Source organism: Myxococcota bacterium, assembly GCA_039030075.1.
GTDB lineage: Bacteria > Myxococcota_A > UBA9160 > UBA9160 > SMWR01 > JAHEJV01.
In genome coordinates this window covers 1-49,648 of the sequence record JBCCEW010000035.1, presented here as the reverse complement: position 1 = coordinate 49,648, position 49,648 = coordinate 1, and the positions used below count along the sequence as shown (strand labels likewise).

General features: G+C 69.9%; 53 protein-coding genes. 21 read left to right on the top strand and 32 right to left on the bottom strand.

Annotated elements, in window-relative coordinates:
- Nucleotides 1-99: 99 nt before the first annotated feature.
- From AAF430_24625 to AAF430_24595, 7 genes are all read right to left on the bottom strand, one after another.
- Nucleotides 100-615 carry a hypothetical protein gene (locus AAF430_24625; GenBank protein MEM7413440.1) on the bottom strand — a complete coding sequence of 172 codons (516 nt, stop codon included), beginning with the start codon at nucleotides 613-615 and terminating at the stop codon, nucleotides 100-102.
- Nucleotides 612-1,436, bottom strand: coding sequence for an SDR family oxidoreductase (locus AAF430_24620; GenBank protein ID MEM7413439.1), 825 nt, complete (start codon nucleotides 1,434-1,436; stop codon nucleotides 612-614). Before AAF430_24620 ends, AAF430_24625 begins: the two co-directional genes overlap by 4 nt.
- Before the next feature lie 8 nt (nucleotides 1,437-1,444).
- Nucleotides 1,445-2,206, bottom strand: a complete 762-nt coding sequence (locus AAF430_24615) for a polyketide synthase (GenBank protein ID MEM7413438.1) — start codon at nucleotides 2,204-2,206, stop codon at nucleotides 1,445-1,447.
- Nucleotides 2,203-2,967: an SDR family oxidoreductase gene (locus AAF430_24610; protein ID MEM7413437.1), complete on the bottom strand. Its 765-nt coding sequence runs from the start codon at nucleotides 2,965-2,967 to the stop codon at nucleotides 2,203-2,205. Before AAF430_24610 ends, AAF430_24615 begins: the two co-directional genes overlap by 4 nt.
- A complete protein-coding gene (locus AAF430_24605) occupies nucleotides 2,964-3,716 on the bottom strand; it encodes an enoyl-CoA hydratase/isomerase family protein (GenBank protein ID MEM7413436.1) in 753 nt (250 codons plus the stop codon). The genes AAF430_24610 and AAF430_24605 overlap by 4 nt, the downstream gene beginning before the upstream one ends.
- A gap of 40 nt (nucleotides 3,717-3,756) precedes the next feature.
- Entirely contained in the window at nucleotides 3,757-4,986 is a 1,230-nt protein-coding gene (locus AAF430_24600; GenBank protein MEM7413435.1) for a hydroxymethylglutaryl-CoA synthase, read from the bottom strand.
- 205 nt (nucleotides 4,987-5,191) lie between these two features.
- Nucleotides 5,192-5,452, bottom strand: a complete 261-nt coding sequence (locus tag AAF430_24595) for a DUF6116 family protein (GenBank protein ID MEM7413434.1) — start codon at nucleotides 5,450-5,452, stop codon at nucleotides 5,192-5,194.
- Between the two features lie 106 nt (nucleotides 5,453-5,558).
- On the opposite strand from AAF430_24595, the gene AAF430_24590 reads away from it, so the two are divergent.
- The 4 genes from AAF430_24590 (at nucleotide 5,559) to AAF430_24575 (ending at nucleotide 9,330) form a co-directional block, all read left to right on the top strand.
- On the top strand, nucleotides 5,559-6,422 hold the full coding sequence (locus tag AAF430_24590; GenBank protein MEM7413433.1) for an LLM class F420-dependent oxidoreductase: 864 nt from the start codon (nucleotides 5,559-5,561) through the stop codon (nucleotides 6,420-6,422).
- A gap of 32 nt (nucleotides 6,423-6,454) precedes the next feature.
- Nucleotides 6,455-6,943, top strand: coding sequence for a hypothetical protein (locus tag AAF430_24585; protein MEM7413432.1), 489 nt, complete (start codon nucleotides 6,455-6,457; stop codon nucleotides 6,941-6,943).
- Nucleotides 6,944-6,979: 36 nt separating this feature from the next.
- Nucleotides 6,980-7,339 (top strand): DUF3127 domain-containing protein, encoded by a 360-nt coding sequence (locus AAF430_24580; GenBank protein ID MEM7413431.1) that lies wholly within the window; start codon nucleotides 6,980-6,982, stop codon nucleotides 7,337-7,339.
- A 212-nt stretch (nucleotides 7,340-7,551) separates the two neighbouring features.
- Nucleotides 7,552-9,330, top strand: coding sequence for a hypothetical protein (locus tag AAF430_24575; GenBank protein MEM7413430.1), 1,779 nt, complete (start codon nucleotides 7,552-7,554; stop codon nucleotides 9,328-9,330).
- Here AAF430_24575 and AAF430_24570 read toward each other — a convergent pair.
- The 5 genes from AAF430_24570 to AAF430_24550 all read right to left on the bottom strand — a co-directional run bounded on the left by AAF430_24570 (nucleotide 9,327) and on the right by AAF430_24550 (nucleotide 16,420).
- Nucleotides 9,327-11,657, bottom strand: coding sequence for an adenylate/guanylate cyclase domain-containing protein (locus AAF430_24570; protein ID MEM7413429.1), 2,331 nt, complete (start codon nucleotides 11,655-11,657; stop codon nucleotides 9,327-9,329). The two genes, AAF430_24575 and AAF430_24570, sit on opposite strands and share 4 nt — an antisense overlap.
- A 33-nt stretch (nucleotides 11,658-11,690) precedes the next feature.
- Nucleotides 11,691-12,560, bottom strand: a complete 870-nt coding sequence (locus AAF430_24565) for a hypothetical protein (GenBank protein ID MEM7413428.1) — start codon at nucleotides 12,558-12,560, stop codon at nucleotides 11,691-11,693.
- Nucleotides 12,561-12,571: 11 nt separating this feature from the next.
- Nucleotides 12,572-14,110: an apolipoprotein N-acyltransferase gene (gene lnt, locus AAF430_24560; GenBank protein MEM7413427.1), complete on the bottom strand. Its 1,539-nt coding sequence runs from the start codon at nucleotides 14,108-14,110 to the stop codon at nucleotides 12,572-12,574.
- Between the two features lie 124 nt (nucleotides 14,111-14,234).
- A complete protein-coding gene (locus AAF430_24555; protein ID MEM7413426.1) occupies nucleotides 14,235-15,350 on the bottom strand; it encodes a hypothetical protein in 1,116 nt (371 codons plus the stop codon).
- Between the two features lie 41 nt (nucleotides 15,351-15,391).
- Nucleotides 15,392-16,420 carry a glutathione S-transferase family protein gene (locus AAF430_24550; GenBank protein ID MEM7413425.1) on the bottom strand — a complete coding sequence of 343 codons (1,029 nt, stop codon included), beginning with the start codon at nucleotides 16,418-16,420 and terminating at the stop codon, nucleotides 15,392-15,394.
- A 188-nt stretch (nucleotides 16,421-16,608) separates the two neighbouring features.
- Between AAF430_24550 and AAF430_24545 the strand changes: the two genes are divergently transcribed.
- The 4 genes from AAF430_24545 to AAF430_24530 all read left to right on the top strand — a co-directional run bounded on the left by AAF430_24545 (nucleotide 16,609) and on the right by AAF430_24530 (nucleotide 19,902).
- Nucleotides 16,609-17,007 (top strand): FKBP-type peptidyl-prolyl cis-trans isomerase, encoded by a 399-nt coding sequence (locus AAF430_24545; GenBank protein MEM7413424.1) that lies wholly within the window; start codon nucleotides 16,609-16,611, stop codon nucleotides 17,005-17,007.
- A 76-nt stretch (nucleotides 17,008-17,083) separates the two neighbouring features.
- Nucleotides 17,084-17,704 carry a TetR/AcrR family transcriptional regulator gene (locus AAF430_24540; GenBank protein MEM7413423.1) on the top strand — a complete coding sequence of 207 codons (621 nt, stop codon included), beginning with the start codon at nucleotides 17,084-17,086 and terminating at the stop codon, nucleotides 17,702-17,704.
- Between the two features lie 3 nt (nucleotides 17,705-17,707).
- Nucleotides 17,708-18,691, top strand: a complete 984-nt coding sequence (locus AAF430_24535; protein ID MEM7413422.1) for a Rieske 2Fe-2S domain-containing protein — start codon at nucleotides 17,708-17,710, stop codon at nucleotides 18,689-18,691.
- Nucleotides 18,691-19,902: an amidohydrolase family protein gene (locus AAF430_24530; protein ID MEM7413421.1), complete on the top strand. Its 1,212-nt coding sequence runs from the start codon at nucleotides 18,691-18,693 to the stop codon at nucleotides 19,900-19,902. The genes AAF430_24535 and AAF430_24530 overlap by 1 nt, the downstream gene beginning before the upstream one ends.
- 16 nt (nucleotides 19,903-19,918) lie before the next feature.
- Here AAF430_24530 and AAF430_24525 read toward each other — a convergent pair whose 3' ends face one another.
- Nucleotides 19,919-20,671, bottom strand: coding sequence for a GH25 family lysozyme (locus AAF430_24525; GenBank protein ID MEM7413420.1), 753 nt, complete (start codon nucleotides 20,669-20,671; stop codon nucleotides 19,919-19,921).
- A 6-nt stretch (nucleotides 20,672-20,677) separates the two neighbouring features.
- Nucleotides 20,678-21,511, bottom strand: a complete 834-nt coding sequence (locus tag AAF430_24520) for an enoyl-CoA hydratase (GenBank protein MEM7413419.1) — start codon at nucleotides 21,509-21,511, stop codon at nucleotides 20,678-20,680.
- A gap of 113 nt (nucleotides 21,512-21,624) precedes the next feature.
- On the opposite strand from AAF430_24520, the gene AAF430_24515 reads away from it, so the two are divergent.
- The gene (locus tag AAF430_24515) at nucleotides 21,625-22,476 is read left to right on the top strand and encodes a fructosamine kinase family protein (protein ID MEM7413418.1); all 852 of its coding nucleotides are present in this window, start codon (nucleotides 21,625-21,627) and stop codon (nucleotides 22,474-22,476) included.
- Here the strand turns inward: AAF430_24515 and AAF430_24510 are convergent.
- From AAF430_24510 to pgsB, 5 genes are read right to left on the bottom strand one after another with little or no spacing between them, the layout of a single operon-like run.
- Nucleotides 22,473-23,264 carry an MBL fold metallo-hydrolase gene (locus AAF430_24510; GenBank protein ID MEM7413417.1) on the bottom strand — a complete coding sequence of 264 codons (792 nt, stop codon included), beginning with the start codon at nucleotides 23,262-23,264 and terminating at the stop codon, nucleotides 22,473-22,475. The two genes, AAF430_24515 and AAF430_24510, sit on opposite strands and share 4 nt — an antisense overlap.
- 4 nt (nucleotides 23,265-23,268) lie before the next feature.
- Nucleotides 23,269-23,577 carry a Dabb family protein gene (locus AAF430_24505; GenBank protein ID MEM7413416.1) on the bottom strand — a complete coding sequence of 103 codons (309 nt, stop codon included), beginning with the start codon at nucleotides 23,575-23,577 and terminating at the stop codon, nucleotides 23,269-23,271.
- A 33-nt stretch (nucleotides 23,578-23,610) separates the two neighbouring features.
- Entirely contained in the window at nucleotides 23,611-24,750 is a 1,140-nt protein-coding gene (pgsW, locus tag AAF430_24500; protein ID MEM7413415.1) for a poly-gamma-glutamate system protein, read from the bottom strand.
- Nucleotides 24,750-25,199, bottom strand: coding sequence for a poly-gamma-glutamate biosynthesis protein PgsC (gene pgsC, locus AAF430_24495; protein MEM7413414.1), 450 nt, complete (start codon nucleotides 25,197-25,199; stop codon nucleotides 24,750-24,752). Before pgsC ends, pgsW begins: the two co-directional genes overlap by 1 nt.
- On the bottom strand, nucleotides 25,196-26,401 hold the full coding sequence (pgsB, locus tag AAF430_24490) for a poly-gamma-glutamate synthase PgsB (protein ID MEM7413413.1): 1,206 nt from the start codon (nucleotides 26,399-26,401) through the stop codon (nucleotides 25,196-25,198). The genes pgsC and pgsB overlap by 4 nt, the downstream gene beginning before the upstream one ends.
- 71 nt (nucleotides 26,402-26,472) lie before the next feature.
- Here pgsB and AAF430_24485 point away from each other — a divergent pair, with 71 nt between their 5' ends.
- On the top strand, nucleotides 26,473-29,868 hold the full coding sequence (locus tag AAF430_24485; GenBank protein ID MEM7413412.1) for a mechanosensitive ion channel domain-containing protein: 3,396 nt from the start codon (nucleotides 26,473-26,475) through the stop codon (nucleotides 29,866-29,868).
- Nucleotides 29,869-29,879: 11 nt separating this feature from the next.
- Here AAF430_24485 and AAF430_24480 read toward each other — a convergent pair whose 3' ends face one another.
- Nucleotides 29,880-30,491, bottom strand: coding sequence for a class I SAM-dependent methyltransferase (locus AAF430_24480; protein ID MEM7413411.1), 612 nt, complete (start codon nucleotides 30,489-30,491; stop codon nucleotides 29,880-29,882).
- Nucleotides 30,492-30,657: 166 nt separating this feature from the next.
- Between AAF430_24480 and AAF430_24475 the strand changes: the two genes are divergently transcribed.
- From AAF430_24475 to AAF430_24460, 4 genes are read left to right on the top strand one after another with little or no spacing between them, the layout of a single operon-like run.
- The gene (locus AAF430_24475) at nucleotides 30,658-31,107 is read left to right on the top strand and encodes a VOC family protein (GenBank protein ID MEM7413410.1); all 450 of its coding nucleotides are present in this window, start codon (nucleotides 30,658-30,660) and stop codon (nucleotides 31,105-31,107) included.
- Nucleotides 31,104-31,439, top strand: a complete 336-nt coding sequence (locus AAF430_24470; protein MEM7413409.1) for a metalloregulator ArsR/SmtB family transcription factor — start codon at nucleotides 31,104-31,106, stop codon at nucleotides 31,437-31,439. Before AAF430_24475 ends, AAF430_24470 begins: the two co-directional genes overlap by 4 nt.
- A complete protein-coding gene (locus tag AAF430_24465; protein ID MEM7413408.1) occupies nucleotides 31,436-31,912 on the top strand; it encodes an SRPBCC domain-containing protein in 477 nt (158 codons plus the stop codon). Before AAF430_24470 ends, AAF430_24465 begins: the two co-directional genes overlap by 4 nt.
- A gap of 10 nt (nucleotides 31,913-31,922) precedes the next feature.
- Nucleotides 31,923-32,312 (top strand): cupin domain-containing protein, encoded by a 390-nt coding sequence (locus tag AAF430_24460; protein ID MEM7413407.1) that lies wholly within the window; start codon nucleotides 31,923-31,925, stop codon nucleotides 32,310-32,312.
- Between the two features lie 13 nt (nucleotides 32,313-32,325).
- Here the strand turns inward: AAF430_24460 and AAF430_24455 are convergent, their stop codons facing one another.
- The 5 genes from AAF430_24455 to AAF430_24435 form a co-directional block, all read right to left on the bottom strand.
- A complete protein-coding gene (locus AAF430_24455; GenBank protein ID MEM7413406.1) occupies nucleotides 32,326-33,624 on the bottom strand; it encodes an acyl-CoA dehydrogenase family protein in 1,299 nt (432 codons plus the stop codon).
- A gap of 75 nt (nucleotides 33,625-33,699) precedes the next feature.
- Complete coding sequence (locus AAF430_24450) at nucleotides 33,700-34,716, bottom strand: glutathione S-transferase family protein (GenBank protein MEM7413405.1); 1,017 nt, start codon at nucleotides 34,714-34,716, stop codon at nucleotides 33,700-33,702.
- Between the two features lie 13 nt (nucleotides 34,717-34,729).
- A complete protein-coding gene (locus tag AAF430_24445; protein MEM7413404.1) occupies nucleotides 34,730-35,599 on the bottom strand; it encodes a fumarylacetoacetate hydrolase family protein in 870 nt (289 codons plus the stop codon).
- 125 nt (nucleotides 35,600-35,724) lie between these two features.
- Nucleotides 35,725-36,639 (bottom strand): MBL fold metallo-hydrolase, encoded by a 915-nt coding sequence (locus AAF430_24440; GenBank protein ID MEM7413403.1) that lies wholly within the window; start codon nucleotides 36,637-36,639, stop codon nucleotides 35,725-35,727.
- Nucleotides 36,640-36,653: 14 nt separating this feature from the next.
- Complete coding sequence (locus AAF430_24435) at nucleotides 36,654-37,586, bottom strand: ferritin-like domain-containing protein (GenBank protein ID MEM7413402.1); 933 nt, start codon at nucleotides 37,584-37,586, stop codon at nucleotides 36,654-36,656.
- A gap of 157 nt (nucleotides 37,587-37,743) precedes the next feature.
- Here AAF430_24435 and AAF430_24430 point away from each other — a divergent pair, with 157 nt between their 5' ends.
- Nucleotides 37,744-38,682 (top strand): nitronate monooxygenase, encoded by a 939-nt coding sequence (locus AAF430_24430; GenBank protein MEM7413401.1) that lies wholly within the window; start codon nucleotides 37,744-37,746, stop codon nucleotides 38,680-38,682.
- On the opposite strand, the gene AAF430_24425 is transcribed toward AAF430_24430, so the two are convergent.
- The 6 genes from AAF430_24425 to AAF430_24400 form a co-directional block, all read right to left on the bottom strand.
- Nucleotides 38,667-39,554: a thiamine pyrophosphate-dependent enzyme gene (locus tag AAF430_24425; protein MEM7413400.1), complete on the bottom strand. Its 888-nt coding sequence runs from the start codon at nucleotides 39,552-39,554 to the stop codon at nucleotides 38,667-38,669. The genes AAF430_24430 and AAF430_24425 overlap by 16 nt on opposite strands.
- Nucleotides 39,551-40,630, bottom strand: a complete 1,080-nt coding sequence (locus AAF430_24420; protein MEM7413399.1) for a transketolase C-terminal domain-containing protein — start codon at nucleotides 40,628-40,630, stop codon at nucleotides 39,551-39,553. Before AAF430_24420 ends, AAF430_24425 begins: the two co-directional genes overlap by 4 nt.
- Nucleotides 40,627-40,875: a 4Fe-4S dicluster domain-containing protein gene (locus AAF430_24415; protein MEM7413398.1), complete on the bottom strand. Its 249-nt coding sequence runs from the start codon at nucleotides 40,873-40,875 to the stop codon at nucleotides 40,627-40,629. Before AAF430_24415 ends, AAF430_24420 begins: the two co-directional genes overlap by 4 nt.
- On the bottom strand, nucleotides 40,872-41,465 hold the full coding sequence (locus AAF430_24410; GenBank protein ID MEM7413397.1) for a 2-oxoacid:acceptor oxidoreductase family protein: 594 nt from the start codon (nucleotides 41,463-41,465) through the stop codon (nucleotides 40,872-40,874). The genes AAF430_24415 and AAF430_24410 overlap by 4 nt, the downstream gene beginning before the upstream one ends.
- A gap of 1 nt (nucleotide 41,466) precedes the next feature.
- Nucleotides 41,467-42,156: a TetR/AcrR family transcriptional regulator gene (locus AAF430_24405; GenBank protein ID MEM7413396.1), complete on the bottom strand. Its 690-nt coding sequence runs from the start codon at nucleotides 42,154-42,156 to the stop codon at nucleotides 41,467-41,469.
- A gap of 123 nt (nucleotides 42,157-42,279) precedes the next feature.
- Nucleotides 42,280-43,761 (bottom strand): AMP-binding protein, encoded by a 1,482-nt coding sequence (locus AAF430_24400; GenBank protein ID MEM7413395.1) that lies wholly within the window; start codon nucleotides 43,759-43,761, stop codon nucleotides 42,280-42,282.
- Nucleotides 43,762-43,814: 53 nt separating this feature from the next.
- Here AAF430_24400 and AAF430_24395 point away from each other — a divergent pair, with 53 nt between their 5' ends.
- From AAF430_24395 to AAF430_24385, 3 genes are read left to right on the top strand one after another with little or no spacing between them, the layout of a single operon-like run.
- Complete coding sequence (locus tag AAF430_24395) at nucleotides 43,815-44,753, top strand: NAD(P)-dependent oxidoreductase (GenBank protein MEM7413394.1); 939 nt, start codon at nucleotides 43,815-43,817, stop codon at nucleotides 44,751-44,753.
- Between the two features lie 15 nt (nucleotides 44,754-44,768).
- On the top strand, nucleotides 44,769-45,134 hold the full coding sequence (locus AAF430_24390; protein ID MEM7413393.1) for a hypothetical protein: 366 nt from the start codon (nucleotides 44,769-44,771) through the stop codon (nucleotides 45,132-45,134).
- A 31-nt stretch (nucleotides 45,135-45,165) separates the two neighbouring features.
- Entirely contained in the window at nucleotides 45,166-46,362 is a 1,197-nt protein-coding gene (locus tag AAF430_24385; protein MEM7413392.1) for an alkylhydroperoxidase-related (seleno)protein, read from the top strand.
- Nucleotides 46,363-46,364: 2 nt separating this feature from the next.
- Here AAF430_24385 and AAF430_24380 read toward each other — a convergent pair whose 3' ends face one another.
- Complete coding sequence (locus AAF430_24380; protein ID MEM7413391.1) at nucleotides 46,365-47,210, bottom strand: glutathione S-transferase family protein; 846 nt, start codon at nucleotides 47,208-47,210, stop codon at nucleotides 46,365-46,367.
- Between the two features lie 113 nt (nucleotides 47,211-47,323).
- Between AAF430_24380 and AAF430_24375 the strand changes: the two genes are divergently transcribed.
- From AAF430_24375 to AAF430_24365, 3 genes are all read left to right on the top strand, one after another.
- On the top strand, nucleotides 47,324-47,953 hold the full coding sequence (locus tag AAF430_24375; protein MEM7413390.1) for a TetR/AcrR family transcriptional regulator: 630 nt from the start codon (nucleotides 47,324-47,326) through the stop codon (nucleotides 47,951-47,953).
- Between the two features lie 106 nt (nucleotides 47,954-48,059).
- A complete protein-coding gene (locus AAF430_24370) occupies nucleotides 48,060-48,476 on the top strand; it encodes an ArsI/CadI family heavy metal resistance metalloenzyme (protein MEM7413389.1) in 417 nt (138 codons plus the stop codon).
- A 79-nt stretch (nucleotides 48,477-48,555) separates the two neighbouring features.
- Nucleotides 48,556-49,560, top strand: a complete 1,005-nt coding sequence (locus tag AAF430_24365; GenBank protein MEM7413388.1) for a glutathione S-transferase family protein — start codon at nucleotides 48,556-48,558, stop codon at nucleotides 49,558-49,560.
- Nucleotides 49,561-49,648 lie beyond the last annotated feature (88 nt).

The window sequence follows — 49,648 nt, the reverse complement described above, 5'->3', positions numbered from 1 at the left end:
GGGGCCCCCGCCGGGGTGGGGTTTGGGGGGCGGCCGGGCGCGGGGGGGGGGGGCCCCCGGGGGCGGGGTGTGTCCGGGGGGATGCGGGGGCGGTTTGGCTCAGAGAGCCGTCACGGCGGCCACCGAGCAGATCCGGCCGGCCTGGAGGCATTGCCCGAGAATGGTAACAAAGAGGCCGTCATCCAGCGTCCGGGCGAGAATTTCGACGTCCTCGCCGGGCACGATTTCGTGGAGGAAGCGCGCGCCCCGGACGTGGGTGAGCGCCACCTTCTCCGGCGTCTCCGCTTCCGAGAGTTCGGCGTAGAGGACCAGCCCGGCCTGACCGACGGCTTCGACCTGGAGCACCCCGGGCCACACCGGGTAGCGCGGGAAGTGCCCCGCCAGCACACCCGACGCCCGGGCGATGTCGTAGCGTGCCGCGATCGCTGGGGTTTCGCGGTCGATGCCGTACACCCGATCGACCAGCAGGATGGGGTCACGGTGCGGCAGGCGTGCCTCGACGGCGGCCTGGTCCAGGATCGGCGGACCCGCGCGCAGGGCGTCCGGCACCAGCGGCTCCTTGGTGGCCCGCTTGAAGAGCTCGGCGAGCTCGGGCTCGAGGTCGACGTCGCTCACGAGGATTCGCCCTCGGGGAAGGCGCCGGGCAGGCCCACCCCGGCGACCAGGGACATCGGGCTCACGTGGGACCAGCCCTCGTCCACGACGATCACCTGTCCCGTGACCGCATCGAAGCAGCCCGATGCGATGCCGACGGCGGTGCGCGCGACGCCGCGCGGATCGAGGAAGAGCCCCGGCCGCTCTTCGGCCAGGCGGTCGACGTTCTCGCTGCCGAAGGTCGCCCGTGAGCTGTCGGTGTCGAGGAAGCCCGGGCGCAACGCGTTCACCCGCGTGCCGTGTTCCTTCAGACGCAGGGAGAGGTAGCGGATCAGCGTCTCGAGAACGGCCTTCGACGCACCCGCGAAGTCGTACCCGGCGTGACACACTTCGCCCCCGTCGCTCGAGACGCCGATCACGTAGCGCGGGTACCGACCGAAGACTTCCTCGCTGGCCTGCACCAGATCGACGAGGGGCCATGCCGAGTAGGAGAGCGAGAGGTCGAGGGTCTTCTTCTTGAGATCCGAGAGCTCGTTCACCACCTTCGAGAAGGCCACGTTCGACACGATCGTGTGCAGCTCACCGGCGCGCTCGCGCACGATGCCGAGCAGCTCACGGGTGGCCTCCCCGTCGGAGACGTCCGCTTCGAGGATGTGGGGCGCGTCCAGCCCTTCCTTGGTGAAGTCAGCGATGAGCTCTTCCTCGTCGGTGCTTCCCCAGCGGTGGGTCAGGAAGACCGACGCGCCGGCGCGCGCGAACTCGAGTCCCATTGCGCGGCCGAGTCCGCGGGTGCCGCCGGTGATCAGGACCGCCTTCTGCTTCAGGTCGATGGTGATGGCCATGGGTCTCCTCAGTCCTCGCTGCGAGAGCCGGGACGATAGCGCTCGTCGATTCCCGCACGGACCTCCGCGTCTCCGAAGGACACGGCGTGCATCCGCTGCTCGGCTTCGAGGGCGCGCTCGAGTCGCACGCGGCGGTCGGCCGAGAGGGTCTCCTTGAGCAGCACCAGCGAGGTCCGCGGCGCCTCGGCGATGTCACGGGCGATCGCGAGGGCCTTCTCGCGCACCTCGGCCCGCGGCACCACGCTGTGGGCGAGCGGGCCCCCGCTTGCGGCGAGTTCCTTGCCCTTGCAGAGGCGCCCGGTGAACAGCAGCTCGCGGGCCAGCGGTGCACCGACCGCCGCCTCGACCATCACCGTCGAGCCCATGCCGGGCGTGAACCCGAGCTGCATGAAGTTGGCACCGTAGAGGCTCTCTCGGGCGTGAACCGGCACATCGCACCAGAGGCCGATCAGCCAGCCGCCGCCGACGGCGTGCCCTTCCATCGCCGCGACGCTGGGGACCGGCAGGTCGAGGAGCAGGCTCGGGAACCGCTGACAGAAGGCCGCGATCTTGGCGCGTGCATCTTCGTCGGTCAGCAGATCGCGGTGGGCTCCCGCCGAGAAGTAGGGCCGCCCGCCCTCGACGAGGACCGCACGCACGGTCGTGTCGGCGCGGAGCGTGGCGACGGCCGCTTCGAGCTCGCGCACCGCGCCGGTGGTGTCCAGGTAGGGCGCGTCGTCTTCGCTGATCCGCAGGCTCGCGATGCCGTCTTCGAGCGTCTCGAGCTTCACAGCGGGACGTCCACCAGGCCGCCGGTCGCATGGATCGATTCGCCGTTGATGAACGACGCCCGCTCACTCGCCAGGAAGAGCGCGATGTCGGCGACCTCTTCGGGTTCGCCGAGGCGCCGCAGGGGGCAGTGGTCGACCAGGAAGGTGCGGAAGGCTTCGGGGATCTGATCCGACATGCGGGTCTGTACGTAGCCCCCGACGACGACGTTCGCGCGCACGCCGCGACGCCCGTACTCCTTCGCGATCGAACGGGTGAGGCCCTGCAGCCCGCCCTTGCTCGCGGAGTAGGCGGCCTGGGAGGTCGCGCCGTTCTGGGAGAGGGAGCCGATGTTCACGATCGCGCCGCCCTCGCCCTGGCCGAGGAATTCCTGAACGGCGCGACGCGCTACCAGGAAGGGTCCCGTCAGGTTGTTGGCGATCACCTCGTCGAATACCTCGGTCGGCATGCGCAACAGCAGATCGTCGCGGGAAACGGCAGCGTTGTTCACCGCCGCGTCGACGCGCTCGAAACGCTCGAGGGTCCGATCAAAGAGCGCCTCGACGTCGGCTTCGGAGGACACGTCGGCCTGCACGGCCAACACGCGGTCGCGCGCACCCAGCGCATCGGCAGCGGACAACACCTCGTCCGAGGCCTCGCCGAGCGTGCGGCCGCAGAAGACCACCGAGGCGCCGCGCTCGAGGGCCCCGAGCACGATCGCACGTCCGATGCCGCGCGATCCGCCCGTGATCACCACGACCTTGCCGTCGAAGATTCCGCTCACGATTCCTCCAACGCGCGTTCGTCGTCCGTCGTCGGCCAGGGGGCCTCACCCGCCAGGAAGCGTCGCAGGCGCGCCTGGCTGGCGGGGCTCGCCAGGAGTTCATGGAAGCGCTTGATCGCCGCGTCGAGGAAGGGGCGCGCATCGCCGCTCGACGCCGTGAGCTCCTTCACCGCGGCCTGGGCCAACGGCGACATGCGTGCCCAGCGTTTTCCATGGCGACGTGCAGCGGAGCGCGTGTCCTCCGCCACCTCGTCGACGAGACCGCGCCGGCAGGCCGCCTCTGCGTCGAGGGCCGGGCTGCCGAGTGCGAGGCTGCGAGCATGGGTGGGAGCCATGCGACGCGAGAGGGTTGGCAACACCACCGCGGGAATCAGCCCGACCAGCGCTTCGGGCAGGGAGAACTCGGTGCCGGGAGCGGCGACGACAAAGTCGCAGGCCGCGACCACGCCCACGCCCCCGCCGAGCACCGGACCCTCCACCCGCGCGAGCACCGGACGCGGATGACGTTCGATCGCCTGCAAGAGCGCGGCGAAGTCCTGGAGTACCCCGACGATCTCGGCCGGATCCTCGAATCCGGCGAGGGCCTCGAGGTCCAGACCCTCGCAAAAGGCGTCGGTGCCGCCCGTGATCTCGACCCAGGCGTGCGCGGGCGGGGCCTCGAGACGGGTCGACCAACCGCGGATCGAGGCGGGCGTGAGCTTCGGTCGCCCGTGTTCGTCGCGCAGCGGGATCGACAGCACGTCGCTCACGAGGCCGACCCCGCGGCGGCCGCGTAGCGGCGCGGGCGCCTCATGCGAAGCGGTACTGCCGGTAGTAGTCGCGCACCGAATCGAGGACGAGCCGGCCGCTTCCCGTATACCGCGCGGCGAACAGGCCGGGAATCGCCTCCGCATTCGGGTCGAAGTCGGGCTCGGTGAGGCTCTGCTCCATCGCGAGCACCTCGCCTTCGTACTGGGCGAAGTCGATCGGCGTGCGATCGGCGAGCTGGTTGGCCAGACCGTGTCGACCCACTACGGCGCGTGCTTCCGCGCCGACGATCCCGCTGAAGAACTCGGCGCACGAGCCGGACCCATACGAGTAGAGACCGATGCGGTCACCGGCGGCGAGCGCGGGCTCTGCGTCGATGCGTCCCGCGAGCGCGGCGTACAGACAACCGCCGTAGAGGTTGCCCATCTGCTGACAGTACGCGAGCGACGGCGCGACGAGGCGCTGCCAGCTCGCCGCGACGACGTCGTCCTCGGGAAACTCGTCGTCGCTCTCGACGACGATCTGGTGGGCTTGTTCGACCAGCGGCACCAGCGGCGTGTGGTAACAGATCGCCGCGCAGTGATCCTGGATGCGGTCGACCGCGTTCTCCTTGCGGTAGTCGCCGAGCGCGATCTCGAGCAGGTCGAGATAGGCGCCGAGCGACAGGCCCGAGTTGATGCGTTCGAGGGTGGGCGTCGGCCGCGTCACGTCATAGACCTCGCGCGCGGCGTAGCCCGCCTTCGGCTCGAGGCGCAGCACGCGGGGATCGGCGGCGACGCTGAGGGCGATGCTGCCGGCCCCTTCGGCGGGCTCGGCGGGATCCCCGAAGAGCTTCCGCGCCATGTCCGCCATCACGACGAGCGCGCGTTTCTCCGGGTTCGTCGCGACCCACGAAGATGCCAGACGCAGCGAGGCCGTCCCGGCGTAGCACGCATGCTTGACCTCGACGTTGCGACAGCGGTGACCGAGGTCGAGGTAATGGTGCACGTAGGAGCTGAGCGGCTTCCCGTCGTCGACGGGCGACTCGGTGGCGACGATCAAGAGCTCGATCGGGCGCGGATCGTTCGACGCCACCACGGGCTTCGCCGCGTTCACCGCCAGGGTGACCGGGTCTTCGAACTGGGGCGCCAGCGAACGACGCTGGAGCTTCAGGCGCGCGACCTCGTCGGCGGGGTTCCCGCGCCCGGCCACGATCGTGGCGGCATCGACGGCGAGGCTCCCGGCGTACAGGTGGAGATCGTCGATTCCGACGTCGGGCAGGGCGTGGCTCAAGGCGGTCTCCCGGCAAGGGGAGGGGTGCGGCGCCGCCCGTGGAACCGGGCGAGGGCGCTCCCCCCCAGCGCGGGCGCAGTGTAGCGTGGCGCCCAAAGCGCCGGAACGTGGGCGCTTTCTCCTCGTGCTGGGGAACCGCGCCGCCAGGGCCGTGACCGACCCGTCGACCGGGTCCGGTGTCTGCCGCGAGAACGCGGGGCGCGGCCTAGGCGCCCCCGTCCGGGGACACGACCCGCGCGGCTTCGACCGGGTCGGCGGGGGTCTCCTCCGCCTCCTCGGGCCGGCGCCAGCGGGCCAGCACCAGGGCGCCGAGCCCCAGCAGGATCTCGTCGGCGAAGGGCAGGGCGTCCGGGACGAAGACGTCGAAGACGAACAGCCCGGCCGTCACGAAGAACAGGGTGGGAAAGCGGAGCCGACCGGCGAAGCGCAGGAGGGCGGCCAGGAGCGTCCGCTGGGCGAGGGGCATGCGGGCAGGGTACCCCGCGCCGCTCCACGCCGCGGCCCGGACCTCGCCCGACCGTGGGTGTATCCTCGTCCCTCCACCGGGCTGAGCCCCACCCCCAGGAGTCCCGATGAAGTTCGGAATCGCCTTCGCCAACGTCGGCCCGTTCGTCCAGCCGGACGAGGCCGCCTTCTTCGCCCAGACCGCGGAAGCCGCCGGCTTCGAGTCGCTCTGGACCGTCGAGCACGTGGCCGTGCCCGCTGGCTATCAGGCCCAGTATCCCTACAGCGACAGCGGCAAGATGCCGGGCAACGAGGATTCGCCGATCCCCGACCCGCTGATCTGGCTGTCCTTCGTCGCGGGTGCCACCAGCAAGATCCGCCTCGCCACCGGGATCCTGATCCTGCCCCAGCGACACCCGATCTACGTCGCCAAGGAGGTCGCCACCCTCGACGTGCTCTCGAAGGGGCGCACGATTCTGGGCGTCGGAATCGGCTGGATGGAGGACGAGTTCCGTTCCCTCGGCATTCCCTTCGACGAGCGCGTCACGCGGACCGAGGAGTCCTGCGCCGCCCTGCGGACGCTCTGGAAGCCCGGCGCGAACGCGTTCAAGGGAACGCACTACGGCTGGGAGGCGCTCGAGTCGAACCCGAAGCCGGTCCAGGCGGGCGGCGTGCCGATCGTGGTGGGGGGGCACGTGCTCGGCGCCGCGCGTCGTGCCGCGCGGGTGGGAGACGGCTTCTTCCCGATGAAGACCGAGGGGGACCGGCTCGGCAAGCTGCTGGAGGCCATGTCGGACGAGTGCGCGAAGGTCGGGCGCGATCCGTCCGAGATCGAGGTGACGACCTCGATTCCCGGACTCGACGTCGACGCGATCAAGCGCCTCGAGGACCAGGGCGTCTCGCGCGTCGTGATGGGACCGCCGGGCTTCGATCGCGACGGCCTGCGCAAGGGAATCGATGGTTTCGCCGATCAGGTGATGTCGAAGTTCTAGGGGCCCCTGTCCCTGCTGAGGAGATCCCGCGCGTGAGCGAACACTTCCTTCCTCGTCGGCCGAGCGCCGTTGCCCCGCGTCTTTTCGCGCTCGTGGCGCTCGGAGCCTGGCTGGGCTGTGCGGCGGAGGCGGAGGCGCCCGAACCCGAGCTCCTGGTCAGTGAGGATCGCTTCCGCGTGCTCCTCGCCTCGGATTCGCCGTCGGCGGCGGATCAGGCGGGCGAACTGCGGGTGACCGTGGAGACGACGGGCGGCTGGCACGTGGCCGAGGAGGCGCCTGCGCGTCTCGATCTGACGGCGCCGGCGACGATGGCCTTCGAGCCCGCGGAGCTGCGCCAATCCGAAGTGCGTGCGAAGCACGAGAACGGCTTCGAGTTCGTGACGAAACTCTTCGCCGAAGCCCCCGGCGGCGGCGTGGCCCAGGGGCTCTTGAAGTTCGGGATTTGTGAAGACGACGAATCCCAGTGCGTGATCGTCCGCCGCGACCTCACGCTTCCGATCGACGTCGCCTTCGAGAACTGAGCGCGGCCCGGCGGGCTTCGGGTATGCTCCGCGCCCATGGGCATGGAGACGACCGGACGCATTCACGCACTCTTCGACACCCAGCAGGTGACCGAGCGCTTTCGCAAGCGCGAGTTCGTCGTCGAGCTGGGCGACAACCCCCGCTATCCCCAGTACGTGCTCTTCCAGCTGACCGGGGATCGCTGCGAGAACCTCGACGGCTTCGAGGTGGGCGAAGAGGTGAAGGTCGAGTTCAGCCTGCGGGGTCGTGAGTGGCAGAGCCCGCGCGGCGAGACGAAGTACTTCAACAGTCTCGACGTGTGGACCCTCGAGCGCCTCTCGGCGAGCGCCGGCGCGGGGGACCCGTTCCCGGTCGACGACGCCCCGCCTCCGTCCGACGACGACGTCCCGTTCTAGACGCCCCCATCGCTTCGCGGCCCCTCGGCGGACGCGCTTCCGGCCTGGGTCACCCGGGTCACCGACGACGCGCGGCCCGGGCCGATGTCCCAAAAACCGCCGTCCAGACGACGCACGGGCTCGTGGATTTCGAGAGGCGGAGGCCTGGAACGGTGGATCTTCCCCGAGGGAGTGGTGTCGCGCGGAAGGATGGGCGTAGAATTTCCCCCGCCATGCGACCCCCCCTCCGACGCCAGGTCGCGGCCTGGGGGAGCGCGCTCGCGCTGCTCCTGCCCTTCGTCGCTTCCGCTGACTGGACCGAGTTCGAAGACCAGCCGTTCCTCGACCCGGGGGGCGCCGAGGTGGACGGGCTGGCCAGCGCCGAGCCGATTCCGACGGGCGGCGCGGATTTCTTCGACCGCTTCGGCGGCGGTCCGGTGCTGGTGCGCGGGCATCTCGATGCGGGCGACATCGATGCCTATGCGGTTTCCCTGACGAGCGGCGACTTGTTGCTCGCCACCTTGTTCGACGCGAATTCGGGCGCCTTCCTCGACCCCGTACTCGGCGTGTTCAGCGGAGGGGCACTTCCCGCGCTCAGCCTCGACGACGACGGGGGACCGGGCTTCGGCAACCAGCTCGGTCATCTCGCGGGAGGTACCGGCGTGTTCGAGCTGGGGGTGAGCGGATTCGGTGACGCCGCCTTCGATGGCACCCACGATGAGGCACTCCAGGCGTTGGCGCCCTATGAGCTGGTGCTCTCCGTCGCGCGCGACGGAGCGCTGCCCCTCGAGCACGACCTCACGGGCGCGGACAACGACGTCGCCGCGCGCGCGAACCTGCTCGCCGGCAACGGCGGCCTGGTGCGCGCCACGCTCGCCGCCAACGACGTCGACTACTACGCGATCGAGCTGGAAGAGGGCGATCGCCTGTTCGCCTCGGTCTACGACCTCCGCGACAGCGGCTTCGACTTCGGCGCAGGCGAGCGCCCGGACCCGGTCGTCGGCCTCTGGGATCCGAACGGCGTCGCGCCGAGCTCGAGCGCCGATGACGACGCCGCGCGCGCGCTCCTGCCGGCCCGCACCTTCACCGTGCCGCCGGGCGGTGGCGGTCGCTGGACCGTCGCGGTCTCCGGTTTCGGCGACACGGCCTTCGACGGCACCCACGACGAGGGTCCCTTCGACTACGTCTTCTCGCTGGTGCGCGACCGCGCCTGCCCGTCGATCCCGGCCCTCGTCTCGGGGATCTCGGCCTCCACGGCGAACAGCTACGTGCTCGCGACCCTCGAAGGGGGCGACCACTACTACACGGATCGCACGAACCCCCAGAGCCACGTGCTGGTCGACGTGCCCGAGGAGCTCGAGTGTGCCGAGTGGATCCAGACCGCCAACAACGACAAGAACGTCTCCACGAATCCGCACCTGCAGTTCTCGCTCGCTCAGGACGCGACGGTCTACATCGGCTACGACACGCGCGCGACGGCCGAGCCGAGCTGGCTCGCCCAGGACTTCACGCCGACGACCATGCTGGTCGACATCGCCGACCCGGATCCCGTCCAGGAGTTCGACGTCCTGCGCCGTGACTTCGCCGCGGGTCCCGTCGCGCTCGGTGGCAACCTCGCGCCCGGCGCCGGTTCGAACTACATCGTGATCGTGAAGCCCCTCGATACCGACGATGCGGACCAGGCCTACCAGCTCCCCAGCGTCATCGGGACGGGTTTCGTCTCGATCACCGTGAACGGGGTCGTCGTGATCGTGGCGACGACGGCAGGTCAGACGGCCGCGTCGCTCGCGTCGGCGCTGGCGGCGGCGATCAACGCCGACGCGACCCTGCAGAGTCAGCGCATCTTCGCGCTGGCGAGCGGCGATACGGTGGTCACCACGGGCACCATCGACGAAGTCGTGCTCGGCTTCCCCGTGCCGGGCTTGACGCCCTTCGCGCTCGCGCTGACGGCGCTCTTGCTCGCGGCCGCGGCCTGGTCCGCCCTGCGCGAGCGTCCGTCCCGCCAATCCTAGACGACGTGTAGGGGGAGCGCGGTGCTGCGCCCCCGCACCCGCACCGGGGGCCGGCTCTCGAAGCGCGCGGCGGCTTCGCCGGCGGCGTTGCGCGTGGCGTCGTCGATGACGACTTCGACGCCCAGGTCGCGGGTGAGGGACTGGAGGCGCGCCGCGAGGTTGGTGGTGTTCCCGAGGACGCACCAGATCCGCCGTTCGCTCGACTGGATGTGTCCGACGTAGGCCGGTCCGGTCGCGACTCCGACGCCCACGGTGAGGGGTTCGCCGGTGTGCTCTTCGAGCGAGAGATCGTGGACGAGGGTCAGGGCCGCGCGCACCGCGGCGGCCTCCTTCTGCGGGTGGCGGCGCGGAGCTCCGAAGACCGCCATCAGGCCGTCGCCCTGGAAGTCGACGACCCAGCCCTGGTGCTCGCGCACGACGTCCGAGACCGCGGCGGTGTAGGCGCTGACGACCTGGAAGATCTCGTCGGGGCGGCGCTGCTCGGAGAACCCGGTGTAGCCGCGGATGTCGACGAAGAGGACGCTCACTTCCTGTTCGCCCGCCGGGACGTCGGAGCTGGCCCGGCTCAGGGCGTCGCGCACGGCGGCCGGGACGTAGCCCGCCAGTCGCTCCTGCCGCTCGCGTTCCACCCGCACGATGGCCGCGGCGTCGAAACGCTCGAGCTGCAGGGCCACCCCCTCGGCGAGTCCTTCGAGCAGGGCGAGGTCCACCGGGGTGTAGACGTCACCCGAGGCCTTCTCGCCCAGCACCAGGAACGCCTGGAGGTGCTTGTCTCCGCGGATCGGGAGCAGGAGCTGCGCGTCGAGCGCTTCGAGACTCGCGGCCTCGACCTCTTCGAGGAGCGTCGCGCTCTGCCAGCGCCGCCAGCGCTCCTCGGGAATGGCGCGGTCCGCGTCTTCGACGAGGGCGGCCAGGCGTCCGCGGACGTCGAAGCTCGGAGCGACGCTCGCGCCGGCACCGAAGACCGGGACGAAGTGCTCGTCGGTGCGGGCATAGATGGCCAGGTCGGTGAGTCCGAGCAGCTGTGAGAGCTCGGTTCCCAAGCGTTCGAAGAGGGGTCCCGGCGCGTCGAAGCCGCGCAGTTGCACCCGCAGCTCACGCACCCCCTCGTCGAGGGCGCGTCGCTCCCGGAAGAAGAACCCCTCGATGCGCGGGCGCAGGGCGCGCCCGCCGAAGAAGAGCCCGGCGCCGATCGCGAGCGCGAAGACCCCCTGGGCGAGGTTCGGGTCGACGCTCGTCGCGCGGCTGGTGGCGGCGGCGACGCGTGGTGCCACGCCGATGCCGAAGGCCAACGCGACGACGCCGAGCAGCGAATACGACGCCGTCACCGAAATGAGTCGATCGATGTCGAAGAGGTTGTAGCGGACGAGGGCCAGCGTCAGACAGACCGGCATGAACAGCAGCGCGAGCAGGCTCCACTCGTAGGCGGGACGCCAGGCCGGGACGAACCCGCCGGCGACGGCTGCGGCCGCGATCGGGACGAGCGCCAGGTAGAGGCCGAGTGCGATCCAGCGCAGCTGCCGCCGGGCGCGAACGTCGGAGCGGACGTACACACGGGCGACCACCGCCAGAATGCACACCACCAGGAGCGCGTAGCTCGCGAACAGCAGCGGCAGCCCGATCTCGGGAGCGAGCGGCGCCCCGATCTGCCAGCTCGTCAGGAGGGGCGCGATGACCAGGAAGAGCCAGGGCCAGCGCGGTTCGCGGGCCGCACCGGGGAAGAGCAGGAACGCTCGCAGGGCGAGGGGGCCGGTGAAGCCGATCGCCAGCGCGTAGAGCGGCAGTCCCAACCCGGTGCGCCACTCCCCTCCCGACAAGAAGGCCGCCCAGTGCGTGGCGTAGGCCAGGCACATCCAGGCGAACGCGCGTCCGGCGCGCGAGTCCGAACGCAAAGCGATCAGGACTGCGGCGACCCAGAGGCCCAGGATGACCGGTGTAAAGCTCCACGGCGCGTTGTAGGGACGCAGCTCCAGGAACGCGGCGCGCGTCTCACCGGCCCGATCGACTTCGAGATCCACGCGTCCCGACGCGTCGGCGGCGCCGTAGAGCGCAGCGAGCACGCCCATGCGCGACGCGCCGACGAGCGAGCGCTGGCCGACCGAGATCAACCGATCGCCGGGACGCAGGTCCGTCGCCGATGCAGGCGTCTCGGGCCAGAAGCTGGAGACCTGCGGTGCGTCGGTCGGTGACGTTGCGGGCGTCACGTAGATCGGCGCCCACGCGAGCCGTCCCCGCAGCGCGAGGTCCAGGTGCAGGATCCAGGCACCGGCGGCCACCACCGCGAGCACGGCGAGTCCGATGCGGGCAGCAGGCCCCGCAGAGGTCATGCGGACCTCCGAGTCGATGCGAAGACGTTCACCCTAGGAGCAGGTCGGCGGCGCCCCGGGAACCTTCTCGGCGAAGCTCAGCGTGATCCGGAACTCGGCGATCGAGGCGAGGGAACCGCTCTCCTCGGCCTCGAGCTCGCCGCAGCCCGCCGGCGTGCTCGTCGCCGCGTCGCCACACAGCGACGGGTTCGACTGGATGAAACGCTTGCGCACGCCGTCGCGTGCGGCGTCCGAGATGAGCGGCACCACGTCGTTCGCGTTCACGACGAGTCCGAAGTCCTGGGCCACCTGGGAGAGCTTGATGGCCAGATCGTCGAAGGAGCCCTCGATCACGGGCTGGGCGCTGATCGTGGCGGGGGTGAGCAGCAGGGCGCCGGTGAACTGCAGACCGAAGATGCGAGACTCGGAGGTGATGCGGTTGTTCCAGTTGCCGAGGATCAGATCGACGAGGTTCGTCGCGGTGTAGGAGTCGGCGACGCGTGCGACCTGGTTCTGGTGGCGGAGTTCGAAGAGCAGGGTCAGCACCTCGCCCGTGTTCTGGCCGAGGGTCGTGACGTTCGAGTCCTTGGCGTCGTCGTCGGCGATCACCGTCAGCGTGCCGCGCATCTGCGCCTGCACGGCCGGCAGGCACACGGTTCCGCCGACCCCGTTCGTCACGACGGGGAAGGCGCCGCTGTTGTCGACGACCGGGTTCGCACACGCCGTGGTCTCGCCCGGGTCGCGGAAACCGTCGCCGTCGTCGTCGAGGACGAAGTGGATCTGTTGGGTCGCCTCGCACGGGATGGTGTTGCCGCCGGCCCCGCCTGCGCGAGCGGCGCCGGGCGAGAGCAGACTGGCGCCGAGCAGCAGCGCGAGCGCGGAAACGAGGGGCGCCGAGGCGCGACGGGGATGGGTGTTCTGCATGACGAGGGACCTCATTCGGGCCTGCGCCGTCCGACGGCGAAGAGCCACACGCAAGAGAGTAGGGCGCCCGACGCGGCCGGGGGCACCCAGTTTGCGAGTCGCGCCCGGGGGCTGTTGACGTTCGTGGGGTGGACGCGCGCGCGGAGTACGGCGGGTTCACCGTAGGGCGCGCGCGCGAGGACACGGCCATGAGCGTCGATGACGACGCTGCTCCCGGTGGTCGACGGACGCAGCCAGGGGCGTCGGTTCTCGACGGCGCGAAAGACGCCCACGGCCACCTGATGAGCGGTCGCGGCCGGGCTCGCGAACCAATCGTCGTTCGAGGGGTTCACCAGCAGGTTCGCTCCCTTCGCGGCGAGCTCGCGCGCGAGCGCGGGGAACAAGGCTTCGGAGCAGAGCAACACCCCGACCCGGGCGGCCTCGCCCTCGAGCGGGTGCAGGGAGAGGCCCGCCGCGAAGCGCGAGCGCTCGATCGGAGACCAGCGCGGTTGCGTCTCCGAGAACGGGACCAGCCGCACCTTCTCATGGCGACCCCGGATCCGACCCGCGCGCACGAGCAGCGCGGTGTTGACGGGCTCGCGCAGGAGCGCGCGGGTGCGGGACCCCGGCGCGCCCACCAACCAGTCGGCGGTGGAGCGGCGCGTGTGTTCCGAGAACTCCTGCCAGAGGTCCGGACGCTGGGAGGGATCGAAGCGAAGCGCGAGCTCGGGCCAGACGACCAGGTCGGCGTTCGGGCCAGCACGTTCGCTCAGTGCGAGGTAGTGGCCGAGATTGTCGGCGTGCGCATCGGGGGCGAGCCGCTGGGTGCGCGAGAGGCCGCCCTGGACGACCACGACATCGAGTGCGTCGCCCTGTTCGAAGTGGTGACGAAGCGCGTCGGTTCCGTAGAGCCACGCCGCGATGAGCGACGCCAGCACGACGGCGCTCTCCACACGCGGGAACGCGGGACGCCGCAGGCCGCGCACGACTTCCGCGAGTACGGCGTTGGCGGCGGCGAGCACGGCGCCGAGCCCGAGTGCGCCGACCGTGTCGGCTGCCTGCACGAAGGGCAGGACTGCCGACTGGCTGTAGGCGAGCAGTGCCCAGGGCAACTCGAGCGGGCCCGCGAAACGCAGTGCTTCGCAGCACCACCAGGCGGCACCGACGGCGATCGGGCCGGCGCGATTCCCGGCCGCGGCGAGGCCGGCACCGAGCAGCGCGAAGGGCAGGGCGAAGTAGAGCGCGACGCCACTCGCGAGCGCCAACGACCCGCCGAGACCCACGGCGAAGAAACCATCCACGAGACCCGGCAGCCAGGAAGCCAGCAGCGCGCAGAGCGCGACGGCGAAGGTGCTGCCCGCGAGCGCACCCAGCCCCGGGCGCGCATCGCGCAGCACGACGAAGAGCGGGACCAGGGCGATCCAGGCCAGCGGCGCGAGGTCGAGAGGCGGGAAGCTGGCCGTGACCAGGACGGCCGAAGCCACCGCGCCTGCGAGCACGCGCGCACGGCCCCGAGCCCACGCGGTGGGGGCTCCGAGGGTTCCGTGGCTTCCGAATCGGGATCCGGACATCGGCTTCCCCGCCGCCCCCGGGCGGAGGGGGCTCGCCGGGGGCTCGGTGAACAGGGCCAGGAGGGCGGCCCGCGGGATGGGGCCAGCATACGCCCAGCGTCGGAGGGACGCTCGACGGAGTGGGTCAGCGGGTCTGGCCGAGCACGATGCGCCGGAAGTCGCGGATGACCGGCAGCCGCTCGAGCCAGGGAGAGGCATCGGCGCGCGAGGGATCTCGCGGGTGGGTCTCGCCGGCGAAACCCTCCGGAATCTGGTCGACATTCGAGAGTCCGACTTCGGCTCCTCCCCAGTATTCCCAACCGGGTACCGAGAGTTCGTCGTCGGCAGCCACGTCGATGGTACGCACCCCGTAGCTCGAGAGATCCGTGGTGGTCGCCTGGGGTGGGATGATCCAGGCCTGCTTCGGCCCGGCCATGAACAGGTACTGGATCTCCCGGTTCTGGGAGAGGATCCGGTAGCGCCGGAGCCGACCGCCGTAGAGCGAGCTCTTCGAGGTGCTCCGCTCGAGCAGGCCGCGCCGGAAGTCCGGCGCGTATCCCTTGGCGAAGACCAGCGATTCCGGCTCGAGGGCGCGCCGGAAACGCGCAATGGGGCGGCCGCCGTGGATTCGATTGCGCGGGTTCGCCTGGGCCCGCCGCCGGGGCTCGACGAAGTCGCGGTAAGCCTCGAGGCGATCGTCGGGGGCCCGGCGCAGCACGCGCTCGATCGCGCGATCGTCGCGCGGGACCCGCGTCGCTTTCCGACTCAGGTTCTCGAAGGCGTCCTGGATCTCGATCGGAAGATCCGTCGTCGACTCGTCCGAGACTTCGACCTCTTCCCCGTCGATCCGGACCGTGCGGATGTCCCCCTTGCCGATCCAGTTCTCGCGATCGGAGCGCACGAAGTGGGACGCCGCCCGCCAGATCAGGGACACGTCCTTGTAGAAGAGGCGCGCGTGGACCCGTTCGGGCTTCCCCGGCGGCGCGGGCTGGGCGACGTAGCCGACGAAGAAGCGCAGGTCCGCGTTCTGTCGCACCGGCGACAAGTAGTAGGTGGTGTCGAAGAGGGCGACGCGGTGGCGGGGCCGGTAGCCCCAGCCGAAGAGTCGCTCCGGGCGCTTCGCGCAGGAGCCGGCGCAGCGCAGCTCGGCGTCTTCGAGCAGCGCGTCGAACTCGCGCGCGATCGCGCGCGGCGGCCGACGATCGGCGCGTGCCGCGGCCACGATGCGGCGTTCGAGCAGAGGCGCGCTGGCTTTCCCCATCCTCGATGCCAGTGTAGCCGCGTCCCGGAAACTCGGGGGCGTCAGGCGAAGAGTGCCTCGCAGCCCGTTCCCGCCAGTGCGCCGTCGACGACGGACTGGTCCGCGGCGGAGAGGGCCTCGTAGTCGCGTCGCAGCCACACGAGGCACTTCGCCTGGTAGGGGAACGGTTGCTGTTCCCAGGGCAATCCCTCGACTTCGCAGCGCACCGTGTCGTTTCCCTCCTGGAGGGCCTGGGCGTTGGCGCGCATCACCGGCACGTAGGTCCGCCCCATCTCTTCGAAGAAGGGGCGGAGCACGCCGATGTCCGAGCGCGACAGCCAGTCGTCGTCGCTCACTTCGATCCCCGAAAGATCTTCGACCACGTCCACCCAGGCGTAGACCCGCGGGCTCTCGGCGAGGGTGACCGCGGCGGGGGTCGGGTCGAACTGGGCCAGCTGGGTGAGCTGGCCGAACCACGCAAAGTCCGCCGCGCCCGGGCGTCTGCCGAGGACGTAGGGGTGGGCGCTGAGATGCGCGTCGAAGAGGCGGAGGAAGCGCACGTAGCTCGCCTCGATCACAGGGGCCGTCGTCTCGTTCGAGCCCACCACGTAGAGCCGCGAGATCTGACGTTCGGAGAACATCTTCCGCAGCGGGTCGACCTGTGCGTCCGGCGTGTCGACGGCTCGCCAGAGCGGAAGCACGTGCTTCGCCTTCTCGATGTCGGCCTCGTAGGCCCAGCGATAGTGGAACATCGGCTTCGTCAGCCATTCGTCGCCGTAGTCCTCGAGCAGGGCGTCGAGGAAGGCGAGCGCGGGATCCGGCGGGACCGCCGCGCGGACGGAGAACGCGGCCTCGAAGCGCCGCAAGAGCGGCGTGGAATCCGTGACCGCCGCGAGCTCGCCGCTGTCGTCGGGCAGGAAGAAGGTCGGGAGCAATCCCACCTTCGGCTTCGGCAGGTCGTGATCGGCCGCGCCTCCTTGCTGGATCATCCGGTAGGGAATCCCGCGGTAGCGCAGGAGCGCCCGCATCTTCCGCGTGTAGGGGGAGCCGGGGGCTCCGATGAAGTCGACGGGCGTCGGGATCTCGGTCATGGGGCTCCTCGGGATTGCCTCGCGGACGGCGGGCGCGGGCCGGACGGAGTGGAACATAGGAATTGACAGTCTATGTGACAATTCTAGGGCCGAGGGGTCCGCTGGGGAAGCGAAAACCGGGACGCGAAAACGGTCCCCGCGAATGGCGCCCCTTCCGCTACCGTGCCGGCCGCAACCCGGGAGGACCCATGCGCACCCTCGTCTCGCTCCTGTTCGTCATCCTCGCCCTCGCCTGCGGGCCGGGCGGACCGGAGACCATCACCACGGCCTCGGGCCTGCAGATCACGCATCTCACCGTCGGCGAAGGCGCCCAGCCGAAGGCCGCGAACATCGTCGAGGTGCACTACCACGGCACGTTCCCGGACGGAAAGGTGTTCGACAGCAGCGTCGAGAAGGGACAGCCCGCGCGCTTCCCATTGAACCGCGTGATCCGCTGCTGGACCGAGGGGGTCCAGATGATGAAGGTGGGCGGCAAGGCGAACTTGGTGTGCCCGCCGGAGATCGCCTACGGCGCCCGCGGAGCCCCGCCGCGGATCCCGGCCAACGCCACCCTCCACTTCGAAGTGGAGCTGCTCGGCGTCCAGTAGAGGTTCCCCCAGGGGGGTTGTCGTTACAGTTGGGTGTAATCTTGCAGCCGGCTGTACCCTTGGCCACACTCGGGGCATGGACCCCCAGCGAGCGGAACTGACCCGGCGTGAGCGCCGCAAGCTCGAGCTCCACGACCGTCTGATCGAGACGGCTCGGGCACTCTTTGCCGAGCGCGGCGTTGCTGCGTCTACGGTGGCGGAACTCTGTACCCGCGCCGACGTCGCCGAGAAGACCTTCTTCAACCACTTCCCGTCGAAGCAGGACCTCGTCCGCGAGATCGCCCAGCGCGCGATCGATGAACTCTTGATCGAGGTCGAGACCGCACGCAAGGAAGGCGCGGACACGGCGGATCGCCTCGCGCGCTTCTTCGACTCGTTCGCCGAACGCAGTCTGCAGGCCGGACCGCTCTCCCGCGAGCTGGTTTCCGAGCTGGTGCACGTGGTGCACGACCAGGGCTCGCCGTCCGAGCAGGCGCGTCGCCTGCACGATGCGTTCGGCGCCATCGTCGAAGACGGGCTGCGTGCCCGCGACGTTACCCGGCGTCACGACGCCGAGACCCTGACCGAGATGATCATCGGGGCGTTCTACGTCCTGACCTTCAACTACGCCAACCTCGAGAATTTCCCGCTCAAGCAACAAGCCACGGCCGTCGCGCGTTTCCTCGGAGATGCATTGGCGCCCGCAGCGAAGGAGTAGTCCATGGCCAAGCGCGACGATTGGCACGATCCGCTTCCGATCCCGAACGGCTGGTTCGCCGTCGGCTGGAGCCGCGAGCTGCGCCCGGGCGACGTGCGCCCGATCCACTACTTCGGTGAAGACCTCGTGCTCTTCCGCACCCGCTCGGGGGAAGCACGCGTGCTGGACGCCTTCTGTCCGCACCTCGGTGCGCACCTCGGCCACGGCGGGCGCGTGATGGGCGAGACGCTGCGCTGCCCCTTCCACGCCTGGCAGTTCGACGGCACCTCGGGGGAATGCGTGCACATTCCCTATTGCGAGCGGGTCCCGCGCCAGGCGCGACTGCGCCCGTGGGAGGTGCAGGAGAAGAACGGAATGATCTTCGTCTGGCATCACGCCGAGGCGAAGCCGCCCGAGTGGAACTTCCCGGTGATGCCCGAGATCGGCAACGCCGATTGGTCCGAGCCTCGTCTCGAGTCGCTCGAGATGGAGGCCTACGTCCAGGACACCCACGAGAACAACAACGATCCGGTCCACTTCCAGTACGTCCACGGCATGGTGGGCGACTCGAGTTCCGAGATCGAGTACAGCCCGGATAGCACCCACTACCGGATCACCACGCACAACGAGCAGGAGACGCCGCTCGGCACCTTCCAGATGTCGCTGGTGCGCGACTCCTGGGGGCTCGGGCTCACGGCCGTGCGCAGCGTGGGCATCCCCGACGCGGGCCTCCTGCTCTACTCGTCGACGACCCCGATCGACGCCGAGCGCGTCGAGTCGCGCTGGCTCCTCACGGCCACCAACAACCTGGTGGACATCGCTGGTGAAGAGTGGATGAACCGGCTGCTCGAGGGTGTGCAGCAGGACATGCCGATCTGGAAGAACAAGGTGCACCGCGCCCGCCCGGTCCTGTGCGAAGCCGACACCTACCTCGGTGAGTTCCGGAAGTGGGCGCGGCAGTTCTACTGCAACCCGCCCGGCGACGTCGCGGAAGGGGAGGGCCGATGATGAGCGATCGCTACCTCGTCGTTTCTTCCGACGGTCACGCGGGCCTGCCGCCCGAACGCTACAAGGACTACCTCCCGTCGAAGCTCCACGATGCCTTCGACGCCGCGCTTCCGATTCAGCTCGAGATGACGAAGCGCATGGAGAAGAGCTTCCTCATCGCCGACATCAACGCCGACTGGCGCGAGGGACGCGACGCCGACCTCTCCGGAGCCTGGGACCACGACGCCCGCAACCGGGTGCTCGACGGTGATGGCATCGCCGCGGAAGTGCTCTTCCCGGACGGGGTCACCGAGCGCAACGCGCCGCCCTTCGGTGGAGGCTTCTCGATGCCCACCGAGGGGGTCGTTCCCGAGCTGCAGTGGGAAGGTTGCCGCGCCCACAACCGCTGGATGGCGGAGTTCGTCCAGATGCAGCCCGAGCGCCGCATCGGTCTGGCCTGCGTCCCGGTGTCCTGGGACATCGAGGCTTCCGTCGCGGAAATTCGCTGGGCGAAGGAGAACGGTCTGCGCGGGCTCGTCTTCCCGGTGATGTGGGGTAAGCAGCCGCCGTACCACCATCCGCGCTACGACCCGGTGTGGGCGGTCTGCGAAGAGCTCGACATGCCGATCCACTTCCACTCGGGACCGTCGCCGATCGAGGACTACTTCGGCCCGATCCCGCCCGAGGAAGGGCAGCCGAAGCTGCCGGGCGCCGTCGGCATCTACGTGTCCGAAGTCGTCATGTGGAACGTGCGCCCCCTGACCTTCATGATCTGGGGCGGTGCCTTCGAGCGCTTCCCGAAGCTGAAGGTCGCGATCACCGAGGGCACCACGGTCTGGGTGCCCGAGTATCTGGCGCTCCTCGACTTCCGCTACGACGTCACCCACTACGCCCAGAAGCTCGGTGACTACCGCAGCCATCTCTCCTTGAAGCCTTCCGAGTACTTCGCGCGAAACGTGCGGCTCGGAGCGTCGTGCATGCCGCGCCGCGAGGCCGAGCTGCGTCACGACATCGGCCTCGATTCGATCATGTGGGGCTCGGACTATCCGCACCCCGAAGGCTCGTGGCCCTACACGCGAAAGCAGCAGATCGAGACCTTCCACGGTCTGCCCGACGCCGAGATCGCCGCGATGCTGGGCGGGAACGCCGCCGACTTCTACAGCCTCGATACCGACGCGTTGGCCCCGCTGGTCGATCGCGTCGGTCCCGAGCGCGCGACCTTCCAGGGCTAGCCGCGACCGCCGGGGGTTAGAAGACCCCCGGCGGTGCGCAATGCAAGGGGACGGTCCAGCCGTTCTCGCCCTGGACGTCGTCGCTCCAGAGCGGACACCGCAGCACGTTGAGGTCGACGGGTCCCTCGATGCCGGGGCGGCGTCCCCAGTTGTGGTACTGCCACACGACCCAGTGTTGGGTTCGGAAGCTCGGGGGGCGCACCAGGCTGCGAATCCAGAAGCCGTCACGGTCGAGCGCGTTTCGGAGATAGGTGCGGTGGAACTCGCGCGTCGTGTAGACGAGCGGGCGCAGGCCGTAGTGCGCCTGCACCTGGTCGAGGAACGTCTCGATCTCGGCCACGACATCGTCGACGGCCGGGCCTTCCCGGCAGGGTCCCATGTGCTCCGCATCGAGGGCGTGGCGCAGGGCGCTGGCGTCGCGGGGAACCACGCGAATGAAGTTCGCGGCCTGGGCTGCGCCCGAACGGCACTGGGTGAAGAAGTGGTAGGCGCCGCGCTTCACGCCCGCGTCGGCGGCGCCGGCCCAGTTCTCGGCGAAGCGCGGGTCGACGAAGTCGCCGCCCTCGGTCGCCTTCATGTACACGAAGGCGACGCCTCCCCCGACGACCGCGGGCCAGTCGATGGGACCCTGGTGGTGGGACACGTCGATGCCGTGCACGCCGTAGATCAGCCGCGCGGGCTCGAAGTAGGGATAGAGACGCGGGGCGCTCAGGATCACCAGCGCGAAGCCGGCGAGGATGCCGAGCACGGCAAGGGCGCGACCCAGCAAGGCGTGTCAGCGGCCCTTGAACTCGGGGGTGCGCTTCTCCACGAAGGCACGGGTGGCGTTGCGGTGGTCCTCGGTGAAGCCGGTGTGCACGTGGTGAGTCGCTTCGAGGTCGAGACACTCCATCACGTCGCCGCCGACCGCGCGGTTGAGGTTCTCCTTCATGTAGCGATACGCGACCGTCGGGCCCTCGGCGAGGCGTCGGGCCAGCGCGCGGGTCTGGTCCTCGAGCGCGTCGGCCGGCACCACCCGATGCACGAGCCCGATGCGCTCCGCCTCCTTCGCGTCGAGCCGGTCCGAGAGGAAATAGAGCTCGCGGGCCTTCGCCGAGCCGATCAGCTGGGTCATGAAGAAGGTGCCGCCGTAGTCGCCGCTGAAGCCCACTTTCGCGAAGGCCGTGGTCAAGAGTGCCTGCTCCGAGGCGATACGCAGGTCGCACGCCAGGGCCAGGGAAAGCCCGGCGCCCGCCGCCGGCCCCGGGAGCGAAGCGATCACCGGTTTCGGCAGGGTGTAGAGGCGGCCCGCGGTGTTTCGCTGGCTGAGGCGCTGCGCGTGGATCGCGGCGTCGATACCGCCGCCGGGACGCGCTTCGTCGCCGCGATTCTGGGCGTCCATGCCCTTCACGTCGCCGCCTGCGCAGAAGGCGCCGCCTGCGCCGGTGAGCACCACCGCGCGTACGTCGAGGTCGCGCTCGGCGGCGTCGAGGGCACGCTCGATGCCGAGCAGCATCTCCCCGTTGAGGGCGTTGCGACGCTCGGGCCGATTGAGGGTCAGCGTGGCAACCGAGTCGGAGACCGAGGCCAGTACGGTCTCGGTGCCGGTGTCGAGGGAGCGGGTGGACATGGTCGGTTCTCCTCCTGGGGCTTCGCTCCGCAGCCTACGCGAAGCCCGGGTTCGACGGCTACCCGACTCCGCGTCGCTGGTTCACACTGCCCCTCGCGTGAGAAGGGAGTGCGATGGACCTCGCCGCCGAGATCGAAGGCCTGCTCGGGATCCGGGTGGAGCAGTTGGGTGGCGTGTCGGGAGGCGACGTAGCCCAGGCCTACCGCGCTGACCTCGCGAACGGGGCCCGGGTCTTCGCGAAGACGCGCGCGGGTGCCGCTCCCGACTTCTTCGAGACCGAAGCGCGTGGACTCGCGTGGCTGCACGAGGCCGAGGCCCTGCCGGTGCCCGAGGTCCTCGCCGTGTCGACGGCGCCCCCGTTGCTCGTCCTCGAGTGGATCGAGGTCGGCGCGCCGCAGCCCCGGGGCGAAGCCGCGTTCGGTCGCGCCCTGGCCGAGCTGCACCGCGCCGGCGCGCCCTGTTTCGGGCGTGAAGACCGCCGCACCACCGGGAGCCGCGGCCTGCCCAACGAGCCCTGCGCGCGTTGGTCCGAGTTCTTTGCGAGCCAGCGCTTGCTGCCTCTCGCACGCCTCGCGAAGGACGGCGATGCGTTGCCGGGTCGCGCGATCCGGGCTCTCGAGGCGCTCGCCGGGCGACTCGACACCCTCGGTGTTCCCGACGAGCCGCCGGCCCGACTGCACGGCGACCTCTGGGGTGGCAACCGCCTGATCGACACCGCGGGGCACAGCTGGTTGATCGATCCCGCCGCCCACGGCGGCCACCGCGAGTTCGACCTCGCGATGATGCGTCTGTTCGGTGGCTTCGGCGAAGCCGCTCATCGCGCGTACGACGAGGTAGCGCCTCTGGCGCCCGGCTCGCGGGAGCGCGTGTCCCTCCATCAGCTTGCACCGCTCACGGTGCACGCGATCAAATTCGGCGGCGGGTACGTCGGGGCCACCGAGCAGGCCCTCGCCGACTGGGTCTAGTCCGCGCCGGCTCGGAAGGCGAGGTAGGCACTCGCGAGCTCGACGAGTCGTTCTCGCCCGAAGCTCGGGTCGTGGCCGCCGTGAACGACCTGCACCGGCAAGCTCCGCAGCCGTTCCATCGTGCGCACGTAATCGTCGATGTCGCTATCGGGAAGCGTGTCGAGCAGCGGGCCATCGTAGATGGCGTCTCCCGAGAAGAGCACGCCGCTGTCGGCCTCCCAGAGTCCGATGCTGCCGGGCGAGTGGCCCGGTAGATGCAACACCTCGAAGCGTCGATCGCCCAGGTCGAGGGCGTCGCCCTCCTGGAGCTCGCGGGTCGGTGGAGCCGACGCCGTCCGAAAACCCTCGACGTCGAAGGACTCGTGGGGCAGCGCGTCGATCAGCGCGGGGAGCTCGACGGGCATGTCGAGCGCGGCCAGACCATCGAGGAGTTCCTCGGGGAACTGGGAGCGCGCGAGCGCACAGAACTCCTGGTAGTCGGCCATGCGGGCGGCTTCGGCACGGTGCACGCAGCGGGTTCCGAATTCGTGGAGGCTGCCGACGTGGTCGTAGTGGATGTGGGTGGCGACGGCGACGAGCGGCTTGTCGACGAGGTCCTGGAGCTCCCGGCGCAGGGAGGTCACCCCGAGCCCCGTGTCGACGAGCAGGTCGGCGTCGCGGCCGCGCAGGTGCCAGATGTTGCAGCGCAGGAGCGGGTGGGCGTGGGGCTCCCAGAGCTGGGTCAGGCCGTCGCCGTGGCTCCTTCGTGCGAACCAGCGGTCCGCGATGCGCAGGGGCGTCTCCGCCAACGGGTCAGCGCAGCGCGAACTGCACCGCGAAGCGCTGGGCCAGCACGGGTTTGATGCAGCGCGCGATCACGTCCTGATGGCTCGGGTGATCGACGTAGGTGCGCCAGGCCGCCTCGTCGTCGAAGTCGGCGACGATGCCGAAGTCGAAGTTGCCCGAGACCAGGCCGAGATCGTCGCCGAAGTGATAGGCGCGCAGCTCGGGAATCTGGGCGGGCAGGGCGGCCAGGCCGGCGCGAATCGCTTCGCGTGCGGCGCCGTCGGTGCCTTCCTGGAACTGCAGCAAGACGACGTGACGAAAACCCGGTTCGGCCAAGGGAGTCTCCAAGCGACGGGGGAACTGCGGAAGCTACACCATGCGCTCGAGCTTCGACCCTCCGCCGCCGCCCAGCTCGACCAGGCGTGCGCCCCAGTCGAGCCGCAGCAGGGCGAAGCTCGCCGCGAGCAGGCCGACGACCAGTGCGCCGACGAGGCGACGGTCGTGGGTGCGCTTCTCGAAGACCGCGCCCTCGCCGACCCGGGGCGCCGACTCGGGTTCGACGGGCAGCCCGTAGCTCTCGGCCAGCGGCACGACCTTCGAGAGGTTGATGACGGGAATCGTGTCGTTCAGGAAGCGCATCATCACGCTGTCGATGTGGGTGCCGCGGGGATGGGGGCGCAGGTTGACCCCGGCCCGATACAGGCGCTTCACCGACTTCGGGCCGATCGAGACGAGCGAGCCGCCGACGTTGATGTAGGCGGCGAAGCGACGGCCCTCGGCGCGGGTGTCGTAGAGCTCCATGCGCTGGTCGATGCTCGTCTGCTCGGTGTCGACATCGATGAAGGCGACGTCGTTGCGGTCGATCGCCGCGCGCAGCTGGCGTCGACCGCGGTCCTGCATGCCGAGGGCCTGGTCGCGGGTACCGCCCAGCGAGGCGGCGACCGAACGGGTGCGGGTGATCTCGGCCGCGGCCAGGAGCCGTTCCATGTCGAGCCAGGTCAGGCCCGGCAGATTCGCGCCGAAGCTCGACGCCCCCGCGCTCGAGATGGCGACGGCTTCGAGGCCCATCTCTTCGACCGCGACATAGGCGGCGAGGTTGAGCGCGGGGAACGATCCCGACACCCCGATCGCCACCGCATCGCCGGGTTCGACGCCGGCGCGTCGGAGCAGATCGATCATCGCCGCCGCCCAGTTCGGGTTGGCCGTCGTGCGCTTCGCGGCGAGGGATCCCGCGTTCGTCGTGGTGGACGAGCTCGCGACCCCGATCATGCCCGAGCCCGTCGGGTCGAGGGCGGCGTCGACCGGCGCGACGCGGCGCACGCGGTGATTGCGCAGCAGCTCCATGCCGCGCTCCATCCGCTGGGCGGCCGCGCGCTTGATCTCGAAGTCGGGCTCGACGCGCACCTGCTGGAATCGCTCGGCGGCGAACAACGCTCCGGCCGCGATCACCGCGACCAGGACGTGTACGACGCGGGAGACGTGGGCTTGGCGCCAGTAGAGCCGCTGCACTACGCCACCCCGAGGACTAGCAGGCCCAGCAAGCGGGTGAACACGCTGGCGGTGATGGCCGAGGCCAGGGTGACGACGACCCCCTGGCGATCCATCCAGATCGCGAGCAGGCCTGGGATCACGTAGCCGATGACGTCGACCTCGAAGGGACCCACCGGCGTTCCGACCCCGAGCGCGCCCCGGACCAGGCTGGCGATGGCAAAGCCCGTCAGGATCGAGAGCACGGTGCGGCGCCGGCCGTAGACGATCGCGATGGTCGCCCAGACGCGCACGGCGAAGAAGGTCAGCAGCGCGACGCCGAGGGTCAGCCCGATCTGGACCGGATCGAAGATCGAGAGCGCGAGATAGCCCGGGACGATGATGCCGCCGGGCGCCACGCCGAACGCTTCCGAGTAGAGCAGGCTGACCACGAGGCCGATCGCGATGACGCCGATCTCGACTTCGCTCATGCGGCCTGCTCCGCGTCGGTCAGGGTGGCGCGCCGCTGGAAGTAGCGGTGGAGGTCGAGCCCGATCCCCGCGATGTTTCCGGCGCCGACCACCAGCGCGTGCCGGCCTGCGACCCCCAGGATCTCCTCGAAGACGTCGGCCGCGCCCTCGCCTTCGAGGGGTGTGAGTCGAGTCGCCGGGAGCCCGGCACCGACGGCCGTGCGTGCCAGCGCGTAGGTGCCCGAGCCGACCAGGAAGTAGTGGTCGGCAAGGGGCCAGGCGGGAAGCGCCTCGCCGAGCTGGCGCGAACGGTCGGGTCGGTCGAGGCGACAGTTGAGCACCATGACGCGCGTGTCGGGATCCGGATGCCGCGCGAGGGCCAGGCGCCAGACGCGTTCAGTCGCGATCGGGTCGTTCGCCGCGAAGCCGTTCACGAACTGGAGGCGCCGGCCGAAGAACCGCACCTCGGCTTCGCGCAGGGCACCGACATCGGGCTCCGCCTGGGCCATGCCCGCGAGCGCGACTTCCCGATCGACGCCGAGCTGCTCGCACACGGCCAACGTGAGCGCGACGTTCTCGCGGTGTTCGATGTAGTCGAAGCGGGCCATCTCGGCGTCGCTGAGGGTGTTCACCTCGGCGTCTCCGATGCCGACGAACTCGCTGCCGCGATCGCGGCAGGCTGCCTCGAAGAGCGCGCGGTGCTCGCGTTCCGCGCTGAACAGAACACCGCCCACCGGCGTCGTGCCCGCGAGTGCCAGGGCGACATCGCGGTCGGTCGGGCCCATCACATCGAGGTGGTCGGGCCAGGCGTTGCAGATCACGCCGTGGGTGGCGCGCACGATCTCGAGCTCGCACAGGGACTGGAGCGCGGGCTGGAGCGCCATGCACTCGATCACCAGCACGTCGGCGTTCTCGCGTGCGGCGAGTCCCAGGATGCGCAGCTGCTCGATCACGTTGGTGAGTCCCGGCCGATGCACGGGAAGCTCGGTGCCGTCCGGAGTGATCAGGCGCGGCAGCGAGCCGGTCGTCTTCGCGAACACGCGACGGCCGTCGGCGCGCAGGGCGGCCGCGAGCAGCCGCACCACCGAGGACTTTCCCCGCGTTCCGTTCACGTGAATCCGGACGGGGAGGGCAGAGCGGTGTCGGTGCAGGCGCGCGCGCTCCACGACGCCCAGGCCGATCAGGAGCACGAGCAAAGCGCCGATCGCGAACGGAAGGGCCACGAGCGGATGCTCGCGGAAGCCGTCGCCGGTCACAACCCGCGCGACGCGGGGCTTGGATACACTGCGCCCCGGTGATCGCCCATCGACTCCTCCATTTCGCGGCCGCACTCGTGGTCGGCCTACTCTTCGCGGGGGCGCCGGCCCACACCCAGGAAGTGGCGATCCCGGGGACGGGCAGCGACGACGCCGAGGCGCAGGACGTGCAAGCGTCGCTCGAGGCGCTGCAGAAGCAGGCGGATCGGCTGCGGACGCGTCTCGCCGAATGGCAAGCGCGCGGCGACGAGTTCGAGCGGGCCTATCAGAATGCGCCCACGCGGCTGGCGGAGATCAAGGCGGAGATCGCCGCGCTCGAAGCCCGATCGACACCCGAGCCAGCGTCGTCCACGACGGCTGCCGAGCTCGAAGTCGAAGTGCTGTCGGCCGAGCAGGACCTGGCCCTCGCCCAGCGCGAGGTGGCCGATCTCGAAGCCGAACAAGATCGGCGCTCCGAGCGGCGACGACAGCTCCCCGAGCTGCTCGCGGAGGCGAAGGCGCGACTCGCCGCCCTCGCCGAGTCCGCACCCCAGGTCGTCCCCGATGACGAAGCCGTCGCGGAGGTGCAGACGCAGGTCGGGATGCTCCGAAAGCAGGCGCTCGAAGCCGAGGTGCGTGCCCACGAGTTCGAGCTGCTCGGCTATGAGGCACGCGGAGAATGGCTCGAGGCGAGCCTGGCGCGCGCCACGCTGCGGGCGAAGAGCGGCGAGGCCTCGCTCGAAGCGCTGCGCAGCGCGCTCATCGAGAAGCGCGAGGGCGAAGCCACACGCGATGCCGAAGAGGCGCTCGCCTCGCTCGAGGCCGTCGCCTCCCTCGATCCGGCCGTCCAGGACGCGGTGCGCCAGCTCGCACAGGAAAACGCCGACCTCGCCCAGGGCCGCACGGGCGAGCAGGGCCTGCTGCAGAAGATCGACTCGGTTTCGCGGAAGCTCACGCGCGCCGACCAACGGGTGAGCGCGGTCGAGGCCGACTTCCAGCGGCTGACCTACAAGGTCGAGTCGAGTGGCCTGACGGATTCGGTGGGCCTCCTGCTGCGCAAGACGCGCTCGGAAGTGCCGGATGTGGGCAAGTACCGGCGCTTCATCCGCATGCGCCAGGGCCAGATCTCGGAGGTCGAGGCGCGGCAAGACGAGCTGCGCGAAGAACTCGCCGGGCTGAAAGACATCGACGGGATCGTCGAGGCGAACCTCGCGCGCTTCGGCGAAGCCCTCTCGGAGCCGGAGCGCGAGCGTCTCGCGGCGGTGCTGCGCGACCTCTTGCAGACGAAGCGCAAGCATCTCGGCGCGCTGCTCGGCGACTACGAGGACTACTTCCAGAAGCTGGTCGACTTCGACGCGCGACAGCAGGAGCTGATCGACAAGACGACCGAGCTCTTGCGCTTCATCGATCAGCGCATCCTGTGGGTGCCGAGCGGGGGCTCGATGCACCCGGGCCTGTTCGGCGATGCCATCGATGGCATCGCCTGGTTGGTGACGCCGCGTTTCTGGGGTCAGCTGGTGCGCGCGCTGTTCGCCTTCGGCCGCGAGGCGTGGTTCGGGAATGCGCTGTTCGCGCTGCTCCTGGCGCTGGCTCACCCGATCGTGCGGCGACGCGTGAAGCCGCGGCTCGCGGCGGCGGCCGAGGTGGCGCGTCCGCCCACCTGCGTCGAGTTCCGGCCCAGTCTCGAAGCCCTGTTCCTCTCCTTGCTCGCGTCTCCCTGGATCCCCCTCCTGCTGGGGTTCGTCGGCTGGCGTCTCAGCACTTCCCCCGACGCCACCCAGTACGTGCGCAGCTTCGCTCACGGTCTGCTGGGCGCGGCGCTGATCTGGGGGACGTTGGAGGTGCCGCGTCAGCTCCTGCGCAGCGACGGGTTGGCCGTGGCCCACTTCGGCTGGCCCGAGGCGAGCGTGCGCGCGCTGCGTCGCTGGCTCGGCTGGATCGCGCTGGTGGCCGTGCCCCTGGTGTTCGTGATCCAGGTCTTCGAGATGCGGGCCGAAGACGCCTGGCGCGAGTCGGTCGGTCGCATCGCGCTGGTCGCGCTGTTGCTGTTGATGGCGTGCTTCACCCATCTGATGCTGCGCGAAGGTGGCGGGCTGCGCGCGATTCTGAAGGCCACGCCGTGGATCCGGCCCGAGCACGGTTGGTGGCGCGCCCTCCACTTCGCCGCGGTCCTCGTGCCGATCGCGCTGATCGTCGCCGCCGTGCGTGGCTACTACTGGACCGCTCTCCAGCTGGCCGGCAGCTACCACCTCACGCTCTTCTTCCTGCTGCTACTGCTCTTCGCGTTCCAGCTCTCCTTGCGCTGGTCGCTCCTGGCGCGGCGCCGGATCGCGTTCCGTCAGTTCCGCGAAGCCCAGGAGGCCGAGCGCGCGAAGGCGACCGAGCCCGAGCTCACCGGCGAACGCGTGGCGATTCCCGAACCCCAGCTCGATCTGGCCGAAGTCGACGCCCAGACGGGGCGACTGCTCGCGACGTCCGCGGTCGTCACGATGTTCTTCGGGCTGTGGTTCCTGTGGGTCGACCTCGTGCCCGCGTTCGGCGTCCTGGATGGCGTCGAGCTGTGGTCGACGACCGAGACGGTGACCGTCGAATCGACGGACCCGGATGGGAAGCGGATCTTCGAGACCGAAGACCGCGTGGTGCCGGTCACCGTGGCGAGCCTCGTGCTCGCCGTCCTGATCGCGTTCATGACTCTGGTGTTGGTGCGCAACCTGCCGGGGCTGCTCGAAATTTCGATCTTCCGGCGGCTCGGGACCCAGCCGGGCGAGCGCTATGCGTACGCCACGATCGCGAAGTACGCCCTCAGCGTCGTCGGCGGCGTGCTCGCCTTCAACGCGATCGGCGTGGGCTGGTCGAACGTCCAGTGGCTGGTGGCGGCGGTCGGCCTCGGCCTCGGCTTCGGCTTGCAGGAAATCTTCGCGAACTTCATCTCCGGATTGATCATCCTCTTCGAGCGTCCGATCCGCGTGGGCGACACCGTCACCGTCGGCAACATCAGCGGGACCGTCACCAAGATCCGGATCCGCGCGACGTGGATCACCAGCTTCGACCGCAAGGAGCTCGTGGTGCCGAACAAGGAGTTCGTCACCACCCAGCTCGTGAACTGGTCCCTCAGCGACCCGATCCTGCGCGTCGACATCCCGGTGGGCATCGCGTACGGCTCCGATACCGAGCTGGCCATTCGCGAGCTCCACGCCGTCGCCGTCGCGAACGAACACGTGCTCACCGAGCCGCGTCCCGAGGTGGTCTTCAAGGGCTTCGGCGAGAGCAGCCTCGACCTCGAGCTACGCGTCTTCAGCCCGGACATCGATCACCGGATCCCGATCCTCCACGCCCTGCACCTGGCGATCGACCGCGCCTTCCGCGCGGCCCGGATCGAGATCGCCTTCCCCCAGCGCGATCTCCACCTGCGCAGCGTGCCGCCGGGCGTGACCGTGGAGCCGGACGAGGCCTGAACCCGCGCGGGCTACGACCTGGTCGCGATGCCCCGGTACATCTGCGCGAGGATCCCGGGACCCTTCGCGCGGAATCGGTCGAGCCGGCTCAACTCGAAGCCGCTGCCCTCGACGATGCGATCGATCGGCCGATTGATGTTGCAGCCGTCGGTCATGCGCTTCCACAGCGGGTTCACGCGATTCTGCCAGCGCGCGGTCGACGGGTTCTCCGCCGTTCCGTGCTCGATGAAGACGTAGCGACCGCCGGGCTTCAGGACGCGACGCATCTCGGTGAGCGCGGCCGGGGCATCGGGGATCGAGCAGAGCGTCCAGGTCGTGATCACGCAGTCGAAGCGTCCCGCGTCGAAGGGCAGGCCGCCGTCGGCCGCCAACGGGTGACGCTCGACCGGGAAGGGCGCGGCGGCGATGCGCGACTCGACCGCGGGCAGCCCCTCGGTGACGAGGGGATCGACCCCCGTCACCGACTTCACGTCCGGCGGGTAGAGGTCGAGGTTGAGCCCGGTGCCGAAGCCCACCTCGAGGACATCGCCGCTGGCGACGGCCACCGTCTCGGGACGCATGTCGTTCATGAAGCGCATCGTCCAGTCCTGGATGCGCGGCTTCAGGAAATCGCGAAGGCCCATGATTCGTTCCTCGGGAGATGGCGCGCTCTGCGGAGGGCCGGACGCCGATCCCTCCGCGCTCGCAGTCTATCGCGCGCCGGCACGGTCGAGATCGTGCTTGTTTTTATTTAACGAAAGAGTTAATTAAAGAGAAACGGCCCGTGCCCCCCGGCGAAGAGGAGACCCCATGGCCCAGAACCCCGTCCGCACGCCCCAGACCATCGTCCCCTACCTCACGTACCAGGACGCCCCCGCCGCGATCGAGTTCCTCTGCAAGGCCCTCGGCTTCGAGGAGGCCTATCGCCTCGAGATGGGCGACGGCAAGATCGGCCACGCCCAGCTCGACTTCGCTGGCAATCAGGTGATGCTCGCTTCCTGCTATCCGGAGCTGGGGTTGCAGTCACCCCAGGATCTGGATGGCGTGCACTGCCAGGTGCACATCGATGTCGACGACGTGGACGCCCACTGCGCCCACGCGAAGTCCCAGGGCGCCACGATTGCGATGGAGCCGACCGATCAACCGCACGGCGATCGCATGTACCGCGTCGTCGATCCGGAAGGACACCGCTGGATCTTCAGTACGCGTTTGCGCGAGATGACGCCCGAAGAGATCCGCAAGGCCTACGAGGGCGCATGAGCCAGGCCGCGCTCGACGAAACCCTCGCGGCGCTGGCCGATCCGACGCGCCGTCGCGTGGTCGAGCTGCTGCAGCGGCGTCCCCGCCGCGCAGGCGAGCTGGTGGCGGAGTTCGACGTGAGCGGACCCGCCATCAGTCGCCACCTGCGCATCTTGAAGGAGGGCGGACTCGTGGCCGAGGACCGCAGCCCTGACGACGCGCGCTGTCGCGTCTACCGCCTCCTTCCGAAACCCTTCCGCGACCTGCAGGCGTGGCTCTCCGAGGTCGAGTCGTTCTGGACCGACCAGCTGGCCTCCTTCAAGGAACACGCCGAGAAGCGGAGCCGCTCGTGAGCGGCGCGTCGACGGATGCCGTCGAGGTCAGCACGACGCTCGCCGTGGCGCCGGACCTCGCGTTCCGATTGTTCACGGAGGAGGTGGACCTCTGGTGGAAAGGCGGGCCGCGCTTCCGGTGGTACCCCGAGCGCGGCGGCACGCTGCGCTTCGAGCCCGGCGTGGGTGGTCGCTTCCTCGAGGACTACGGCGACGACGCGTTCGAGGTCGGGCGCGTCCGGGTCTGGGAACCGGCCACGCGGCTCGTCTTCGACTTTCGAGCACGGAACTTCAGCCCGGATCAGTCGACCGAGGTCGACGTGACCTTCGAGGCGGTCGGAGAGGGTTGCCGGGTCACCGTCGTGCACAGCGGCTGGGACGCGATCGCCGCCGACCACCCGGCGCGCCACGGTATGGACGCCGCCTCCTTCGATGCGATGATGGGCCTGTGGTGGGCCGACCTCTTGAACGCCGCGCGCAAACGCGCCGCCTAGGAGAACCGCGATGACCACGAAGATCGAACCCCTGGATCTCGAGACCACCTACCTCGGCCTCGCCCAGAGCTCCGAGGTGCGCGTGGTGCCGGTGGGCCCCGATTTCTGGGAGACGATTCACGAGAACGAGGCGATCGGCCCGCGGATGGTCGGGATCTTCCCTTTCTCGAGCAGCTGGGACAGCTGGGAAGTGCACCCGGCGGGCGACGAGGTGGTGGCCGTGCTCGCCGGCGCGGGCGACATGCTCGTCGAGGTCGACGGCGAGGAGGTGCGCGTACCCCTGCGCGCCGGGCAGACCGTCGTCGTGCCCAGAGGCGTCTGGCACACCCTCGACGTCCACGAGCCCGGCAAGAGCCTGCACATCACCTGGGGCGAGCGCACCGAGCACCGCCCGCGCTGACGTAAGGCGGCCTCTAGAGGTTGCCGATCTCGCGTTCGAGGAACTCGGCGAAGCGCTCGCGCGCCGCGGCCCGGCGCGTCGGCAGGTGGGCGCTCGGCCAGAGCCCGTCGACGGCCTTGTGATCCCGCAGCACCTGACGCGCGATCGTCGTCTTGTGCACCTCAGTCGGGCCGTCGGCGATGCCCATCACTTCGGCGGACATCAGCATGCGCGCGAAGGGCATCTCGTTCGAGACCCCGAGCGCGCCGTGCAGGTGCATCGCGCGCTGCGCGACCTCGCGGTAGACCTTCGGCATCGCCACCTTCACCGCGGCGATGTCCTTGCGCACCTTCTTGTAGTCCTTGTAGCGATCGATCATCCAGGCGGTTCGCAGCACGAGCAGCTTGAACTGCTCGATCTCGATCCAGCTGTCGGCGATCTGCTCCTGCACGACACCGAGCGACGCGAGCTTGCCGCCCCGGACTTCTCGCGAGAGCGCGCGCTCACACATCATGTCGAAGGCGCGCTGGAGCTGTCCCACCGTGCGCATGGCGTGGTGGATGCGGCCGCCGCCGAGCCGGGTCTGGGCGATCACGAACGCCGAACCCGGCTTCCCGAGGAGGTGGTCCTCGGGGATCCGGACGTTCTCGTACCGCATGTAGCCGTGGCTGGCTTCCTCTTCGGGTTCGGTGCCGACGCCGACGTTGCGCACCAGGTTCACGCCGGGCAGGTCCGTCGGCACGATGAACATGCTCATGCCCTCGTAGGGCGAGACGTCCGGGTCCGACACGGCCATCACGATCAGGAAGCTGGCGTAGCGGGCGTTGGACGAGAACCACTTCTCGCCGTTGAGCACCCAGTGATCGCCATCCTTCTCCGCGCGCGTGACGAACAGGGTCGGGTCGGCGCCGGCGTGGGGCTCGGTCATCGAGTAACAGGACGAGATCTCGCCGTCGAGGAGCGGTTGCAGGAAGCGCTTCTTCTGCTCGTCGCTGCCGTAGTGGGCGAGGATCTCGGCGTTTCCCGAGTCGGGGGCCTGACAGCCGAACACCGACGGCGCCCAGAGGGAGCGACCCAGGATCTCGTTCATCAGCCCCAGCTTCAGCTGGCCGAAGCCCGGGCCGCCGAGTTCCTCCCCGAGGTGGCAGGCCCACAAGCCGCGCTCCTTCACGTGCTCCTGCAGGGGCTTCACGAGGGCGAGGGCGCGCTTGTCGCTCTTGTCGTAGGGGTCGCCGAGCACCAGGTCGAGGGGCTCGACCTCGTCGCGGACGAACGCATCCATCCACTCGAGCTCGCGTTGGAATTCCGGTTCGGTCTCGAAGTCCCAGGCCATCGGCGCCTCCTCGTTGGGCGACCAGGGTCCGCCACGACGCCGGGAAACGCAATCGACGATTCGGTCACGCGCGCCTTAGCGCGGAGTGCGGCAGGGTGCTTCGAGGGCCTCGCGCAGGACCGGGTCGGCTTCCTTCGCGGCGCGCAGGCGCGCGATGCCGCGAGTGATCGTCGGGTGGCCGTGTTCGGTGATCGCTTCGGCGTAGCTCTTGCGTTCCCGGACCCGGTCCCAGTACGCGCGGCAGCGCGGGCGCGATTCGAGAAAGACGTGGAGCGCGTCGCCCTCGACGAGACGCTCGAAGATCACGATCCAGCTCACGTCGGCGAGGGTGAAGGCGTCGCCGAGAATCCAGGGGCCGCCGCTCTCGGCCAGCTGGTCCTCGAGGGCGTCGAGGTGCCGCTGCATGTGGTGGGCGCAGCGCCCGAGGACCGCCGTGACGGGGGGCAGGCGATGGAAGTACGAGAGTCCCGCCGCCTTCAACACCAGGAAGATCAGCGGACGCAGCTTGAGCCGGTGGAAGAGCAGGCCTTCGCCGATCCGCCAGACCGGGATCTGGTCGATCATCGCTGCGAAGAGCGGCACGGTGAGGCCCGGCACGGCGTTCCCCGCGGAGAGGTCGGCGGCGGCGATCGGGTCGTCGCCGGTGAGCGAGGCGCGGTCGACCCAGCGGTCCATCGCGCGTCGCTCCTGCGGATCGCTCGGAACCAGCGGTACGGCTCCCGCCGGCGCGTGCTCGGCCGCGTAGCGCAGGATGTCGTGGGACTCGTAGATCGGGTGCCCCCGGTGCACGAGCACGGGCAAGATGCCGGCCGGGTTCACGCGCAGGAAGCGCCGCCCGATGTTCTCGTAGGCGCCGGTCTCGATCAGGTCGATCGGGTGACCGCGGTAGGCGATCCCCAGCTCGGCGAGGCACAGCCGGACCTTCTTCGAACAGAGCGAGAGCGCGTTGTGATAGAGCTCGAACTCGGCCTCGTAGGGCAGGGCGATGTCCGGGTGCAGGCCGCCGGGCATCGCGTGGGTCACCCGCTGGCGTCGCTCCCACAGGTAGGCACCGACGAGGGCGACGAGTCCGAGCCCGAGGGCGGTCAGCAAGGCAAGGACCCGTTCACAGGACGACGGTGTCCGCGGGCTCTTCGATCACCGCGTTCTCGATCGTCCCGATGCCTTCGATCTCGATGCGCACGACGTCGCCGGCGACCAGCCACTTCGGCGGCTTCATGGCCACGCCGACGCCGCCCGGCGTGCCGGTGACGATGACGTCCCCGGGCTCCAGCGTGAAGGCCGTGCTCAGGTGCTCGACGAGGTCGAAGCAGTCGTAGATGAGTTCCTTGGTGTTCGAGTGCTGGCGCACTTCTCCGTTCACCGTCGTCTTGATCTCGTGTCCGGCCGGAGTGCCGCCGATCTCGTCGGCGGTCACCAGCGCCGGGCCCAGCGGACAGTGGGTGTCGAAGGACTTCCCCATCGTCATGGTGGGAACGCGGATCTGCCAATCGCGCACCGACACGTCGTTCGCGACGCAGTAACCCGCGATCACCTCGTGGGCGCGGTTCTTCGGCACGTGGCGACAGCGCCGCCCGATCACGATCGCGAGCTCACCCTCGTAGTCGAGGCACTCGGAAGCGCGCGGCAGGTGGAAAGGATCGAAGGGGCCGGTGATCGAGGTCGCCTGCTTGTTGAAGATCACCGGGTGCTTCGGGGTCTCCATCCCGGTCTCGGCGACGTGGTCGGCGTAGTTCAGCCCCACCGCCAGGATCTTCGGCGGACGCAGGACGGGCGACGCGAGGGTCACGTCGTCCAGCGCGAGGCGCGGCCCGTCGGCACGGCCCGCATCGTCGAGGGCTGCGGAGCCGGCTTCGAGCAGCGCGATCATCTCGGTGGGCAGGCGGGGAGCGGCCGCTGCGAGATCGACGATCTCTTCGCCTTCGAGCCGTCCGAGCCGGGGCGTACCGCCTTGCCGAAAGGTCACCAGTCGCATGGGAGTCCTCCTCGCGTGGCGCCGTGCGCCCCGGATTTTGATTTATCCAATTGTATAAACCGGCTCGGGGCGCACGTCAAGCGGCCCGCTGGGGCACCCGGCCCGACGGGGTCGCGGCCGAGGGTCTAGGCGGCCTGGAAGCGGCCGTCTCCGCAGTCGCGGGCCTCGCCGCGGGCGAGCATGCGCGCGACGTGGAGCTCGGCACTCCGCCGCTCGACCGAACTCACGAACGGGGCCTCGACGTGGGGCCGGTAGACGAAGCGGCGGTCCGCCATGTCGTCGAGGGTTCGCGGTTGCGAGAGGAACCCGAGCATCTCGGTGTGGCGCCGATCGATCACCGCGTGGAAGCGGTCCAGCATCTCGACGAAGGTTTCGCGTCCTTCGATGATTCCCTTCTGGTGGAAGGTGACGTAGAAGCGCGCGTCCTCGTCGCGCACCCGACGGAGGCTCTCCTCGAAGTCCTCGAGATCGCTCCAGGCGTCGCCGTAGTACGGGCCGAAGCCGGTGAGGTCGATGTCCGAGAGGAAGAAGACGTCGTCCGAGATCCGGAAGCCGCTGTGGCCCCGGGTATGTCCCGGCAGGTGCACGGCCTCGACGGCGAGGCCGCCGAGCTCGAAGACGTGCCCGTCGGAGAATCCCTCGGCGTCGGGTCGCGGCGTGAAGTGGAACTCCTCGAGGATCATGCGCTCGAAGGCGCGGGCCGCGCCGACATCGCGAATGCCGTAGACCGCCATCAGGCCCTCGGTGCTCTGGGCGCCCGGGAGGTCGGCGTCGTGGATGTGCACCCGCGCATCGGGGAACAGCCCGTTGCCCGGCATGTGGTCCTCGTGGGCGTGGCTGTTCAGCACCGCGTCGACGCGCAACGCCGGTACGCCTCCGCGCGCGACGACATCGACGGACGGATCGATCACGATGGTCTCGCTCGACCCGCGCACGAGCACGCTGTTGCCCGAGGGATAGCCGCCGCTGCGGTTCCCCACGAGCACGCTCACCCGATCGGTGAGCCGTCGCTCGGCCTCTCCCCAATCGACCTCGGGCATCGACGCGTGGCTGGCTAGGCCGACAGCGGCGGGACGTCCTCGCCCCGGCTGCGGGCGCGATGGCGTTCCATCAGGGTCTGGGCCGCTTCGAGCAGGATCCTGCGCGGCGGCCCCTGGTCGAGGATCTCGTCGAGTTCATCGAGCTCCTCTTCGGTGAAGCCCGCTTCGAGGCGCTCTTCGCGCGCGACCGAACGTGTGCCGAAGGCGAAGCGCGCATCGGTCTCGCGCTGGAACTCCTTCGCCCGCGTGGCGCGCTCCGGGTCGTCCGCGGTGAAGCGCTTCACCCAGTCGCTGCCGAAGCGGACGTGGGTGAGCTCGTCGGCGAGGACGAAGTCGGAGGCCTGGGCGACGACGTCGTCGTCGTTCGCCTTCCCGTACTCGATGAGCGCGCGGAACGCGTCGCAGGCGAGGCCTTCGAGGCAGCGGTTCACGCCGGCGACGCGCAGCACCGGGTCTTCCGCGCAGGAGGTCTCGTAGAGGAAGGTGTTCTCGGGGAACTCGCCGACCTCGCCGCCGACGTGGTCGATCAGCTTCTCGAAGATCTGCACGTGGCGCGCTTCGTCCCAGCACTGCCGCGCCATGTTCATCTTGAATTCCCAGGGCGCGTCGGGGAAGTCCCAGACCGTGCGGCTGGCGGCTTCGAGGGCCTGGAGTTCGCCCACGAAGATGCCGTGGAGCTGGGCGCGCAGCTGGAGTGGCGTGCGGTCGACGGTCTGGGCCGCACCCGCGGCCGTCGTCAGGATCATGAAGCCGGGACCGAGGTCGTCGAAGACGGGCTCCAGGGCCGTGCCCTCGACCCGTTCGCGAATCTTCGGGGCGACCTCTTCGAGCACCCGCACGATCCCGTCGGCGTCATGGGGGAGCGAGCGGAACAGTTCGTTGCGGGAGTTCGTGCGCTTGAAGCGCACATCGCGCGCGAGTTCTTCGTGGGGCAGAAATCGCTTCACCAGGGTCCTCGGTTGGCGGGCGGCGCCCGCAGGGCCACCCCAGAATGGCCCGGACCGGGCGAAAGCTCAACGGGGGCCCCGTTCGCCGCCAGCGGGTCACCCGGGTAGGATCTCGCCCCGCTCCGGACTTCCGACCGAGAGCATCCGGAGGGCCCCCATGTTCGACAATCGCGTGACCCGACTCCTGGGAGTCGACATCCCGATCGTGCAGGCCCCCATGGGCTGGATCGCCCGTTCGCCGCTGGCCTCGGCCGTGTCGAAAGCCGGCGCGCTCGGCATCATCGAGACCTCCTCGGGAGAGCTCGACGCGATCCGCGGCGAGATCCGCAAGATGCGCGAACTCACCGACCGCCCCTTCGGCGTGAACATCGCCCAGGCCTTCGTGCGCGATCCCGCGATCGTGGACTTCGTGGTCGAACAGGGCGTGCGCTTCGTGACCACCTCGGCGGGGAGTCCGACGAAGTACACCCGCCCGCTCAAGGATGCGGGGCTCACCGTCTTCCACGTCGTCCCGACCCTGCGCGCCGCCGAGAAGGCGGTCGACGCGGGTGTCGACGGTCTGGTGGTCGAAGGTGGCGAGGGCGGCGGCTTCAAGAACCCCCGCGAAGTCTCGTCGATGGTGCTGTTGCCGTTGGTGCGCGAGAAGCTCGACGTGCCGATCATCGCGGCTGGCGGCATCTGCGACGGCGCGACAATGGCAGCCGCCTTCGCGCTCGGCGCCGAAGGCGTGCAGATGGGCACGCGGATGGTGTCGGCGGCCGAATCGCCGGTGCACGAGAACTGGAAGCACGCGATCGTCGGGGCCGCCGAGACCGACACGGTGCTGCTGAAGCCCGAGAAGGGGCCGGCGCTGCGCGCGCTCCGCACCGAGCGCTCGACGCGTCTCGAGGCGGGCGAGGGCAACCCCATGGAAGAGCTCGGGGGCGGGGTCCGCGGGGTCTACTTCGAGGGCGATCTCGAGGCCGGGCTCGCACTCACGGGGCAGGTCGCCGGGCGCATCGGGTCCGTCGAGCCCGTCGCGCAGATCATCGACGAGACCGTCCGCGAGTTCCGCGCGACGGTCGAGGGCATGGCGAAGGCTCACCTCGCCGGCTGACGGGCTCCCCGCGCGGCCGCTTCGCGTTCGGCGGCGGCGTTCTCCTCGAGCAGCTGTTCGGTGGTGACGCAGCGCTCGGCGTTCTTCAGCTCACCCGTGAAGTGCACCGGGCGGAGCACGTTCTCGAGGTAGTCGGGACCCTCCGCGGTCGGGACGAACCAGCCCGTCGGGCACATGGTCAGGATCTCGACGAACGAGAAGCCGCGCCCCTCGAGCTGGGCTTCGAAGGCGCGGCGCAGCATGGCCTTCGTCTTCACCACCGAGGCGGCGTCGTGGACGCTGCCGCGCGCGGCGTAGGCCGTGCCGCCGAGCGGGGCGATCAGGTCGCCGATGCGGATCGGGTGGCCGTGGTAGGCGGCGTCGCGACCCTCGAGGCTGTTCTTCGTGCGCTGCCCGAGCGTCGTGGTGGCCGTCATGTGTCCACCGGTCTCGCCGAACACGCCGTTGTTGAGCAGCACGCAGGTGACCGCTTCACCGCGGGCGGCCGTGTGCAGCACTTCCTGCAGGCCCTCGTTCACCATGTCCCCGTCGCCCTGGAGCGTGAAGAGCAGACAGTCGGGGCGCATGCGTTTGGCCCCCGTCGCCACCGACGGTGCGCGACCGTGCAGGGCCTGCACGAGATCGACGTCGAGGGTGCTGGTGAAGGCGGTGTAGCAGCCGATGCCGATCACCCCGATCGCACTCTCGGCGCAGCCGAGCTCCTCGATGGCGTCCAGCAGGATCCGGATCGCGACCGGTTCGCCGCAGCCTGGGCACAGGTCGTGGTCTTCGTGGAGCAGCAGGCGCGGTCGGAAATGACCCAGGCGCTTCGCCGCCTCCTCGGGCGGCCGGTCGATCGGGACCGTCGGCGGGGCGGGGCGGTCGTCGCTCACTGCACGCCTCCTCGTGCGGCGAGGGCTGCTTCGACGCGGCGGCGGATCTCGGCCGGCGCATAGAGATCGCCGACCCCGAAGCCGGCGTCGTCGCTCGAGATGCCGCCGATCGCCTCGACCGGCGCGCGTCCGAGTACCGCGAGTCGCACGTCGTCGATCATCTGGCCCCCGTTCTGTTCGAGGACGGCGACGCGCCGTGCCCCGCTGGCGGCTTCGGACAGGGCCGGCGCCGGGAAGGGCCAGAGCGAGATCGGGCGGAACAGGCCGACGCGGACGCCTTCGGCGCGCAGCTCCTGCACGACCGAGCGCGCAAAGCGCGCCAGGGAGCCGAACGCGACGATCACCAGCTCGGCGTCCTCGCAGGCGAACGCCTCGTGGCGCATCTCGGTCTCGGCCATCCGATCGTGCTTTTCCTGGAGGCGCACCCAGAAGCGTTCGGGTTCGATGCCCTTCGCACCCTTCTCCATCCCGAGCGGGTTCAGGTTTCGCGATCGCCCGCTGCCCCCGAGTCGTCCGTCGACGGCCCATTCCTTTTCCGGAAGGGCGGGGAGGTCGAGGGGGGCGAGTTCCACCGACTCGTAGGTGTGGGCGAGAAAGAAATCGCCGTAGATCTGAACCGGGTTGCGCCAGTGATCGGCGAGGTGGAAGGCGAGCTGGGTGAGCTCGACGGCTTCCTGCACGTCGCTCGGCGCGAGCACGAGGTGGCGATAGTCGCCGTGGCCCCCGCCGCGCGTCGCCTGGGTGTAGTCGAACTGGCCGCGCGCCATGTGAAAGACGACCAGGGGGAGCTCGGCGCGGGTGATCTCCGAGAGCGACTCCTGCATCAGGGCGAGCCCTTGCCCCGTCGATCCAGTGGCCGCTCGGGCCCCGGTGGCCAGCGCGCCCCAGGCCATCCCGACGGCTTCGAGCTCGCTCTCGGCGTTGATGCACACGCCGCCTTCCGTCGGCAGCGCCTCCGCCATGTGTTCGAGGAGCTCGGTGAAGGGGGTCATCGGGTAGCCCGCGAAGAAACGGCAGTCCGCGAGCAGCGCTGCGCGGGCGATCGCGAGCGAGCCTTCGAGGAGTTCGGCGGTCACGGGGAAACCTCGTGTTCCTGGGGCGTCTCGTAGCGGTAGATCTCGAAGCAGAAATCGGGGCAGACGAGCAGGCAGGCGCCGCAGCCCGTACAGCCCGGCACCAGCTCGGGAATCGGATAGCCCTGGGCGTTGTGGGTTTCCGACATGCGCAGCACGCCCGGCGGGCAGGCGGGGACGCACAGGGCGCAACCCTTGCAGCGGTCGGCGGCGAGCGTGACGGTTCCGCGGGACACCACGGCGCTCATGCTGCGCGCTCCGAGGAAGTCCAGGCGGGAGCCACCGCGTGAGGCGTGACCTCGAACCCGCGACGCAGCGCGGCTTCGTTGAGCTCGCGGTGTTCGCGACGTCGGGCGGGCAGCGTGGCGTCCATGGCGGCGACCAGCGCGTCGAGGGAGACGAGCGCCGTCGCGTTGGCGAAGGCGCCGAGCAAGAGCAGGCTCCCCGCGCGTCCGGCGCCCAGCTCCGAGGCGAGACGCGTGGCCTCGACCGAGAACACCCGCCAGGGCGGCTCGATCTGGGGTTCTGCCAGGCCGTCTTCGAAGAGCGACGCGTTCACGCACACCACAGCGCCCGGTTCGAGCTTCGCGGCGACGGCGGGGAAGAAGCTCGGGTGCATGCCCAGGCCGGCCCAGGCGCGGGACACGATCGGTGTCCCCGTCACCGGCGCATCCGCGACGAGCAGCGTCGAGTCGGTGGGGCCACCGCGCATCGTGCCACCGTAGGAACCGAAGAGCAGCGCATGCCGTCCTTCGGCCACCGCGGCCCGCGCGAGGATCTGTGCGGCGAGCTGGATGCCCTGGCCGCCGATGCCGGTGAAGAGGATCGCGCGTTCCATCTCAGTCGCTGCCTCCGTCGGTGGCCAGGGCCAGGCCCGCGAGCGCAAAACGCACGAGGTGTGTCGCGTCGTCGCGCGTCGGCGGCTCGGGCTGGGTGAGGCTGCGCTGCAGCCAGCCCATCGCGAGGGTGTAGAGCGTGTCGGCGTCTCGCTGGGGGTGTCCGGGCCAACCGGCGCGCGCGGCCTTTTCCAGACGTTCCCGCAGCGGCCCGATCAGGCGCGCTTCCGAGGCGGCGACCTCGTCGGGGAAGAGTTCCGAGAGTCGCGCGCGGGAACACGCGAAGGGTCGGGTCGCCGCGGCTGCTTCGGCTTGCAAGCCCTGCTCGAGGATGCCCTCCAGCCAGTGGCGCACCTGCTCGGCCGGATCCTCCGCACGGTCCAGGCGATGGTCGAGATAGCTGCCCAGCATCCGCACGCCCTCGTCGAGCACACACAGGAGCAGCTCGTCCTTCGATTCGAAGTGGCGGTAGAAGGCCTGATTCGAAAGGCCCGCGCGCCGCAGGATCTCGGAGACGCGGGGCTCGAGCGCGCCCGTTTCGCGAATCAGTTCGAGGCTCGCCTCGACCAGGCGGCGCACGGTGTCGTCGTGCCGGGCCGCGCGGGACGCCCCCGCCCTCCGCGCCGATCGGCGCGCCCAGCGCCCCAGCGCCGCGGGAGCTGCCTCGGGAGCGTCCGAAGTGTTCGATTTCACGAAGAGAACCTCGTTCTCGATTCGCGAGAATGGTATTCTCACCGGCGACACGAAGCAACCCCCCGGTCTCGCCGGCGCTCGCGGGACCGGGGCGGGGTCCCGGGAGGGGGCGGACGCGTGGGATCAGCCGCTGACGATCTGCTCGACCAGCAGGGCGCGCTGGACCTGGCCGGTGGCGGCGGTCCGGGGCAGGGCGTCGACGAAGACGAGCCGGCGCGGCTTCTTGAAGGACGCGAGTCGATCGCGGCAGAGCGCCTGCAGCGCGTCGAGGTCGGGCGGGGGTCCCGACCCGCGCACGACCACGGCGCACACCACCTCGCCCCACTGCGGATCGGGCACGCCCACGATCGCGACCTCGGCGATGCCCGGGTGTTCGCGCACCACCGCTTCGACTTCGGAGGGCGCGACGCTCTCGCCGCCGGTGCGGATCAGTTCCTTCTTGCGACCGACGACCTGCAGGTAGCCCTCGTCGTCGAGCTCGCCGAGGTCGCCGGTGTGGAACCAGCCGTCGCGCAGCGCTTCGGCGGTGGTGGCCGGGTCGTCGAAGTAACCGTCGAAGAGATACTTGCTGCGCAGGACGATCTCGCCGTCGTCGGCGACGCGCAGGTCGACGCCCGGCGACGCCGGCCCGACGCTGCCCGGCTTTCGCAAGACGTCGGCGTCGGGAAGCGTGGTTCCCGAGCCGGCTTCGGTCGACCCGTAGTAGATGCGGGTCGCGCTGTCGGGAAAGCGTTCCTTGAGGGCGCGGACCAGCTCGATGGGGACGGCGGAGGTGCCCGTGTCGGCCTCGCGCAGGCTCGAGGTGTCGTAGCGGCTCGGGTCGTGGTCGAGGATGCGCGCCCACACCGCTGGGATCGCGTAGAGCCGGTTCGCGCGTCGGCGCTCGACGGTCGCCAGCAAGGTGTCGGCATCTGCGGACTCGACCAGGGCGATCTCGCCCCGCGTCTGCCACGCGGCGATCGACAGCGTGAAGCCGGCCATGTGGAAGAGCGGAAACATGCAGACCGAGCGTTCCGGAACGTCGCGGAAGACACCCTGGAAGCCGCGCAGGTAGTTGGCGCGATGCGAGAGCACCACCCCCTTCGGGCGGCCGGTGCTGCCGCTCGTGAAGAAGAGGACCTGGGGATCTTCCTCGCGCAGCGCCGGCTCGACCCAGCCGCTGTCGTCGGCCTGGCTGGCCAGGGCGGTCAGGTCGAGTCCGGGGCCGTCGCACTCGCCCAGGTGGGCGAGGCGCGGAACGTCGGCGGCCTTCGCCACGCTCTCGGACGCCGCCGCGCGCTGGGCGTCGCTCACCAGCAGGGCCGGTCGCGCCAGGGCGGCCACGGGCGCCGCTTCGTCGGCGCTGTAGCGGGCGTTCAGTGGCGCAAAGACGGCGCCGAGCTTCGCGCACGCGACGAACAGGGGCAGCACTTCCAGGCAGGTGTCCGACCAGGTGACCACGCGATCGCCGTGCCCGATGCCCTGCGCGCGCAACCCGTGAACGAGCCGGTTCGCCATGGCGTCGAGGGCGCGGTGCGAGAGTGTGCGCTCCCCCAGCGAGGCCGCGATGTCGTCGGGAACCACTGCCGCGTTGCGACGCACGATGTCCCCGACCAACATTTCCATGCGCGCAGCATGACCCGTGCGTGCGAGGCCAGCAAGAAGCCAGAGAGCACCGCGTGAGTTCGCATCCCCTTCGCATCCTCAGTCACTTCCCGCTCGGATTGCTCGCGCCATTGCGAGAGCGCTTCCCCGACATCGCCGTCGAAGTCGTGCCGGAAGAAGGCGCGCTCGAACCGGGGCTCGTCGGCGACGTACTGCTCACGCAGGCGTGGGGCAGCCCGAACCTCGGAGCGCTGCTGCGCTGCGGCGTGCGCTGGGTGCACGCCTACGGCACCGGGGTCAACGCGTTTCCGTTCGCGGAACTCGGCGACGTGCCGCTCACCTGTTCCCGCGGCGCCAGCGCGACCCCGATCTCCGAGTGGGTGATGGCGATGCTGTTGGCCGCCGAGAAGCGTCTGCCCGATGTGTGGATCGAAGAGGCTCCCGAGCGCTGGAACCGCTTCGATCTCGGGGGGCTCGACGGACGGACCCTCGGCTTGCTCGGCTTCGGGGGCATCGCGCGGGCGACGGCCGAGCGCGCACTGCCCTTCGGCATGCGGGTGTTGGCGCACCGCCGCTCTACCCAGCCGTCGGACCTCGACGGGGTCGAGATCGTGTCGTTCGACGCGCTCCTGGCCGAAGCCGACCACCTGGTGGTCGCGGCACCGTACACGCCGGCGACGCGGGGGCTCCTGGGCCAGGACACCTTCGCGCGCATCAAGGAAGGCGTGCATCTCATCAACGTCGCGCGCGGCGGCCTCGTCGATCAGGACGCACTGCGTGCGGCCCTCGACTCCGGTCGGGTCGCGCTCGCTTCCCTCGACACGGTGACGCCCGAGCCGCTCCCCGCCGGCCATTGGCTCTACACCCACCCGCGCGTGCGGTTGTCCCCGCACTGTTCCTGGAACGGACCGGGCGCACTCGACCGATTGCTCGATCCGTTCCTCGAGAATCTCACTCACTTCCTGAACGACGAACCGCTCGCATACCGGGTGGACGTCGAGCAGGGCTACTGACACCGGAGGATGGCCATGTCCGAAGCATCCGAACCCACGGCCGATGTTGCGTCGCGGCTCTTGTTCGAGAACGAGCGCGTGAAGATCTGGGAGATGCGCCTCGCACCGGGCGAAGAGGGCCCGCTGCACCAGCACCACCTCGACCACATCCTGGTCCAGATCACCGGCGACCGGATGGCCGTCGTCCCGGATCCGCGCACCCAGTCTCCCTACGCCGAATACCTCGAAGCCGACGTCGTGCCCGGTCAGCACTTCTACATCCCTCGGGGCGGCGTCGAGCGGGCACGCAACGTGGGCGAAGAGCCGTACTACGAGCTGCTGATCGAACTGAAGGATCCCCCCGCCGCGTCTGGCGGAGGAGCCTCCGGCTCCCGTGCTTGACTCTTTGCAGGGGTCGTCGGACCCTGTGGACATGGCCTTCGACTACTCCGACGCTCCCTACCCGATCCGGTCCGATCTGGCCGACGCGTTCCGCAAGGCGTGGGACTGGATTGCTGCGCCGGGCTCGTTCTGGACCGGCGCCCAGCGCGTCGCGATCGTGGCCGAGGCCCGACTGGCCAAGGAAGACTTCCTCCGTCGCGGCGGCGTCCTCCCGCTCTCGCCGAGCGCCGTCGAGCGCGACTACGACGTGTCGGGGGAGCTTCCCGAGGCGGCGAGCGAGGCGATCCACCGGATCGTGACGGACGCGTCGAGGATTTCGAAGGGGTGGCTCGACCGCACGCTGGCGGCTGGTTTGTCCGAGGGCGCCTACGTCGAGCTGCTCGGCGTGGTCGTCATGTCGATCTCGATCGATGCGTTCCACCGCGCGCTCGGCCTGGCACCCGAGCCGCTGCCCGCGCCCGTGGCCGGCGAGCCCACCGGGGAAGTTCCCGCCGGCCTGGTGCCGGGGCCGGGGTACGTCGCCACCCTCGACAAGGCGGCCGCGGTCGGGCCCTACGAGGATCTCTTCCCGCCGCTGCCCCAGATTCCGAACGTGCTGCGTGCGCTGAGCCAGGTGCCCAGCAACGTGCGGATGCTCAGCACCCTGAGCTCGGCCCAGTATCTGCCCCACGAACGTCTCGGCAATCTCGGTGCGAATACCGGGCGCGCACTCTCACGCTCGCAGATCGAACTGGTCGCGGGCCGCGTCTCGGCGCTCAATGAGTGCTTCTACTGAACGTCGGCACACACCATGCTGCTCCGTGAGAGCAGCGCGCTGCAGGGAGAGAGCCCGGATCTGCTCGCCGTGACCGACGGCGCGCGTGCGGCCGGGTCGGGAGTTCCGGGCGGAGAGGCGCTGATCGGGTTCGTCGAAGCGGCGGTGCGCGGAGACGCGGGCGACGCGAAACGCGCGCGCGAAGCGGTGGCGACCGAACTCGGTGACGCAGCGGTCGTCGACGCCGCGGCCGTGATCGGCAACTTCTCGCGGATGGTGCGGATCGCCGACGGCACGGGCATTCCCCTCGACACGCCGGTTGCGATGCTCAGCGCGGACGTGCGCGAAGAACTCGGCATCGACGCGTTCGGGTCCGCCGGGAACACGCCGGCACTGGCGGGCTGGCAGCGCTGGCTCGGGCGCGCGCTGCGTCCGGCGATGAGCCTGGTGATGCGCCGCTTCTCGGCGCGCTGAGCTCAGCGCATCGCCTCGCGCAGCGTCGTGCCCGTGAGCTTGCGGAACCAGCCGTAGGCCTGGAGCGCCAGGCCGGGCAGCCCGCGGCTTTCGACCTCGCGCGCGAACGCGGGGCGTTCCAGGAGCCGGGCGTAGAGCGCGGCGAGCTTCGGGTGTCGCTCGAGCGGGTACCCCGCGCCCGCGAGTCGGTGCACCGAGATGAACCACGCGATCTCGAGGACCGAGAGACGATCCCCGAGCAGCCACTCGCCGTCCGCGAGCCAGCTTTCGAGGGTTTCGAAGGCACGACCGAAGGCGGCACCCGACGCGCGGCCCTGCTGGCGCGTGATGCCCTGGTCGGCAAAGTCGCGCCACCACCGCACTTCGATGGCCCGCTTCTCGTCTTCTACGCCGGCCTGGGCGAACCGCTCGAGGGTGGCGGGCGGCTTCTTCGCGAGGGTCGCCGGAACCAGGAAACCCATCGTGATCGTCCGCAGGTCCATGTGGAGCCCGTCTTCGAGCTCGAGTGAGGTTTTCGCCCGCTCGCCTTCGGCGGCGTCCTGGGGAAAGAAGGGCGACGCCTCGGACGGCAAGGCATCGAGGTACGCCAGGATGTCGTTGCTCTCGATGTGGACGACGCCGTCGTGCACCAACACCGGCACGACGCCGCGCGGGTTGATGCCCACGAACCAGGGGTGGGTGTTCTCGTGGCGGATCAGGTCGACCGGGTGTGATTCCCAGTCGAGTCCCTTCTCCGCCAGCAGGATCCGCACCTTCTGAGAGCAGGAGCTCGCCTGGAAGTGCAGCAGGTGCAGACCCTTCCAATCGAGGACCTCGCGGGTCGTGACGCCATCCGAATCGAGTTGCATCGGGCCTCCTGGGATCGGTTCCCGGGTCGAGCATGGGCTTATCCAATCGTATAAGCTCGCCCCCGGTCGGCAAGCCCCGTTTGGGGGAAATGCCCTGGAACGAGGTCAGTCGGGTGGCGGGGAGACGGTCGGCAGTCGCGGAGCAGGACGTCGCAGACGAGGGGCGCCGCGGCCGGATTCTCTCGGCTGCGCTCCAGACCTTCGCCGAGCGGGGCTTCGATGGAGCCACGACCCGGGAGATCGCCGAGCGGGCCGGCGCCAACCACGGCCTCATCCGGTACTACTTCTCGAGCAAAGAGGAGCTCTGGAAGGCCGCCGTCGACCGCTGCTTCGAAGAGTTGACCGGGGAACTCGGAGACGCCGCAGCGAACCAGGACGTGGCCGCGGCCGAGACCGAGCGGCTGGTGCGGCGCTTCGTGCATTTCACGTCCCGGAATCCCGAGTTCATCCGCCTGATGAACGACGAGGGCAAGCGCAACGGGGCGCGCATGCGTTGGTTGGTGAAGCGGCACGTGCGCCCGATCTACGAAGCGCTGGTTCCAAGGCTCGAAGAGCTCGGCAAGCAACGCGGCGGGCCGCCGATTCCGCCCCTGTCGCTCTACTACATCATGGTGGGCGCCGCGGGGCTGATCTTCAGCCAGGCCCCGGAAGCCAAGGCGGCCAGCGGAGAAGACCCGACCACCGAAGCCGCCGTCGAAGCCCACGCCGACGCGGTCGTTTCGCTCCTGCTCGGCCGGCGCTAGGGCCGCGAGGCCGTCCCGAACGAGCGCCCGCTTGACGCAGCCTTTATTTTGATTATTATCGAAATATAGAAATGAGAAACGCGCCCCCGCGCACAGGAGACCCCGCATGCGTCTGCAACTGGCACTCAACGTGAGCGACCTCGAGGCCGCGATCGAGTTCTACCGCAAGCTCTTCGCGACCGAGGTGCACAAGCGCAAGCCCGGCTACGCGAACTTCGAAGTGGAATCGCCTCCGCTCAAGCTCGTGCTCTTCGAGAACAAGACCGCCGACGAGTCGCTCAATCATCTCGGAGTCGAAGTGCCCGAGGAGGCGGATCTCGACGCTGCGGTCACCCGCGTACAGGAAGCGGGCCTGGCCCATCGCGTCGAGGAAGACACCACCTGCTGCTACGCACGGGCGGGGAAGGTGTGGACCCAGTCTCCCGACGGTCTCGCCTGGGAGTGGTATCGGATCCGCGAGCACAGCGAGAGCTTCGGCGGCTTCGACCCGAACGAGCTCCAGACGGTCGAGCGCTGCTGCTGAGGCCGTAGCGTTCGTGCGCTTGCCTCCCGGGTGGTGCGCCGTGCGATACTCGCGCGTCCCCACCCGGAGGCAGACGCGCATGGCCAGCGACACCCACTACCGCATCTTCGGAGTCGAGCTTTCCCCGTACTCGGTGAAGGTCCGCTCCTACTTCCGCTACAAGCAGATTCCCCACGAGTGGGTGGTCCGCGACCAGTCGACGATGGGGGAGTATCAGCAGCACGCGAAGCTGCCGATCATCCCGCTGGTCGTCGGCTCCGATGGGAGCGTCCAACAGGACTCGACGCCCATCCTCGAGACCTTCGAAGCGGCGCATCCCGAACCGTCGATCCACCCGGACGACTCCATCGCCGCCTTCGTCTCGGCGCTGCTCGAGGAGTTCGGCGACGAGTGGGGCAACAAGTGGATGTTCCACTACCGCTGGGCGCGCGAAGCCGATCAGGTCTCGGCGTCGGAGCGGTTGGTCGCGAGCATGATGCCCGGGGTCGAGGGAGCGCCCTTCGCCGACGCCGCGGCCGGGCTGCGCGAACGCATGCTGGGGCGTGTCTGGTTCGTCGGCAGCAGCCCCCAGACGGGTCCCCAGATCGAGGAGTCCTTCCAGGAGGGCGTTCGTCTGCTCGACGCGCACCTCGCGGATCGCCCCTATCTGTTTGGCGGTCGGCCTGCATTCGGCGACTTCGGGCTCTGGGGACAGGTCTACAACGCCTTCACCGATCCGACGGCGGGGGCGTTCCTCCGCGAGCACACGCCGCGGCTCCTCCCCTGGATCGAGCGGATGCTGGAGCCGAAGGACGAAGGCGCGTTCGAGGGTTGGGCGAGCCTGGCCCCGACGCTCACGCCGTTCCTCCGGTCCCAGGTCGGAACGCTCTTCCTCCCCTGGAGCGTCGCCAACGCCGCGGCGCTCGCGGACGGCGCCGAGGAGTTCAGCGTCGAACTCGCCGGGCGCACCTGGACCCAGAAGCCCCAGAAGTACCACGCGAAGTCGCTCGTGGCGCTGCGCGCGAAGTACGCGGCGGCGCGCAACCCGGGCCTGGATGCCCTGCTCGACGAAACCGGTTGCCGCGAGGCGATCGCGGCGGGCTGAGCCCGAGCCCAGCCCGCTGAGCCCGAGCCCAGCCCGCTGAACCCGAGCCCAGCCCGCTGAACCCGAGCCCAGCCCGCTGAACCCGAGC

Bases quoted from the DNA above. Each gene is read 5' to 3' on its own strand.
- AAF430_24620 (MEM7413439.1), bottom strand. From the start codon at position 1,436: ATGGCCATCACCATCGACCTGAAGCAGAAGGCGGTCCTGATCACCGGC.
- AAF430_24595 (MEM7413434.1), bottom strand. From the start codon at position 5,452: ATGCCCCTCGCCCAGCGGACGCTCCTGGCCGCCCTCCTGCGCTTCGCC.
- AAF430_24590 (MEM7413433.1), top strand. From the start codon at position 5,559: ATGAAGTTCGGAATCGCCTTCGCCAACGTCGGCCCGTTCGTCCAGCCG.
- AAF430_24580 (MEM7413431.1), top strand. From the start codon at position 6,980: ATGGGCATGGAGACGACCGGACGCATTCACGCACTCTTCGACACCCAG.
- AAF430_24575 (MEM7413430.1), top strand. From the start codon at position 7,552: ATGCGACCCCCCCTCCGACGCCAGGTCGCGGCCTGGGGGAGCGCGCTC.
- AAF430_24570 (MEM7413429.1), bottom strand. From the start codon at position 11,657: ATGACCTCTGCGGGGCCTGCTGCCCGCATCGGACTCGCCGTGCTCGCG.
- AAF430_24565 (MEM7413428.1), bottom strand. From the start codon at position 12,560: ATGCAGAACACCCATCCCCGTCGCGCCTCGGCGCCCCTCGTTTCCGCG.
- lnt (MEM7413427.1), bottom strand. From the start codon at position 14,110: ATGTCCGGATCCCGATTCGGAAGCCACGGAACCCTCGGAGCCCCCACC.
- AAF430_24555 (MEM7413426.1), bottom strand. From the start codon at position 15,350: ATGGGGAAAGCCAGCGCGCCTCTGCTCGAACGCCGCATCGTGGCCGCG.
- AAF430_24550 (MEM7413425.1), bottom strand. From the start codon at position 16,420: ATGACCGAGATCCCGACGCCCGTCGACTTCATCGGAGCCCCCGGCTCC.
- AAF430_24545 (MEM7413424.1), top strand. From the start codon at position 16,609: ATGCGCACCCTCGTCTCGCTCCTGTTCGTCATCCTCGCCCTCGCCTGC.
- AAF430_24540 (MEM7413423.1), top strand. From the start codon at position 17,084: ATGGACCCCCAGCGAGCGGAACTGACCCGGCGTGAGCGCCGCAAGCTC.
- AAF430_24535 (MEM7413422.1), top strand. From the start codon at position 17,708: ATGGCCAAGCGCGACGATTGGCACGATCCGCTTCCGATCCCGAACGGC.
- AAF430_24530 (MEM7413421.1), top strand. From the start codon at position 18,691: ATGAGCGATCGCTACCTCGTCGTTTCTTCCGACGGTCACGCGGGCCTG.
- AAF430_24520 (MEM7413419.1), bottom strand. From the start codon at position 21,511: ATGTCCACCCGCTCCCTCGACACCGGCACCGAGACCGTACTGGCCTCG.
- AAF430_24515 (MEM7413418.1), top strand. From the start codon at position 21,625: ATGGACCTCGCCGCCGAGATCGAAGGCCTGCTCGGGATCCGGGTGGAG.
- pgsC (MEM7413414.1), bottom strand. From the start codon at position 25,199: ATGAGCGAAGTCGAGATCGGCGTCATCGCGATCGGCCTCGTGGTCAGC.
- AAF430_24480 (MEM7413411.1), bottom strand. From the start codon at position 30,491: ATGGGCCTTCGCGATTTCCTGAAGCCGCGCATCCAGGACTGGACGATG.
- AAF430_24475 (MEM7413410.1), top strand. From the start codon at position 30,658: ATGGCCCAGAACCCCGTCCGCACGCCCCAGACCATCGTCCCCTACCTC.
- AAF430_24470 (MEM7413409.1), top strand. From the start codon at position 31,104: ATGAGCCAGGCCGCGCTCGACGAAACCCTCGCGGCGCTGGCCGATCCG.
- AAF430_24460 (MEM7413407.1), top strand. From the start codon at position 31,923: ATGACCACGAAGATCGAACCCCTGGATCTCGAGACCACCTACCTCGGC.
- AAF430_24455 (MEM7413406.1), bottom strand. From the start codon at position 33,624: ATGGCCTGGGACTTCGAGACCGAACCGGAATTCCAACGCGAGCTCGAG.
- AAF430_24445 (MEM7413404.1), bottom strand. From the start codon at position 35,599: ATGCGACTGGTGACCTTTCGGCAAGGCGGTACGCCCCGGCTCGGACGG.
- AAF430_24440 (MEM7413403.1), bottom strand. From the start codon at position 36,639: ATGCCCGAGGTCGATTGGGGAGAGGCCGAGCGACGGCTCACCGATCGG.
- AAF430_24430 (MEM7413401.1), top strand. From the start codon at position 37,744: ATGTTCGACAATCGCGTGACCCGACTCCTGGGAGTCGACATCCCGATC.
- AAF430_24415 (MEM7413398.1), bottom strand. From the start codon at position 40,875: ATGAGCGCCGTGGTGTCCCGCGGAACCGTCACGCTCGCCGCCGACCGC.
- AAF430_24410 (MEM7413397.1), bottom strand. From the start codon at position 41,465: ATGGAACGCGCGATCCTCTTCACCGGCATCGGCGGCCAGGGCATCCAG.
- AAF430_24400 (MEM7413395.1), bottom strand. From the start codon at position 43,761: ATGGAAATGTTGGTCGGGGACATCGTGCGTCGCAACGCGGCAGTGGTT.
- AAF430_24390 (MEM7413393.1), top strand. From the start codon at position 44,769: ATGTCCGAAGCATCCGAACCCACGGCCGATGTTGCGTCGCGGCTCTTG.
- AAF430_24380 (MEM7413391.1), bottom strand. From the start codon at position 47,210: ATGCAACTCGATTCGGATGGCGTCACGACCCGCGAGGTCCTCGATTGG.
- AAF430_24370 (MEM7413389.1), top strand. From the start codon at position 48,060: ATGCGTCTGCAACTGGCACTCAACGTGAGCGACCTCGAGGCCGCGATC.
- AAF430_24365 (MEM7413388.1), top strand. From the start codon at position 48,556: ATGGCCAGCGACACCCACTACCGCATCTTCGGAGTCGAGCTTTCCCCG.